General features: G+C 66.3%; 39 protein-coding genes and 1 pseudogene. 18 read left to right on the forward strand and 22 right to left on the reverse strand.

Features of this window, described 5'->3' with window-relative positions:
* A partial coding sequence (locus B2Y21_RS07040) for a sigma-54-dependent transcriptional regulator (protein WP_292058331.1) occupies positions 1–965 on the reverse strand: 965 nt, incomplete at its 3' end.
* A gap of 81 nt (positions 966–1,046) precedes the next feature.
* On the opposite strand from B2Y21_RS07040, the gene B2Y21_RS07045 reads away from it, so the two are divergent.
* Genes B2Y21_RS07045 through B2Y21_RS07055 form a run of 3 tightly spaced genes read left to right on the forward strand, consistent with a single transcriptional unit; the run spans position 1,047 to position 5,469 of the window.
* The gene (locus tag B2Y21_RS07045) at positions 1,047–2,360 is read left to right on the forward strand and encodes an efflux RND transporter periplasmic adaptor subunit (RefSeq protein WP_292058335.1); all 1,314 of its coding nucleotides are present in this window, start codon (positions 1,047–1,049) and stop codon (positions 2,358–2,360) included.
* A complete protein-coding gene (locus B2Y21_RS07050) occupies positions 2,357–3,037 on the forward strand; it encodes an ABC transporter ATP-binding protein (RefSeq protein WP_292058337.1) in 681 nt (226 codons plus the stop codon). The genes B2Y21_RS07045 and B2Y21_RS07050 overlap by 4 nt, the downstream gene beginning before the upstream one ends.
* Positions 3,038–3,054: 17 nt before the next feature.
* Positions 3,055–5,469, forward strand: coding sequence for an ABC transporter permease (locus tag B2Y21_RS07055; RefSeq protein ID WP_292058339.1), 2,415 nt, complete (start codon positions 3,055–3,057; stop codon positions 5,467–5,469).
* A gap of 378 nt (positions 5,470–5,847) precedes the next feature.
* Here B2Y21_RS07055 and B2Y21_RS07060 read toward each other — a convergent pair whose 3' ends face one another.
* Positions 5,848–6,750 (reverse strand): LysR family transcriptional regulator, encoded by a 903-nt coding sequence (locus B2Y21_RS07060; protein WP_292058342.1) that lies wholly within the window; start codon positions 6,748–6,750, stop codon positions 5,848–5,850.
* A gap of 121 nt (positions 6,751–6,871) precedes the next feature.
* Between B2Y21_RS07060 and B2Y21_RS07065 the strand changes: the two genes are divergently transcribed.
* Together B2Y21_RS07065 and B2Y21_RS07070 are read left to right on the forward strand one after the other, a co-directional pair.
* A complete protein-coding gene (locus tag B2Y21_RS07065) occupies positions 6,872–7,294 on the forward strand; it encodes an aldo/keto reductase (protein ID WP_292058345.1) in 423 nt (140 codons plus the stop codon).
* A 99-nt stretch (positions 7,295–7,393) separates the two neighbouring features.
* Positions 7,394–8,581 carry an MFS transporter gene (locus tag B2Y21_RS07070; protein ID WP_292058347.1) on the forward strand — a complete coding sequence of 396 codons (1,188 nt, stop codon included), beginning with the start codon at positions 7,394–7,396 and terminating at the stop codon, positions 8,579–8,581.
* Between the two features lie 146 nt (positions 8,582–8,727).
* On the opposite strand, the gene B2Y21_RS07075 is transcribed toward B2Y21_RS07070, so the two are convergent.
* Positions 8,728–9,468: a LytTR family DNA-binding domain-containing protein gene (locus tag B2Y21_RS07075; protein WP_292058349.1), complete on the reverse strand. Its 741-nt coding sequence runs from the start codon at positions 9,466–9,468 to the stop codon at positions 8,728–8,730.
* A 158-nt stretch (positions 9,469–9,626) separates the two neighbouring features.
* On the opposite strand from B2Y21_RS07075, the gene B2Y21_RS07080 reads away from it, so the two are divergent.
* Positions 9,627–10,592 carry an alpha/beta hydrolase family protein gene (locus B2Y21_RS07080; RefSeq protein ID WP_292058351.1) on the forward strand — a complete coding sequence of 322 codons (966 nt, stop codon included), beginning with the start codon at positions 9,627–9,629 and terminating at the stop codon, positions 10,590–10,592.
* Positions 10,593–10,759: 167 nt separating this feature from the next.
* On the opposite strand, the gene B2Y21_RS07085 is transcribed toward B2Y21_RS07080, so the two are convergent.
* The 6 genes from B2Y21_RS07085 to B2Y21_RS07110 all read right to left on the reverse strand — a co-directional run bounded on the left by B2Y21_RS07085 (position 10,760) and on the right by B2Y21_RS07110 (position 19,577).
* A complete protein-coding gene (locus B2Y21_RS07085; protein ID WP_292058353.1) occupies positions 10,760–12,259 on the reverse strand; it encodes an amidohydrolase family protein in 1,500 nt (499 codons plus the stop codon).
* A gap of 75 nt (positions 12,260–12,334) precedes the next feature.
* A complete protein-coding gene (locus B2Y21_RS07090) occupies positions 12,335–15,505 on the reverse strand; it encodes a TonB-dependent receptor (protein WP_292058355.1) in 3,171 nt (1,056 codons plus the stop codon).
* A 64-nt stretch (positions 15,506–15,569) separates the two neighbouring features.
* Positions 15,570–16,550: a FecR family protein gene (locus B2Y21_RS07095; protein WP_292058357.1), complete on the reverse strand. Its 981-nt coding sequence runs from the start codon at positions 16,548–16,550 to the stop codon at positions 15,570–15,572.
* Complete coding sequence (locus B2Y21_RS07100; protein WP_292058359.1) at positions 16,547–17,086, reverse strand: RNA polymerase sigma factor; 540 nt, start codon at positions 17,084–17,086, stop codon at positions 16,547–16,549. Before B2Y21_RS07100 ends, B2Y21_RS07095 begins: the two co-directional genes overlap by 4 nt.
* A gap of 185 nt (positions 17,087–17,271) precedes the next feature.
* Entirely contained in the window at positions 17,272–18,816 is a 1,545-nt protein-coding gene (locus tag B2Y21_RS07105) for a class I adenylate-forming enzyme family protein (protein ID WP_292058361.1), read from the reverse strand.
* Positions 18,813–19,577: a crotonase/enoyl-CoA hydratase family protein gene (locus B2Y21_RS07110; RefSeq protein WP_409410751.1), complete on the reverse strand. Its 765-nt coding sequence runs from the start codon at positions 19,575–19,577 to the stop codon at positions 18,813–18,815. The genes B2Y21_RS07105 and B2Y21_RS07110 overlap by 4 nt, the downstream gene beginning before the upstream one ends.
* Positions 19,578–19,700: 123 nt before the next feature.
* On the opposite strand from B2Y21_RS07110, the gene B2Y21_RS07115 reads away from it, so the two are divergent.
* Positions 19,701–20,504 carry a type IV toxin-antitoxin system AbiEi family antitoxin domain-containing protein gene (locus tag B2Y21_RS07115; protein WP_292058368.1) on the forward strand — a complete coding sequence of 268 codons (804 nt, stop codon included), beginning with the start codon at positions 19,701–19,703 and terminating at the stop codon, positions 20,502–20,504.
* An 18-nt stretch (positions 20,505–20,522) separates the two neighbouring features.
* Here the strand turns inward: B2Y21_RS07115 and B2Y21_RS07120 are convergent, their stop codons facing one another.
* The 5 genes and pseudogenes from B2Y21_RS07120 to B2Y21_RS07140 form a co-directional block, all read right to left on the reverse strand.
* On the reverse strand, positions 20,523–21,257 hold the full coding sequence (locus B2Y21_RS07120; protein ID WP_292058371.1) for an SDR family NAD(P)-dependent oxidoreductase: 735 nt from the start codon (positions 21,255–21,257) through the stop codon (positions 20,523–20,525).
* An 83-nt stretch (positions 21,258–21,340) separates the two neighbouring features.
* A pseudogene (locus tag B2Y21_RS07125) lies at positions 21,341–21,445 on the reverse strand (SDR family NAD(P)-dependent oxidoreductase); the annotation flags it as partial.
* A gap of 13 nt (positions 21,446–21,458) precedes the next feature.
* Entirely contained in the window at positions 21,459–22,481 is a 1,023-nt protein-coding gene (locus tag B2Y21_RS07130; RefSeq protein WP_292058373.1) for a phosphotransferase family protein, read from the reverse strand.
* Positions 22,478–23,728, reverse strand: a complete 1,251-nt coding sequence (locus B2Y21_RS07135; protein WP_292058375.1) for an acyl-CoA dehydrogenase family protein — start codon at positions 23,726–23,728, stop codon at positions 22,478–22,480. Before B2Y21_RS07135 ends, B2Y21_RS07130 begins: the two co-directional genes overlap by 4 nt.
* Positions 23,729–23,741: 13 nt before the next feature.
* Positions 23,742–24,650, reverse strand: coding sequence for a crotonase/enoyl-CoA hydratase family protein (locus B2Y21_RS07140; RefSeq protein ID WP_292058378.1), 909 nt, complete (start codon positions 24,648–24,650; stop codon positions 23,742–23,744).
* A gap of 80 nt (positions 24,651–24,730) precedes the next feature.
* Between B2Y21_RS07140 and B2Y21_RS07145 the strand changes: the two genes are divergently transcribed.
* Together B2Y21_RS07145 and B2Y21_RS07150 are read left to right on the forward strand one after the other, a co-directional pair.
* Entirely contained in the window at positions 24,731–25,381 is a 651-nt protein-coding gene (locus B2Y21_RS07145; protein WP_292058380.1) for a TetR/AcrR family transcriptional regulator, read from the forward strand.
* Complete coding sequence (locus B2Y21_RS07150) at positions 25,378–27,006, forward strand: class I adenylate-forming enzyme family protein (RefSeq protein WP_292058381.1); 1,629 nt, start codon at positions 25,378–25,380, stop codon at positions 27,004–27,006. The genes B2Y21_RS07145 and B2Y21_RS07150 overlap by 4 nt, the downstream gene beginning before the upstream one ends.
* A 28-nt stretch (positions 27,007–27,034) precedes the next feature.
* Here B2Y21_RS07150 and B2Y21_RS07155 read toward each other — a convergent pair whose 3' ends face one another.
* The gene (locus B2Y21_RS07155) at positions 27,035–27,805 is read right to left on the reverse strand and encodes a substrate binding domain-containing protein (protein WP_292058383.1); all 771 of its coding nucleotides are present in this window, start codon (positions 27,803–27,805) and stop codon (positions 27,035–27,037) included.
* Here B2Y21_RS07155 and B2Y21_RS07160 point away from each other — a divergent pair.
* Positions 27,798–27,992 carry a hypothetical protein gene (locus B2Y21_RS07160; protein WP_292058384.1) on the forward strand — a complete coding sequence of 65 codons (195 nt, stop codon included), beginning with the start codon at positions 27,798–27,800 and terminating at the stop codon, positions 27,990–27,992. The genes B2Y21_RS07155 and B2Y21_RS07160 overlap by 8 nt on opposite strands.
* A gap of 19 nt (positions 27,993–28,011) precedes the next feature.
* On the opposite strand, the gene B2Y21_RS07165 is transcribed toward B2Y21_RS07160, so the two are convergent.
* The gene (locus B2Y21_RS07165) at positions 28,012–28,974 is read right to left on the reverse strand and encodes a LysR substrate-binding domain-containing protein (protein ID WP_292058386.1); all 963 of its coding nucleotides are present in this window, start codon (positions 28,972–28,974) and stop codon (positions 28,012–28,014) included.
* 162 nt (positions 28,975–29,136) lie between these two features.
* Between B2Y21_RS07165 and B2Y21_RS07170 the strand changes: the two genes are divergently transcribed.
* The 5 genes from B2Y21_RS07170 to B2Y21_RS07190 all read left to right on the forward strand — a co-directional run bounded on the left by B2Y21_RS07170 (position 29,137) and on the right by B2Y21_RS07190 (position 32,864).
* Positions 29,137–29,760 carry a glutathione S-transferase family protein gene (locus B2Y21_RS07170; protein WP_292058388.1) on the forward strand — a complete coding sequence of 208 codons (624 nt, stop codon included), beginning with the start codon at positions 29,137–29,139 and terminating at the stop codon, positions 29,758–29,760.
* Between the two features lie 26 nt (positions 29,761–29,786).
* Entirely contained in the window at positions 29,787–30,833 is a 1,047-nt protein-coding gene (locus B2Y21_RS07175; RefSeq protein WP_292058391.1) for an LLM class oxidoreductase, read from the forward strand.
* 103 nt (positions 30,834–30,936) lie between these two features.
* Entirely contained in the window at positions 30,937–31,470 is a 534-nt protein-coding gene (locus tag B2Y21_RS07180) for a methylated-DNA--[protein]-cysteine S-methyltransferase (protein WP_409410745.1), read from the forward strand.
* Between the two features lie 51 nt (positions 31,471–31,521).
* Positions 31,522–31,851, forward strand: a complete 330-nt coding sequence (locus B2Y21_RS07185) for a glutaredoxin family protein (RefSeq protein ID WP_292058412.1) — start codon at positions 31,522–31,524, stop codon at positions 31,849–31,851.
* 5 nt (positions 31,852–31,856) lie between these two features.
* Positions 31,857–32,864 (forward strand): 2Fe-2S iron-sulfur cluster-binding protein, encoded by a 1,008-nt coding sequence (locus B2Y21_RS07190; protein WP_292058416.1) that lies wholly within the window; start codon positions 31,857–31,859, stop codon positions 32,862–32,864.
* 94 nt (positions 32,865–32,958) lie between these two features.
* Here the strand turns inward: B2Y21_RS07190 and B2Y21_RS07195 are convergent, their stop codons facing one another.
* On the reverse strand, positions 32,959–33,153 hold the full coding sequence (locus B2Y21_RS07195) for a heavy-metal-associated domain-containing protein (RefSeq protein ID WP_292058419.1): 195 nt from the start codon (positions 33,151–33,153) through the stop codon (positions 32,959–32,961).
* Between the two features lie 159 nt (positions 33,154–33,312).
* Here B2Y21_RS07195 and B2Y21_RS07200 point away from each other — a divergent pair, with 159 nt between their 5' ends.
* The 3 genes from B2Y21_RS07200 to copM all read left to right on the forward strand — a co-directional run bounded on the left by B2Y21_RS07200 (position 33,313) and on the right by copM (position 36,668).
* Positions 33,313–35,802, forward strand: a complete 2,490-nt coding sequence (locus B2Y21_RS07200) for a heavy metal translocating P-type ATPase (RefSeq protein ID WP_292058422.1) — start codon at positions 33,313–33,315, stop codon at positions 35,800–35,802.
* Positions 35,803–35,857: 55 nt separating this feature from the next.
* Complete coding sequence (gene cueR / locus B2Y21_RS07205; RefSeq protein WP_125901877.1) at positions 35,858–36,301, forward strand: Cu(I)-responsive transcriptional regulator; 444 nt, start codon at positions 35,858–35,860, stop codon at positions 36,299–36,301.
* A 67-nt stretch (positions 36,302–36,368) separates the two neighbouring features.
* Complete coding sequence (gene copM / locus B2Y21_RS07210; protein ID WP_292058426.1) at positions 36,369–36,668, forward strand: CopM family metallochaperone; 300 nt, start codon at positions 36,369–36,371, stop codon at positions 36,666–36,668.
* A gap of 63 nt (positions 36,669–36,731) precedes the next feature.
* On the opposite strand, the gene B2Y21_RS07215 is transcribed toward copM, so the two are convergent.
* From B2Y21_RS07215 to B2Y21_RS07235, 5 genes are all read right to left on the reverse strand, one after another.
* The gene (locus tag B2Y21_RS07215; protein ID WP_292058427.1) at positions 36,732–38,162 is read right to left on the reverse strand and encodes an efflux transporter outer membrane subunit; all 1,431 of its coding nucleotides are present in this window, start codon (positions 38,160–38,162) and stop codon (positions 36,732–36,734) included.
* Positions 38,163–38,303: 141 nt separating this feature from the next.
* The gene (locus B2Y21_RS07220; protein WP_292058429.1) at positions 38,304–41,477 is read right to left on the reverse strand and encodes an efflux RND transporter permease subunit; all 3,174 of its coding nucleotides are present in this window, start codon (positions 41,475–41,477) and stop codon (positions 38,304–38,306) included.
* On the reverse strand, positions 41,474–42,655 hold the full coding sequence (locus tag B2Y21_RS07225; protein ID WP_292058431.1) for an efflux RND transporter periplasmic adaptor subunit: 1,182 nt from the start codon (positions 42,653–42,655) through the stop codon (positions 41,474–41,476). The genes B2Y21_RS07220 and B2Y21_RS07225 overlap by 4 nt, the downstream gene beginning before the upstream one ends.
* Before the next feature lie 238 nt (positions 42,656–42,893).
* Positions 42,894–43,307: a DoxX family protein gene (locus tag B2Y21_RS07230; RefSeq protein WP_292058432.1), complete on the reverse strand. Its 414-nt coding sequence runs from the start codon at positions 43,305–43,307 to the stop codon at positions 42,894–42,896.
* A complete protein-coding gene (locus B2Y21_RS07235) occupies positions 43,304–44,488 on the reverse strand; it encodes an MFS transporter (protein WP_292058434.1) in 1,185 nt (394 codons plus the stop codon). The genes B2Y21_RS07230 and B2Y21_RS07235 overlap by 4 nt, the downstream gene beginning before the upstream one ends.
* Between the last annotated feature and the right edge of the window lie 541 nt (positions 44,489–45,029).

Here is a 45,029-nt window from a genome sequence, read left to right on the forward strand (position 1 = left end):
CCAGGGGTCAGTTGCGCGGCCGGGCGGCCGAACCGCTCGGACGCTTCGCGCGCGAAGTGGCGGGCCAGGATGACGGCGTCGTCCTCGCGCTCCGCCAGGGAGAGCGCGGCCGCCTCGACCGTCGCCAGCCGCCGCCGCAAGGCCGCGGACAAGCCAGTCGTTCCTGCAAGCAGGCTGAAGCAGCGCAGCGTCGAGGGCAGTTGATCCAACAGCCGCGACTGCGCCACGTCGTCCAGCGCCTCCACATGACGCAGGATGATCGCCCCCTCTTCCGGATCGAAGCGCCAGGCGGCCGGATCGCGCAGGTCGATCTTGCGCAGCGGCTGATCGGCCAGAGGCGAGGCCGCGTGGATCGCCCTGGCCGTCAAGGTGCGGCCCGCGCCCGACGGTCCGACCACCGCGACGCTGGCCGTCGTCGGGCCGATGCGGCGGATCAGATCGCGTAATCGCTGGACGGCGGCGCTGTCGCCCAGCAGCCGCGCCGGAGCGGCCTCGCCCGCGACGGGCGGCGCCGACGGCGTTTCAACGGACGCACGGCGGACGATCGCGGCCTCGACCTTGGCGATCAGGTCGCGATTGCGCCAGGGTTTCATGACGAAGTCGCGCGCCCCCGCCTGCATGGCCGCCACCGCGATGCCGACGCCGCTGTGCGCCGTGATGACCACGACACAGGCCGCCGGATCGTCCGCCATGATCCGGCGAAGACAGCCCAGGCCTTCTTCGCCGCTCGTTTCGCCGGGGCCGAAATTCATGTCCAGCAGCACGGCGTCGTATCGCGCGGAGGCCAGACGCGACAGCGCCTCCTGCGGTCCCGGCGCGAACTCCAGCCGATGGCCCGCCACCTGAAAGGCGATCTCCATCGCTCGAGCCACCACCGTATTGTCGTCCACCAGCAGAACCGAAGCGCCTCTTGACGCGCCCTGCGACTGTCCATCGCCGGACACTGTGGCCGGACGCGGACGCACGCCGCCCTCCTGATCTTCAAAAACAGCTTTGATCATAGGGACTTAGGTTTCTCCGCTGCGCCGGGCGAGACTGAAACCATAATGTCCGAACACGCAAAGCACGCAACCTCATCGACCGGCCCCGCAGGCGGCGCCGCCATGGACCGTCGTCTGGAGCGACAGCGCCCGCCGTGGTGGCGACGGCGCGCGGTCTTGGCCGTCGTCGCACTGGCCGTCGTCGGCGGCGCGGCCTGGCGCCTGCTGCCCTCGAGCGGATCGACCAATATCGCCGCCGCCGATGTCGAGACGGGCGTGGTCCAGCGCGCCGCTTTCGACGACTACATCCCCGTGCGGGCCGTCGCCGCGCCGCGCGTCAGCACCCTGGTCGGCGCCCTGACCGGCGGCCAGGTCGAACGGCTTCTGGTCGAAGACGGGGTGATGGTCGCCGAGGGCCAGCCCCTCGCCGTCCTGTCCAACCCCGAGCTGAAGCTGGAGGTTCTGACCCGCGAGGCCCAGATCGTCGGCCAGCTGGGCGACGCCTCGGCGCAGGATCTGGGCCTGCAGCGCAACCGCCTGGACCGCGAGGCCCAGATCGACCAGGCCAGCTATGACCTTCTGCGGGCGCGCCGCGAACATGACATCCGCCGCCAGCTGTACGAACGGGGCTTCCTGTCCGAGGCCGGCGTCCGCTCCTTCGCCGAAGAGGCCGGCTATCAGGAGAGCCGGCTGAAGCAGCTTCAGGCCGGACAGGCGACGGAATCCCGCATCACCGCCGCCCAGGCGAACCGCTTGGCGGAGGTGCGCCAGCGACTGGCGGGCAATCTGGAAGCGGTGCGCGCCGGCCTCGACGCCCTGGTGATCCGCGCGCCGACCGCCGGGCGGCTGACGAACTTCAGCCTTCAGCCCGGCCAGGCGCTGAAGGCCGGCGACCCGGCTGGGCAGATCGACAGCGAAGGCGCCTGGAAGCTGGAAGCCGACGTCGATGAATACTACCTCGGCCGCATCACCACAGGTCAGAAGGCCCGAACGTCAGAGGGGGCGACGCTGACGGTCTCGCGAGTTCTGCCCGCCGTGTCCGAAGGCCGTTTCAAGGTCGAGCTGACCTTTGACGGGCGCACGCCGAACGGGCTGAATCGCGGCCAGACGCTGGACCTGCGGATCACGCTCGGCGCCGCGCGCTCCGCCCTCGTCGCCCCCGTCGGCGGCTGGCTGGAAGGCGCGGGCGACGCGGCCTCCGTCTTCGTACTGGACAAGGACGGCGGCCACGCCCGCCGCCGCCCGATCGAATTGGGCCGCCGCAATCCGACGCAGGTCGAAATCCTCTCCGGCCTGTCGCCCGGCGACCGTATCGTCACCTCCAACACCGCCTCCATCAGGGGCGACAAACTGAACATCCGTGGAAAGGGCCACCTGTGATCCGTCTCGAGAACATCCAGCGCCGCTACGTCTCCGACGATGTCGAGACCACCGCGCTTCATGACATCGACCTCGAGGTCGCCCAGGGCGAATTCCTCGCCATCATGGGTCCGTCCGGATGCGGCAAGTCCACCCTGCTGAACACCCTGGGCGCCGTCGACCGGCCCAGCGGCGGCCGCTATCTGTTCGGCGAGCGCGACCTGGCGGCCTTGGGCGAAACGGCCCTGGCCCGCTTCCGCGGCGAGACGCTGGGCTTCGTCTTTCAGAGCTTCAACCTGATCGACGAGCTGACCATCGCCGAGAACATCGAACTGGGCCTGATCTACCGCAAGGATCGCCAGACCGATCGACGCGCCCGCGTCGCCGCCGCCATGGACAAGGTCGGCATCGCCCACCGCGCCCAGCACTATCCGCATCAGCTGTCCGGCGGTCAGCAGCAGCGCGCGGCCATCGCCCGCGCCATCGTCGGCGCCCCCAAGCTGATCCTGGCGGACGAGCCTACCGGCAACCTCGACACCCAGAACGGCCAACAGGTCATGGACATCCTGAGCGGGCTGAACGCCGCAGGAGCCACCATCGTCATGGTCACTCACTCGCCCAGCCATGCGGACATGGCCAAGCGCCGCATCGACATGCTGGACGGCCGGATCGTCGCCTCCGCCTCGCGCGCCGTCTGAACTCGGGGGACACGCTGATGAACCGTTTCGCGCTTGTGTCGCTTTATCGCGGCCTGATCCGTCACCCGCTGTATACGGCGGTGAACGTCGGCGGGCTGGCGATGGGCATCGCCGTCTTCATCCTGCTCGGCCTCTACGTGCGGTTCGAGACCAGCTTCGAGACCTGGCTGCCCGAGCACCAGACCGTCTATCAGATCCAGAACGAGTGGAACCTGCCCGGCAGCCCGTTCAACGGCGTCATGCCGAACACGCCCAGCGGCCTTCTGGAGATGATTCAGGAGGACTTCCCCGAAGCGAAGGGAACGCGGATCCTGACCTCGGGCAAGATCATCCACAACGGCGTGGCGACATCCGAAAACATCGCCCATGTCGACCCTGATTTCCTCGACATCTTCCATCTGGAGATGGTGCACGGCGACGCCCGCACGGCGCTGCGCGACCCGGCCAATCTGCTGCTCAGCGAGGCGGCGGCCAGGCGTTATTTCGGTTCTGCTAACCCGATCGGCCGCACCCTGGCCTTGTCCGATGGCGAAGACGCCCAGCCGCGCAAGGTCGTGGGCGTGTTCCGCGATCTGCCCGCCAACACCGAGCTCGACTTCACCGCCCTGACGCCGATGAAGGGCCCCGCGCCCGACGACATGGCGATGTGGCGTAATCTCGGCGCCCTGACCCTCACGACCTATCTGCGCTTCGACACCCCAGCCCAGGCCCGCGCCTTCTCTCAAAAGCTGCCCGCCTTCGTGGAGCGTCATGGCGGCGACCTGGGAGAAAAGCCGTCCGACACCCTGCGCTATCTGCTGACGCCGATCGCAGACCTGCGCCTCGCCCCCGGCGGCAAGGCCTCGGACAGTCGTCGCCAGACCATCGCCATGTTGGGCCTCGTCGGCCTGCTGGCCCTGGTCATCGCCGTCGTCAACTATGTGAACCTGGCCGTGGCCCGCGCCGGGCTGCGCGCCCGTGAAGTGGCCATGCGCAAGGTGGTCGGCGCCTCGCGCGGCGCGCTGATCCGACAGTTCCTGGGCGAGGCCATGGTGCTGGTCGCCTTGGCCGCCCTGGTCGGGCTGATCCTGGCCGAGCTGGGATTGCCGCTGATCAACGCCGCCGCCGATCTGTCCTTGATCCTGCCCTATGGCGTGGTTCTGCCCGTTCTGGCGCTACTGGTCGTCGTCATCGGCGCGGTGGCGGGCTTCTATCCGGCCGTCCTGCTGTCGCGCTATCCGGCGGCTCTGGTTCTGGCCTCGGCCCGGTCGCCCGGCGGCGGGCGCGCGGGAGCGCGTGTGCGCGAAGCCCTGGTCGTCCTGCAGTTCACCCTGGCCACCGGATTCATCATCGCCGCCGGGGTGCTGTTCGCCCAGATGCAGCACGTCCGCAGCGCTGACCTGGGCTTCCAGCGCGAGGGCCTGCTGATCGTACCCGCCATGACGGATTCCAGCCTGTCGGAAAGTCAGCGCCTGGCGCTTCTGGCCGCCTTCCGCGACATTCCGGGCGTCACCCATGTCACCACGGGCACCCTCGCCGCCGGCGGCTCCTACAGCCACTCCGCCGAGAACATTCAGCTTCCCGGCGTGCCGGGCGACGGCCCGACCGTGCGCAAGATCTCCGTCGGACCGGACTTCTTCGCGACCTATGACATGAAACCCGTTGCGGGGCGGGTGTTCGACCCAAGCCACCGCCGCGACGACTCCACCGACACCGAAAAAGTCGGCGATTTCAACATCGTCATCAACCGCAAGGCCGCCAAGGTTCTCGGCTTCGCCTCGCCTCAGGACGCGATCGGCAAGACGGTCGGCGGCGGCCGCCCCCGCACCATCGTCGGCGTGGTCGAGGACGCCCGCTTCTTCTCGCCTCGCGCAGCCATCGACCCGGCGGTCTATACCTACAAGGCGCGCATGCCCAACTGGCCGATGGCGACCGTACGTTATCAAGGCGATCCCCGTCAGGTGATGGAGCAGACGCGCGCCGTCTGGCGGCGGATGGCGCCCAGCACGCCCTTCGACGGCGCCCACGCCGACCGCCGCCTGACGGAGCTCTATGCCGCCGACGACCGCGCCGCGCGCCTGTTCGGCATGGGCGCCGGGCTGGCGATCCTGATCGGCTGCGTCGGCCTGTGGGGTCTCGCCTCCTTCAGCACCCAGCAGCGGGTGAAGGAGATTGGCATCCGCAAGACGCTGGGCGCCTCGTCCTCGGACATCGTCAAGTTGCTGGTCGTCCAGTTCCTGCGGCCGGTGCTGATCGCCAACCTGTTCGCCTGGCCGCTGGCCTTCTTCGCCGCGCGCACCTGGCTGGCGGGTTTCGACGATCGCATCGCCCTGTCGCCGCTCTACTTCATCGGCGCCAGCCTCGTGGCCGTGCTCATCGCCGTGCTGACCGTGCTCAGCCAGTCCGTTCGCGCCAGCCGCGCGGCCCCAGCGTGGGCGCTGCGCCATGACTAGAGCGCCCCTGGCTTCGGGCTCTTTCACTTGATGCTCTGGCGACTGTTCGGTGCTGACCATCGTCTTCCTTGTCGGCGGCGGACTGCACGCGGCCGCCGGCCTGGTTCATCCTTAGCCTCGAGCGGAAGCACGCGGCCTGAGGAGCCTGGAGCACCTCAACCAGGCGCTCGAAAACTATCGGGGTCGCTTCAGCTGCGAGATCGTCACATTAACGCAGCACCGCCTACTGCTGCCCGAGATCGCCCCTGCCCCCTCAGCGACGCCGTCGACCTGGTCCTGGCGGACGCCAGCTGTTCCGCCGAAGCGGGCGCCCGCAAGTCGAAACGCACGGCGGTCTTCCACGGCAGACGCCTGATCTCCGGCGCCCTGGCCTAACGCTCAGCCGTTCAGGAACTGCTGCAACCGCGGTGCGACGTAGTCGAGGAATACCCGCACCCGTTCCGGCATGCGCGGGCCGCCCAGGAAGACGGCGTGGATTTCCTCCTCGTCCCGCTCGATCACGTCGCCCAGCACCTCCACCAGGCGACCGGCGGCCAGGTCGGCGCGGACATGGTAATCGCCCATCCGCGCCAGTCCGACACCGGCCAAGGCCATGCGTCGGACCGTCTCGCCGTTGTTGCCCAACAGGGAACCGTAGACCACGCGCTCCACGATCCGCCCGCCCTCCTTGAGCGGCCAGACCGGCACTGCACGGCGGAAGTTGAAGCCCAGGCAATTGTGCCGCGACAGATCCTCGGCGGTCTGGGGCGCGCCATGGCGCTCCAGATAGGCGGGCGAAGCGACGATCTTACGGTGCGCCGTGCCGATCCGGCGCGCCACCATGCCTGAGTCCGGCAGACGCCCAACCCGAAAGGCGACGTCGGTGCGGTCGAGGTAGAGGTCGACAACCTCGTCCGATAGCGACAGATCGACGACGATGTTGGGATAGGCCCGCCAGAAGTCGGGCAGCAAGGGCTCCAGTCCCAGCACCCCAAGCGCGACGGAGACGTTGACCCGCACCCGGCCGCCCGTCGCCGCCGCCCCCTGGGACAACTCCTGCTCGATAAGATCCAGATCCTGCAGCAGGGTCAGGCTGCGCTCGTAATAGACCTCGCCCTCAGCGGTCAGGGACAGGCGCCGCGTCGAGCGTTCGATCAGGCGCACACCCAGCCGATCCTCCACGCGCGAGATCAGCTTGCTGACGGTCGAAGGCGTCATGCCCAGCAGCCGAGCCGCTTCAGAAAAGCTCCCGCTCTCCACCACGCGCAGGAAGACCTGCATCTCGCCAGCCCGATTGTCCATCGTCGCGCCATCCATGATTTTATTTCACAGATGATGGGAATTTCAGCGTGATTATCAAGTTTTGATCGAGGCCCTACTTCTCGCGACGTCCTTCAGGGGCCTTCAGCGAGGAGTTTTTCAGATGCAGACCGTCACCGCCCACGGCGCCGCCATTCCAGCCCTGGGCTTCGGCGTCTTCCGCATGTCCGACGCGGAGGTGGAACGGGTCGTTCCCGCCGCGCTCGAGGCCGGCTTCCGCCACTTCGACACCGCCCAGATCTATCAGAACGAGGCCGCGCTCGGCCGGGCCCTTCAGGCCGCAGGCGCGCGTCGTGAAGACCTGTTCCTGACCACCAAGGTCTGGGTCGACCACTACGGGGCCGATGCCTTCGCCGCCTCGGTCGATGAGAGCCTGGAGCGGCTGAAGATCGATCAGGTCGACCTGCTGCTGCTGCACTGGCCCGCCGATCAGGTTCCGATCGCCGAACAGATCGAACGGCTGAACGCCGTCCACCCCCGCCCGCCTGGCCGAGAACATCGCCGTCTTCAACTTCGCTCTGGATGACGGCGACATGGCCGCTGTCGCCGCCCTGGCCCGTCCCGACGGCCGCCTGGTCAGCCCGACGGGCCTGGCCCCGGCCTGGGACGCCTGAGGATTACGCCAATGGACACCACCGCCTCCATGACCGTCACGCCGACCGCGACGCCCGCTCACGCCCGCTGGGCTCTTCTGGCCCTGGCCGTGGGCGCCTTCGGCATCGGCACCACCGAGTTCTCGCCCATGGGCCTGCTGCCCGTGATCGCAGAAGGGGTCGACGTCTCGATCCCCAAGGCCGGCCTGCTGATCAGCGCCTATGCAATCGGGGTCATGATCGGAGCGCCGATCATGACCCTTGCCTTCACCCGTTTCGGCAAGCGCACGGCCCTCATCCTGCTGATGGCCATCTTCACCCTGGGCAATCTGATGTCGGCCATGGCGCCGGGCTACTTCACCCTGCTGGCCGCGCGCCTGGTGACCAGCCTCAACCACGGGGCTTTCTTCGGTCTGGGCGCCGTCGTGGCCGCCAGCGTCGTGCCCAAGGAGAAGCAGGCCAGCGCCGTCGCCGCCATGTTCATGGGCCTGACCATCGCCAATATCGGCGGAGTGCCGGCCGCTACCTGGATCGGCCAGCAGATCGGCTGGCGCATGGCCTTCGCCGGCACGGCCGTGATCGGCGTTCTGGCCATCGCGGCCCTGTGGTTCGCCTTGCCCAGGGGCGAGCGCGGCGTCATGCCCGACGTTCGGCGCGAACTGCGCGTGCTGACGCGCCCGCCGGTGCTGCTGGCCATGGCGACCACCGTCATGGGCGCCGGCGCCATGTTCACCCTCTACACCTATGTCGCCCCGGCGCTCGAGACCCTGACCGGCGCGTCGAACAGTTTCGTCACCCTGGGCCTGGCCCTGATCGGGGTCGGTTTCACCATCGGCAACTGGCTGGGCGGGCGACTGGCCGACTGGTCGCTGGACGGCGCGACCAAGATCTTCCTCGGCGCCCTGGCGGTCATCATGTTCGTCCTGCCCTTCGTGTTCAGCAGCCCCGTCGGCGTCGTGATCGGCCTGTTGCTCTGGGGCGGCGCGGCCTTCGCCATCGTCCCGCCGGTCCAGATGCGCGTGATGGAGGCGGCGTCCGAAGCCCCAGGCCTGGCCTCGTCCATCAATGTCGGGGCCTTCAATCTCGGCAACGCCCTGGGCGCGGCCGTGGGCGCGGCGGTCATCAGCCTGAACCTGGGCTATGCAGCGATCCCCGTCACCGGAGGCCTGCTGGCCGCCGCCGGTCTCGGCCTCGTGTTCCTCGCCGCGCAACGATCCTGAACTGCCCGATTTCAGACGAACCCGGCGACCGCTGAAATCGCTAAGACGCACTCCCCGACCGACGCCGAGACCTAGATAGTCGAGCTTCAAACCCGAGAGAATGACGAGTTGAAGCCCTTGCCCGGATTCTGACTCGGCATCCGACGCTAGAGCCAGCCTTCTGCACGCAAGACGCCGACACGGGCGCGAGACACCGGCGCTTCCAACCCGCCGCTCAGACGCAGCCGGATATTGCGCCCGTCCTCAACCACTGCGACCACGCCAGCGCGCGCCACCCACCACGAGCGGTGCGTCTGCGTCCCGTCCACATCCTTCAGACCCGCCACGGCTTGAGACAGGGACATCAACACCAGAGCCGAGCCCTGCGTCGTATGCACCCGAACATAGTGATCCTCCATCTGCAGACACAGGATGGTTCGCCCCAGCCGGGACGGCAGCCGATCGCGCGGATCGGCGGATTCGGCGTCGGGCTTTTTCGCCGTCGCCTCACGCGGGCGCGTCGCCCACATCATGCCCGCCGTGGCCAAAGCGCTGATCACCAGGCCCTGCCCATACCATTCCAGCCAGCCGACCTGCTCCACCACCGGCCACAACCGCACCGCCAGCGTCCGGCTGAGCATGACGGGCAGCAGGGTCAGCACCGCCACCATCGGCGGAGCCCAGACCCATGCAGAAATCCCTCGCGCCTCAGCCTGCCGCGCCAGGATCGGGAAACTGACGCCGAAGGCCAGCCACCCAGCCCACAGGCAGACCACCCAATAGGCCGTCCGCACCGGCAAGCTCCCGCTCAGATAACTGCCGAACGGCCCTATGACGCCCAGCGCCAGCCCCACAGCGGTCGAGACGGCGAAGCCTACGGTCGCCGCCTGCCATCGCCGATCCTTCAATCCCCTCGATTCCATGGCCGCAGACTAGCAAGCGCCGTCGCCGATAACAGCCGTTCGCCGGACTGCGAACCCGTTCGCCCATTCGCCCATATCCGCTGGCGAAACGGTGTTCCGAGACCTCACACAGCCTCATCACTCGTCGCCTGAGGGCCTAACAAATGAACACAGCCTCCCTGATCGTCGCCGCCTCCGTCTTGCTGGGCGCCTGCGCCGCAACCGCCGCCCCCGCGCCCCTCGTCCAGCCCAAAGCCGCCGCCCCCATAATCCGCGACGGCGTGCTCTCCATGGGCCTGACCATTCCCGATGGCGATCAGCCGGCCATTGAAGCGGGCGTCTGGGTTCCGACGGATAAAGGGACCGGGCCGCGCCCCCTGATCGTCATTTCCCACGGAAACGGAGGCGACTTCCGCAGCCATCACGACACCGCCGCAGCTCTGGCCAAGGCCGGCTTCGTCGTCGCCGCCCTGACCCACACCGGCGACAACTGGCGCGATCAAAGCCGCGCCACCGACCTCGTCGGTCGCACGCGCCAGCTGTCGGTCCTGATCGACTACATGACCCGGGACTGGAGCGCCCGCGCCGGCATAGACGCCGACCGCATCGGCGCCTTCGGCTTTTCCGCCGGGGGCTTCACGGTCCTGGCGGCGGCCGGCGGCGATCCTGACCTCAGCCGACTGACCGACCATTGCCACGCCAACCCCGGCTTCTACGACTGCCGTCTGATTGGTCAGCACGTCGGCACATTAAAGGACGGTGCAGCCGCCCCGCACCTGCCGCACGACGCCCGGCTCAAGGCCCTGGTCGTCGCCGCCCCCGCTCTGGGCTTTACCTTCACAAAAGAGGGGCTGAGCAAGCTCACCCAGCCGATCCAGTTGTGGCAGGCGGGCGCCGATCAGATCCTGCCCGCCCCCTATTACGTCGAGCCCATACGCGACGCCCTGCCCACGCCGCCCGAATACCGCCACGTCGAGGGCGCCGCCCACTTCGACTTTCTGCCGCCCTGCTCGCCTCAGTTGGCGGCGGCCGCCCCGATGATCTGCACCCCAACCCCCGGTTTCGAGCGCGCGGCCTTCCACGAGACGCTGAACCGAGAGGTGATCAGCTTTTTCAAAGCCCACCTCTAGGTGATCGATACACGCCCGGCGGAGACATGGCCGCATCTCTCACGCATCGGTCGACGCCTCTTCAAGGACAAGGCAGGGGGATCATTCATTTCCCTGCATAACGCACCTCTGCGCGACCTCGCCGCCCCGGCAGGCCAGGACGGCGATACAAATGCGTGCGCCAAAGTTCAGGTCAACCTGATGGTGTCCGCCTGGGCGTGTAACCGCTCCGTCATGGCGTTCACCTTCTGCTTCAGAGCCGCCATGTCGACGCCGACCATGCGGCCGTCGCGCTTGCGCGCTACGCCGGCCACCCAGACGCTGTCGAGATCCGAGTAGCTGCTGAAGTTGGCCACTCGCTCGGCCAGGGCGCGCATGACCGGGAAGTCCAGGCGGTCCGTGCGCAGCAGCAGGACGTCGGCCCGCTTGCCCACGCTGATCGTGCCGGCGCGCTCCTCGCGGATGGCGGCGGCGGCTCGGCCCGAGGCCATGTTCAGCACGTCTTCGGCCGACATGGACAAGGCGATCTGCTTGCCCTCGTCCGTGCGGAACAGATTGTAGTAAGAGCCCCGCACGTGCTGGAAATAGTCGTGGGTGAAGGCCACGCCGGTGTCGATGCCGATACCGACCTTGACCCCGGCCCGCGCCGCCCGGCCATGCACCGAAGGGAAGGGATAGCTGTGCTCGCCCATGGTGGTGGCGCAGATCATGGAATCGTTGTCGCGCATCATCTGCAGTTCGACATCGTGCATGCCGTGACCGTGGGCGATGTGGAAGTCCGGCCCCAGCAGGCCCGCCTCGCCCATCTGCCGGACGTTCTGCAGCGACTGGTCGCTGAACGGCTTGTCCGAGCGGTGATAGTGGACGGCCAGAACATGCGGCTGCAGGCGACGGATGCGAGCAAAGGTCTCGGCCGTGCGGCTGATCGGCGCGTCCTGATAGATGGGCGAGGCCAGACCGAAGCGCAGCAGGTCGTCATCGCCGCTGAACAGGCTGCGCACGTGCTCGGCGATGCGCCAGTGGTCCTCGTCCGGGGCCTGGCCGCTATTGGTCATGATCTGGGCCATGGTCGCCGACCCGCCCGGCCCGAAGACCGGATGGCGCGACAGTTGCCAGGCGAACGTCCCCGGCAGGCCGGAGTCCCGCAGGCCCTTCACCGCCTGCTCGACCGCCTCGGCCGAGTGGAAGGTGTGGCAGAAGTCGAGCACCGAGGTGACGCCGGAATCGATCGACAGCAACCCGCCCGCATACTGAGCCAGATAGGCGTCTTCAGGCGTGTAGCAGACGTCCACACGCATCTTCCAGTTGATGTAGTCGTTGATGACCGGCGAAATCTTGGGAATGGCGCCGGAATGGACGCTCTGCCAGATATGGCGGTGGCCATCGACCATGCCAGGCATCAGGATCATGCCCGTCGCGTCCACGACCTCGGCGCCGTCGACGGCCAGGGCCTTGCCGATAGCGACGATCTTGCCGCCTTCCATCAACACGTCAGTCCCGTACAGCTCGCCCAACTGCGGGTCCAGGGTGATGACGTCGGCGTTGCGGATCAGGGTGCGGCGGGCCGGGCCGATGCGCTCGGGCGCACGGGCCGTCGCAGCGACGGCGGGACGGGCCGTCGTCCCCACCGCCGCCGCCAGCAGCCCTCCCGACGCCAGCCCCAGAAGGCCCTTCCTGGTGATGCTCATGGTCTCAATCCTCCCATTGCCGCCCGGCCGCGCGAACGACCGGGCGATCTGTTTTTCTTGGATTAAAGCGCGGCCTTAGAACCGCATGCGGACGCCCATCTGGAAGCGGCGGCCGATCACGTCATAGAGACCCACGTCCGTATTGGCGTCGCCGACCAGGAAGGTGCCCATGATCGGCGGATCCTCGTCGAACAGGTTCTCGACGCCGCCGAACAGCTCGACCGTCTCATTGACGTCGTAGGAGCCGCTGAGGGCGGTGTAGATGCGGGACGGGGTCTTCTGGATCGCGGCGCTGAAGCCGGGATAAAGCTCCATCTCGCCGACCATGTGCGCCTGAAGACGCACGGTCAGAGGCCCGCTGACGTAGTTGGCGCCGGCCCGCAGCTTGAAGTCCGGCGTGCCCGGCACGCCCAGGCCCGAACATCCGTTGCCGAAGCGCCCGGCGCAGTCGATCGCCGGCTGATCCGCCAGCACGTTCATCGACCGTTCGAACATCCAGCTGGCCATGACGTTCAGCGCCATGGAGGCGCCCTCGCCCGGCAGGCCGAAACGATCCGGCATGTCGAAACGATAGTCGGCCTGCACGTCCACGCCGTTGACGGTCATGGAGCCGATGTTCTGCAGATTGCCGGCCAGGGTCTCGATCTGGCCGTTGCTCATCCGCCGGATCGAGCGGCAGGTGGTCGAACCCTGATCCAGGGTCGTGAAGCAGTCGTTCAGGATCTGGTTGGCGTTCAGCGAGGTGATGGCGTCATCGACCTGAATGTCGAAGTAGTCGACGGCGAGGTTCAGCCCTTCGATCCACGGCGCGCGCAGCACGAAGCCGGCGGTGAAGGTCTTGGACGTCTCCTCCCGCAGACTGGTGTTGCCGCCGGTGATGATGTCGAAATAGGGCTGATCCTGGCTGAAGTTGTCGATGTCCGAGGCCGACACGCCCTGGGCCACGCACAGGGCCTTCTGGGCCGCCGTGGGGTTGCGCGAGACGACGCAAGGGTCTTCACCCGACGACGGCACGACCAGGATCGGCGCGAACAGCTCGCTGATGTTCGGGGCGCGGATGGCCTCGTTGTAGGCGACGCGGAAACGCAGCCAGTCGGTCGGCTCATACTCGCCGCCCAGCTTCCAGGTGGTGACGCCGTCGACCGAGGAATAGTCGCTGTATCGAGCCGCCGCTTCGATCGCCAGGGAGTGGACGAACGGCAGGTCGGCCAGGATCGGCACGCGCACTTCACCGAAGAATTCGGTCACGTCGACCTGACCGGCCAGCGGCGATTCCGAACGGTTGGCGTATTCGCCGCCGCGATCCATGGCGCTGGGATTGAATTCGAAGCTTTCGTCCCGGTACTCGAAGCCCAGCGCCGCCGACAATGGCCCGGCGGGCAGTTCGAACAGGTCGCCGGCGAGCGTGCCGCCGAACACCTGACGCTCGAAGATCTCATTGGCGGCCCGGTCGGGCGCCAGGAAGTCGCGCGCCGCCGGATCGATCGAATCCAGCCCGAAGACGTTGACCGGGACGCAGTTGAACGCCTGCACCGCGCAGACCACCTGGCCGTCGGGGCGGGCCACGGCGTCCAGCGCCTGGCTCAGACGGGTCGATGAGACCGTGCCCTTGCGCAGGGAATCCATGCGATTGCGCTGATACTGATAGAAGACGTCCCACTTCAGGTCGCGCCCGGCCAGGGCCAGATCGCCCTTCAGCCCGGTGGTGACGCCGAAGGAGGCGCGCTCATAGCGGCTTTCGCGCGCGCCCAGTTCGTTGAAGCGGCGCGAGGCGCCGACGATAGCCGCCGTGCCGTCGCCGTCAGGGTCGAACAGGGCGCGGTTGTCGACAAAGAAGTCGCGCACCGACTGCGAGAACAGCGGATGGGTGGCGTAGTTCGGGACCAGCAGGGTCGAGGTCGGCGCGCCGGGGCTGGACAGGGTGATGGAGTCCGGCGCGACCATGGTGAAGTTGCGGCTGTTGACGAAGAATCCCTCCGCATAGGCCTCGATCTTGTCGGTCAGGTCGTAGCGGGCGATCGACGACAGCTGGAAGCGTTCCAGCGGGCGCAGCAGATAGCTGTAGTCGGCGTAGTTGTAGGCGCTCTGCGGATTGCAATAGGGGCCGGGAACCCCGCCCTCGCCGAAGACAATGCCCGTCGTCGCGTCACACGGTCCCGACGCCGTCAGATCGACGCCGACCAACTGGGCGCGCTGAGCCGCCGACAGGCCGATGCGGGTGCCCGGCACATTGCTGGCCCCCCCCGGAACCAACTGGCCGTTGACCGTATCCAGCGGAATGGCGGCGAAATCTCGCGATGACTGCATCACCGCCTCGCGATCCGAATAGCTGGCGGCGAAGACCACATTGCCGCGCCCGTCGTCGGCGTTGGCGCCGAAGGTGATGTCCAGCTTGTTCGAGGCGCCGTCGTCCTCAAAGGTGCGGCCGTGGCTATAGGCGATCTCCAGCCCCTGGAAATCGCGCTTGAGGATGAAGTTCACCGCCCCGGCGATGGCATCCGAGCCATAGACGGCCGAGGCGCCGCCGGACATGATGTCGACCCGCTGCACCAGGGCGTCAGGGATCGCGGCCAGATCGACCGCGCCTTCGGAATCCGCCGGGATGAAGCGGCGGCCGTTGACCATGACCAGAGTCCGCTTCGAGCCCAGGCTGCGCAGGTTGGCCGTCAGCACCCCGGCCCCGCCGTTCAGGTTGACCGACGAGGTGCGCCCGCCCGCCAGTTGCGGGAACTGATTCAGGACGTTCTCGATGGTGACGCTGCCCGAGGCGCGGATGTCTTCGGCGCCGACCACGGCGACCGGGCTGGCCGCCGTCAGATCGTTGCGGACCAGGCGCGAGCCGGTGACGACGATTTCATCGACGCTGACCGCCTCGTCCTGGGCTAAAGGGAGGGGCGCGGCCTCCTGCGTCGTCGCCGGGCGCGCCGGCGCTTCCTTGACCACCGCCAGCAAGCCGGATTCGTCGCGACGGACCTTCAAGGCCGTGCCCGCCAGCAGGCGGTTCAGCGCATCGGCGGGCGCGACCTTGCCGCGCACAGGCCCCGCGCGCAGTCCGCGCAGGTCGTCGATGCGATAGACCACCGGCTGCGGCGACTGACGTGCATAGGCCTCGAGCGCCGCCATCAGATCGCCCGCCGGAATGTTGAAATCGACCGCTGCCTGAGCCGTCGCCGAAGCTGCGAACGCCAGCGTCGCCATACACGCGCCAGCCGCCAGTGAGGCGCGCAGCACCTTGAAATTATTCATGAATGAAACCCCTCGCAAGCGGCTCCGTCATCACGGCCCGCTAATAGGGAAGACGAACGCCCGCTCACGATCCGGTACGCGGATGTGAAATAATTATGGCGCCGTCCCGCCGCTTGACCTCCAGGCCGTAGGCGGTGTGCAGGACATCGGCGAAAGCCTCCACATCCGCCGCCTCGAACGAGCCGCCGATCTGCAGCGCCGCCGTCTCGGGGTCGGCCACGATCAGCCGCGTGCGGTTGTAACGATTGAAAGCCGCCGCCACCTCGGCCAGGGAGGCCTGGCTGAACTGCAGCCGGCCGTCGCGCCAGCTCATCTCTTGCGCAATCGCCGTCAACCCCGGCGTCGAGACCTCGACCTTGCCGCGCGCCACGCGGGCCTCCTGCCCCGGTCCCAGGCGCCGGGCCGTCGTCTTGGCGCCCTCGACCCGGACGCGGCCTTCGGACACGCGCACCAGCAGGCTCTTACCGTCACGCCGCACAGAGAATTTGGTGCCCTCGACCACCACCCGCCCCTCTTCAGAGCGGACGACGAAGGGGCGGCCGTCATGGGCCACGTCGAAATAGGCCTCGCCCCGCGTCAGCCAGACGGTGCGCTCATCCCCGCCGATGTCGGCCTTCACCTGGGTGTCGCTGTTCAGCTCGATCCGCGAACCATCCGACAAGGGCGTCACTGCACGCCCGCCCAGAGAGGTCTCATAGACGTCCTGCGACAGCAGCATGACTCCCATAGGAGCAACGGCCAGCAAGGCCGCCACGGCGACGACCGCCGCGATCACGGGCCGTTTCCTGACGGCGGGCGGCCAGGACGCCTGGCGCCTTATCGCTTGCCCCGTGCGCCTGCTTCCGGCGCGGACCGGTTCCGCCGGGCGCAACGCCGCCAGACGATCCGCCCGTCCCCAGGCCGCCTTGAGCCGCAGATAGGCCACGCGACGCCGCGTATCCGCATCGAGCCAGGCGTCCAGCTCCGCCTCTTCGGCCGCGGTGAGCGCGCCCTTGTCCTGGCGCGCCAGCCAGGCGGCGGCGCAGGTTTCGATGCTGTCGCTCATCGGCGCCTCCTCGCCAGGCTGACCCGTCGACCGGGGCCGTCGTCGGCCTCGTTCTTCTCGGCGTAGAGACCGTCGGCCAGAAGCCGCACCCCCTTGCTGACCTGCCGTTCGACCGTATCCTCGGTAATACCCATGCGCGTCGCCACCTCGCGCTGCGACAGGCCCTGTATCTTGCGCAGCTCGACCACTTCGCGGCAGCGCGGCGGCAAGGTCTGAAGAACCTGCTGCAACCGGCCCAACTCGAGCCGGGCCGTCATGTGCCGCTCCGTCGCCGCCAGCTCCGGCGCTTCGCCCAGACGGCTCAGGTCGTCCACAAAGTCGATGGAGACCACCCGTTCGCGGCGCGCCCGGTCGATCAGCAGATTGCGCGCGATCCTCATGATGAAGGAGCCGACATGCGCCGGTCGGCCCGCCCGCGCCGCGTCATAGATCCGCGCATAGACCTCCTGCCGCAGATCGTCGATCTCATGCCGCGCCCGCCAATTTCGCCGCAGATAGGCCGTGACGCGGCCTTCCAGAGGCAATACCTCCGTCACGAACCACTCATCGCACTCGCGCTTGTCCATCACCGATCGCACATAACCATCCAGACGCGGACACCCTGGATGGGTAGACGAGCCAGCGAGAAAAATCCGGTATCCACCGGCTCACTCAAAATTCTTAGTGATGCGCACGCGCAGCGGACGAAATGGCGTCATTCAGTCGCGTGTTGTTGCGATCATTAGCGAAGCGCGCGCCGCCCCAGATCCAGTTCCTTCGCCTGGTTCCTCAGAGCACGCCGATCGGTCTTGCCGACGGCCGTACGGGGAATGTCCACGCACAGTTCGATCCAGTGGGGTTTCTTGTATGAGGCGATCTGGCGCCCGACATGAGCGATCAGGTCGGCCGGGTCCGCCTCGTCACGCAGCACGACGAACGCCACCACTGCCTCCACCCATTTGTCGTTGGGCGCGCCGACCACCGCCGCCGCCTGGACGGCGGGGTGGCTCATCAGGGCGTCTTCGACCTCACGCGGGTAGACGTTATAGCCGCCCGAGATGATCATGTCGGACGTTCGGTCCTTCAGGTGAAGGACGCCCTCGGCGTCGATCAGGCCGACATCGCGCGTGTGCACCCAGCCTTCGGCGTCGAAGGTTTCGCGGGTCAGCTCGTCCGCCTTGAAATACCCCCTGGCGGCGCAGTCGCCGCGCACCAGGATTTCTCCAGCCTCGCCCGGCCCGGCGTCAGCGCCGTCTTCGCGCAGGATGCGGATTTCCATCTCTAGGACCGGCCGACCACAGGCGCCCAGGCGGTCGCCTTCATGGTCCTCGGGCCGCAGCACGGCCAGGGCCAGGGGTGCTTCTGTCTGACCGTAATACTGCCAGAACTTGTCCTGACCGAAGCGGGCCATGGCGCGCTCGATCACCGGGCGCGGCATGGGCGAGGCGCCGTAGATGATCCGTTGCAGTGAAGACAGATCACGGCTGTCCAACTCTGGGCGCTCCAGCAGCATCTGCAGCATGGTCGGCACAAGATTGATCGCCGTCGCGCCGTACCGCTCGATTGCGGCGAGGAAAGCGTCTGGCGCGAAACCGGGCAGGACGACGCTGCGTCCGCCTCTCACCCACAGGGGCAAGATGAAGGTGCCGCTGGCGTGGATCAGCGAAGCCGCGTGCAGCATCACGTCGTCCGGCCCTGCGTTGAACAGGTTCAGCAGGATGTTGCGACAGATCGCAGCGCATGAGGTCTGAGTGTGCTCGACAGCCTTCAAAACGCCCGTCGTGCCCGAGGTATAGAGGGTCAGGATGACGTCCGTCGGCTGCGGTCGATAGGAAGGCGGCGTGTCCTCTTCCCCTGCGGCTGCGGCCTCCAGGTCGACCCCGCTCGCGGCCTCGCCCAAGGTCAAGACGATCAGTTCCGGCAAGGCCGCCTTGAGACCCTGCGCGCGCTCCAGCAGGGCCAGATCACAAACGACAAACCGGCACTCGGCCTCACGGACCATGCGGACATGCTCGTCGAGCGACAACCGCGCGTTCAGCGGCACCCGGTTCACCCCCGCCTTCGCACAGGCGAAGTCGAACGGCATGCTGGCGATGGAGTTGTTGATCAGCAGGGCCGCCCGCGCGCCCGGCGTGACGCCCTGAGCCTGCATGGCGCGCCCATAGCGGTTCGCGCGGGCGTTCACCTGAGCAAAGGTTTGTTCGACCTCGCCCACGACCATGGCGATGCGATCGGCGTGCTGGGCGGCGCCGCGCTCGACCAGTTCAACATAAAGAGGGGCGGTCATTGAGCCTTCTCCTCTTTCGCAGCCTTGAAGACGCCGTGGCGCCCCTCACCGGCGACGAAGCGTCCTGCACCATTCACGCCCTCCGCCTTGACGATGGGAACGCCGTGCCGTCCTTCCTGGCGCAGCGCTTCCGCCAGAGGGTAGTCCCACTGGCGATGCGCGCTCATGCGATCCGCCTTCATGCAGGCCTGGGGGAAGGCGGCGATCTCATGCGCCAAGGCCTCAGCCGCTTGCCTGGCCTGCCCGTTGGGAACCACCCGGTTCGCCAGTCCCATGGTCGCCGCCTCGGCCGCATCCACCGGCCGGCCGGTCAGGATCATGTCGAGCGCACGGGACATTCCGATCAACCTCGGCAGGCGCACCGTCCCGCCGTCGATCAGCGGCACCCCCCAGCGACGACAGAAGACGCCGAAGGTCGCCCCCTCTTCCGCCACCCGCAGATCGGCCAGCAAGGCGAGCTCCAGCCCGCCCGCAACCGCATAGCCCGACACCGCCGCGATCAGAGGCTTTTCCAGCATCAGGCGGCTGGGCCCCATCGGCCCCGCACCGCCGCCCTCGGCGTCCAGTTCCAGCGCGCGCTCGGCATCCGTCACCGCAGACAGGTCCGCACCCGAACAGAAGACGCCGTGATCGCCCCACAGAACCGCCACGCGCTGCTCGGGGTCCGCCTCAAAGGCTAAAAAGGCCTCGCGCAGAGCCTGAGCCATGGGACCGTCGACGGCGTTCCGTCGTTCGGGCCGATCCATGATGATGGTCGTCACTGGACCGTTGATCTCACTCCTGACTCCGCGCGACATGAGGCCTCCAAACATTACAAAAACTGTCTGATTTGGACTATGTCAGAAATATTTTGCGGCTGGCAAGTTCAGGGTTAGGCCTCGACCATGGAAACACCGCTCCCGCCTGCGACAGACCTGCTCATGGACCTATTGAGCGTCCCGGCCGGTCGCCCGCTCAGCGTCCGCGCGCTTTGCAGCGCCGGCGAGCATCTGGGCTTTCCCGAAAACGCCGTGCGCGTCGCCCTCACCCGTCTGGTGCGACAGGGGAAGATCGAGAAGGTCGGCCGCGGGGCCTACGCCGTGCATCCGTCGCAATTGCCGCTGATCAACGATGTCGCCCATTGGCGCTCGCGACTGGACTGGATGGGGCCGTGGGACGGCGGCTGGATCGCGGTGGCCAGCCCCTCCATGCCCGCCGCCCAGCGCACGGCGCAGCGACGCCACGACCGGGCCCTGGATCTGCGTGGTTTTCGCGCCTGGCGTCCGGGCTTTCATGTCCGCCCCGACAATCTGATCGGGGGCGCCGAGGCCCTGAGCAAACAGCTTGCGCATCTGGGCCTGGCCGAGGGTGCGGAAGTCGTCGCGCTGAAACCCCTGCGCCACGACCAGACCCAGGACGTCGCCTTCCTGTGGGACGTGGGCGCCCTGCACCACGCCTATGGCGAACTGCTGGCGCAGGTCGAGGGCAGCCTCCGCCGACAGCCCACGCTGGAACTGGGCGCCGCCGCGCGCGAATCCCTGCTGCTGGGCAGGACCGTCATCGCCCGTCTGGCGCGTGACCCTCTATTGCCCGACGCCTTGATGAAGGGCGACGCGCGTCATCGCCTCGTTCAGGCCATGGACGCCTATCAGCAGGCCAGCCGCAGCGTCTGGGAAGCCCTGATCACGCCCTCGGATCAGCAAGCCTGACGGCTCAACGATCCCCCGTCAGTTTACCGGATGGCTGGACGACAGGCCTCCGTCCACGACCAGGGCGTGACCGTTGACATAGGCGGCCTCGGGCGAGGCCAGGAAGGCGATGGCGTCGGCGATCTCTTCGACCGCTCCGCCTCGGCGCAGCGGGTTGATCCGGCCGATCTGCCCCTCCCGCCCCTTGGCGCGGGCGTGATCATAGATGACCTGGGTCATGCCCGTTTCGATCAGGCCGGGGCAGACGGCGTTGATGCGAATCCCTGTGCCCGCCAGCTGCTGCGCAGCGGTCTGAACAAGGTTGATCACGCCCGCCTTGGAGGCGGAATAGGCCGGTCCGCCCGCCCCCGCGCGCAAGCCCGCCACCGACGCAGTGCAGACGATGGCGCCCTGGCGTCCGGCGTCCTTCATAAGCCGCGCGCCATGCTTGATGGCCAGGAACGGACCGATCAGATTGACCCGCAACAGAGCGGCCCAGTCGTTCTCATCCTGCTCGAACAAGCCGACGAAGCCGCCGCTGATCCCAGCGTTGGCGCAGACGATGTCGACGCCGCCGTGGCGCGCCGTCGCCGTTTCAAGCAAGGCGATCACATCAGCCTCGCTGCCTGCATCGCCCTTGAAGGAGACAATGCCGGCGGCGTCATCGGCGATTCGTTCAATGTCTTCGCTCAGATCAGCGGCCAGAACGCGCGCGCCTTCCGCCGCGAACAGCCGGGCGGCGGCGCGGCCGATGCCCGAGGCGGCGCCGGTCACGACGACACTCTTATCTTGAAAGCGCGGCCTCACAGCATACCGGTGACGGTCGAACCGCTGTCGACCACCAGCGTATGGCCGCTGACATTGGCGCCTGCCTCAGCCAGGGCCTCGGCGATGGCCCGGCCGATGCCGCGTGATGAGCCGGTGATGATGGCGGTCTTGCCGCTCAGATCAAACATACGCATGGGGAGGATGTCCTTATTCTTCGGCGCCGGCCAGGCGGGCTTCACGCCAGGCGGCCTTGGTCAGGGGTTCGAGCATGGCCACAGCGTCGGCGGCCTTGGCGCTGGAGGCGTTGCCCGACAGCATCCGCTTCTTCACGCCCTGAATGATGCCGATCAGGCGGAACAGATTGAAGGCGAAGTGCCAGTGCAGGTCCGGCAGGGCGTCGCGGCCGGTGGCGGCGCAATACCGCCGGGCCATGTCGTCCAGCGACGGAATGCCCGCGGCCTCAAGATCCAGACCGTTCAGACCGGCGCGGCCGTCGGCGGGCAGGATCCAGTTCATGGCCATATAGGCGAAGTCCGCCAGCGGATCGCCCAGCGTCGCCAGCTCCCAGTCCAGCACGGCGCGGACGGTCATGGAGTCCGGCGCATAGATCAGATTGTCGATGCGATAGTCGCCGTGGATGATGGCGGTGCGCGTCTGTTCCGGCGCGGTGCGCGGCAGGAAGTCGACCAGGCGCTCGACCTCGGGCAGGTCGTCGGTCTGGGCGGCGCGATACTGTTTGGTCCAGCGGGCGACCTGACGCTCGAAATAGTTGCCGGGGCGGCCGAAGTCCTCCAGCCCCACGGCGACCGGATCGACGCTGTGCAACTGCGCCAGCGTATCGACCATGGCCTCATAGGCGGCGCGGCGTTCACCCGGCGTCAGGTCCGGCAGGGCGCCGTTCCAGAAGGTGCGGCCTTCGACCAGCTCCATCACATAGAAGGCCGACCCGATGACGGCGTCGTCCTGACACACGGCCAGCGGCGCAGGCACGGGAAAGCCGGTCGGATGCAGGGCGCTGATCAGCCGGTATTCTCGCTCGACCGCATGGGCCGAAGGCAGCAGCGGGCCGAAGGGCCGACGGCGCAGGACATAGTCCCGGCCGTCGATGGTCATCCGGTAGGTCGGGTTCGACTGGCCGCCGGGGAACTTCTCCAGACGGATGTCGGCGGGCGCGGCGGGCAGGACGCCCGCCAGCCACTGTCCCAGACGCGCGACGTCCAGATCGCTCATCGGGCCGCCTCCGCGTGGCGGGCGAACTCGGACCGGGCGATGGCGCGGGCGTGGACCTCGTCCGGGCCGTCGGCGAAGCGCAGGGTGCGGATGCCCGCCCAGGCGGCCGCCAGTTCGAAGTCCTGGGACACGCCGCCGCCGCCGTGGGCCTGAATGGCGTCGTCGATGATGCGCAGGGCCATCATCGGCGCCTGGACCTTGATCATGGCGATCTCGTCCTTGGCCGCCTTATTGCCCGCGCGGTCCATCATGTCGGCGGCCTTCAGGCACAGCAGGCGCGTCATCTCGATGTCGATGCGGGCGCGTGCGACGCGTTCTTCCCAGACCGAATGCTCGCCGATCCGCTTGCCGAAGGCGACGCGCGATATCAGCCGACGCGCCATCGCCTCCAGCGCCTCTTCGGCCGCGCCGATGGTGCGCATGCAGTGGTGGATGCGGCCCGGGCCGAGGCGCCCCTGCGCGATCTCGAAACCGCGCCCCTCGCCCAACAGGATGTTCTCGACCGGCACGCGCACGTCGGTCAGGCTGACCTCCATGTGGCCGTGCGGGGCGTGGTCATAGCCATAGACGCTCAGCGGCCGCTCGATCTTCACGCCCGGCGCATCCATCGGGACCAGGATCATCGACTGCTGGCGATAGGTCTTGGCGTCCGGGTCGGTCTTGCCCATGACGATGGCGATGCGACAGCGCGGATCACCCGCCCCGGACGACCACCATTTGCGGCCGTTGATGACATAGTGGTCGCCGTCGCGACGGATCTCGGTCTGGATGTTGGTGGCGTCGGACGAGGCGACGGCCGGTTCGGTCATCAGGAAGGCCGAGCGGATCTCGCCGTTCATCAGCGGCGTCAGCCATTTCGCCTTCTGCGCGGGCGTGCCGTAGCGGTGCAGCACCTCCATGTTGCCGGTGTCGGGCGCCGAGCAGTTGAACACCTCGCTGGCCCATTCGATGCGGCCCATCTCTTCGGCGCACAGGGCGTATTCGAGGTTGGTCAGGCGCTCGCCCGTGAACTCGAAATCATCGGGCTCATCTATGCCTTCGGGCGCGGGCGGCATGAACAGGTTCCACAACCCGGCGGCGCGCGCCTCGCCCTTCAGCGCCTCGATCGAGGGCAGGGGCGCGGCCCAGCGGTCGCCTTCGGCCACCTCGGCTTGGACGGCGGCGATGCGCGGGCGCACCTTCTCGGCCATGAAGGCCCGGACGCGCGCCTGGAACGACCGTTCGCGTTCCGTCAGGGTGAAATCCATCGTTTGCTCCCGATCAGGACCGACGGCCCAGCGTCTCGTCCATCTGACGAATTAACTCCCGCGCCTCATCACCCTCGGGGATCGGGCGCCCGCTGTCGCGCCAGGCGATGGCCGACTTGAAGCCTTCGGTCTGGGCATGGCGGCGGAACCAGAGACCTTCCGGATTATGGCGCGTAATGCCGTCGAACACCGTCGCCATCATCTGCGACTGCTCCAGCCCCATGGTCAGCATGACCTGGTTGACCACCATCTTGTGCATGGCCAGGTGCGAGCGCGGCACCCCGGCGATCCGCTCGGCCAGGCGCAGCGCGGCGGCGTCCAGGTCTTCCGGCGCGGCCACGATATTGGCCAGGCCCCAGTCGCCCGCCGTCTTGCCCGTGATGAGATCGCCGGTGAACATCAACTGCTTGGCGCGCGCCGGACCCAGGCGATAGGTCCACATGGCCGTCGTCGGGCACCCCCAAACGCGCGTCGGCATGTAGCCGATGCGGGCGTCCTCAGCCATGACCAGCAGATCGCAGCACAGGGCGATATCGCTGCCGCCCGCAACGGCCGCGCCGTGGACCTTGGCGATCGTCGGCTTGGCGCAGCGCCACAGCGCCATGAAGTCCTCGGTGTTCCGCTTCATCCGCGCATAGTCGTCCATGGGATCCCATGGATGACGCTCCTGCTGGCATGGATGATCGATCTGGCTCTCCGCCGAGGCCGCCAGATCATACCCCCCGCAGAAACCAGGACCGGCCCCCTCGACGATGATGACGTGCACTTCGTCGTTCCGTTCGGCCCACTCCACCGCTGCGCGGATCTCGCCGGGCATCTCGTCCGTGATGGCATTGAAGCGCTCGGGTCGGTTCAGCAGCAGCCTGGCGATGCGCGGCTGCTGGGGATCCTGTTCGATCTGCAAACTGGTGAAGACAGGCATGCGAGGCTCCTCGGTTGACGAGGCGGACAATGGGTCGCATCAAGTTGACAGTCAACACTGACGGTGAATAACATCCACTTATGAGCCAGACGCCCGCCCCTTCCGACGCCGCTCCGAAGCTGACGCGCAAGGCGCAGAGGGAGGCCACGCACGCCGCCCTGCTGCAGGTGGCGGTCATGCTTCTGATCGAACGAGGCGCGGCGGGCGTCACGACCCTGGAGGTCCAGCAGCGCGCCGATGTCAGCCGGGGCGCCCTGCTGCATCACTTCCCGACACGGGCTCACCTGCTGTCAGCGACAGTCACCGAGTTGATCCGCCGCAACGAAGAAGCCGTATGGCGCGAGCAGGCCCATACCGCGTCAGAAGGCGATCCCCTGACCGAGGCGATCCGCAGCCTGGTCGCCGCCGCCTCAACCTCCTCCTACGTTGCGGAAATGGAGCTGTGGGCCGTTTCCCGAACCGACCCGACATTGCGCGACACCCTGCGCGCGGCGGAACAGGACGCCCTGAAGGCGCGCGAGCGGGTTCTGGACGAACTGTTTGCGCCGCTGCGCCACGAGCCCGGCTATCGCCGCGTCGTCGACCTCAGCATCGAATTCGTGCGCGGCCTGGCCCTGTCCAACCTGCTGAGGAACGACAGCCGCCGCAGCGACGAGTTGGTCGCAGCCTGGGTCGACGCCGCCAGACTGATCATTGAACGGGCGCGAGACCCGCTGGGAGGAAAACCATGACGACAGGCCTTCAGACCTCATACTGGCCGGCGGATCAGAGCAGCCCGATCTGGGATATGACGGTCGGCGACGTCCTGCGCCGGGCCGCCGTCCTGGCGGGCGAGCGCGAGGCGCTGGTCGAAGTCGCCCCGGACGGCGCCCCTTCCCTCACCGCCGCCGCATCAACGGACCGCCGCTGGACCTACCGTCAGCTTCTCGATGAGGCAGAGGCCTGCGCCCACTGGCTGTTGGCGCGTTTCGCGCCCGGCGAACACGTCTGTATCTGGGCGCCGAACGTACCTGAATGGATCGTGGTCCAGTACGGCGCCGCCCTGGCCGGGCTGGTCGTCGTCACCGCCAATCCCGCGCTAAAGGAAGCCGAACTGCGTCATGTGCTGAAGCAGTCACGCGCTTCGGGTTTGATCCACGTCGATCAGTTCCGCGGCTATGACATGGCCCAGACGGCCCGCCGCATGGACGACGTGGTGCGCGAACGCATCTCCCTCACCGGCTTCATGGATCGGTTGAAGATCGTCGAACCCGTGCGCGACCTCCCTCCCGTCGCGCCGGACGCGCCGGTCCAGATCCAATTCACCTCCGGCACCACCGGCCTGCCCAAGGGGGCCTTGCTGCATCATCGCGGCATGGTGACCAACGCCGCCTTCCTGGTCGACCGATCGGGGCACCTCAACGAGATATGGGTCTCGCCGCTTCCGCTCTTTCATACCGCCGGGTCGGGCCTTTGCGTCCTGGGATGCGCCACCCGCCTGTCGACCCTGGTCCTGCCCTGCCTGTTCGAACCCAGGCTGATGCTGTCCGCAATAGAGCGCGAACGCGCCACGGTCGTCGGCGGCGTTCCGACCATGCTGGTGGCCTTGCTCGAAGCTCTGCCCGAAGGCCGCAGCGACCTCTCATCCCTGCGGGTCATGGTCTCGGGCGGCTCGCCGGTTCCTCCCAAGCTTCACGAACGGGTGGAAGCCGCCTTCGGCTGCCCCCTGACCAGCCTGTTCGGCCAAACGGAGCTGAGTCCCAGCCTGACCGCCAGCAGCCCCGATGACAGTGCGGCGGATCGCACCGAAACCTCGGGCCGTCCCCTGCCCCAGGTCGAGGTGCGGATCATCGACCCCCAGACCGGCGACGTAGCGCCCATCGGCCATGACGGAGAGGTTCAGGCGCGCGGCTATCAACTGATGCTGGGCTATGTGGGGCAGGACGACGCCACGGCGCGCACCATCCTGGCCGACGGCTGGTTGCGAACCGGCGATATTGGCCACCTGGATTCGCGCGGCTATCTCCGCATCACCGGCCGGCTCAGCGACATGATCATCCGTGGAGGCGAGAACCTCTATCCTGCCGAAATCGAGGCCGCCCTGACGCGCCATCCGGCCGTGGCCGAAGCGGCGGTCTTCGGCCTGCCGGACGATCATTGGGGCGAGATCGCCGCCGCCGCCATCCGCCTCCACCCCGATACGGCCCAAATCGATGCCGCCGATCTCAAAGCACACTGCCGCAAGCTGCTCTCGCCGCAGAAGACCCCCTCGAACTGGTTCGTCGTCGAGGCCATGCCTCTGACGCCGTCCGGCAAGGTCCAGAAGTACACACTCAAGGACGGAGCCTTGTCCGGGCGTCTACGCAGGATTGACTAGGTAGCGCATCGCCAGCCTCTATTTACATTCAAGTCCAAGGGGCCTTTGCCGACCATTCGGCACGGATGTGGTCGATGAACATCCGCACCTTGGGCGAGAGATGCCGACGAGTGGGATAGACGGCGCTGACCGGCGCTTCTTCACGACGGTAGTCTATCAGGATCGGCTTCAGACGTCCCTCGCGGATGTCTTCGCTGACCAGAAAGGCGCCCAATTGTACGAGTCCCAGCCCGGCCAGGGCGGCGTCGCGCACGGCTTCGCTGTTGTTGAGCCGCAGGGATCCGTTGACGCAGACCTCTCGATCCTCGCCATTCACCTTGAAGCGCCAGGGCGTAACGCCGCCGCAGACCGTGAAGACCACCTTATCGTGATGCTGAAGATCGTCGATGGCGGCGGGCTGCCCCCTGGCCTCCAGATAGGCCGGCGCCGCGCAGGTGATGAAGTGGTGTGGGGCGAGCACGCGCCGGATCAAGCCGCTGTCCGTCGGCCCGCCGACACGAATGGCCAGGTCAACGCCGTCCGCCGCCAAATCCCGGTAATCATCCGACCGGGTCACATCGGCCTCGAGTTCGGGCCATTTCGCCAGAAATCGATAGAGAGACGGCAGGATGTGACTGCGCCCCAGAGCGATCGGCGCATCAAGTCGCAACCTGCCCTTGGGGGCTTGATGTCGGTGGGCCAGCGCCGCCTCGGCGTCCTCGACCTCGCAAAGAATCCTGACGGCGTGATCATAGAAGAGCCGCCCCTCTTCCGTCAGGGCGACGCTTCGCGTGGTGCGGTGTATCAGGCGGGTGGCCACCATCGTCATGCCCGCCTCCAGCGATCTCTACTTCCCGGTCGCGGACGTTGCAGAAGAAGCCAGACGCATTCCCGGCGCCGAGCTTCGCGTGCTGGAAACGGACTGGGGCCACGTCGCCGGCAAAAGCCTCAACGAGGCGGATACAGCCGCCATTGAACGCTCAATCAAAGATCTGCTGGAACGATGAAAACCAAGGGGGCCAGGCCTTAGCCTTGCTCAGAACTCATTATGGCCGCTCCGCTGGACAGGCTGCAGCATCTCAAAGCATAGCCCCCCTTCAGAAGGGGGCTTCCTCGCGCTTCCTCATCCAGCCAAGCGACGAAGGCCTCCACCTCGGGACGAAGCCCTGCGCCCAGCGTCAAGCTGTAATAGGCGAACCGTGACGGCCAGATGCAATCCAAGGCTAGGGCTAGTCGTCCGGACGCAATCTCCTCGGCAGCGTAGATGTCGCGAACCAGGGCCAGCCCCTGTCCCGAAATGGCGGCCCGGATCAACGTGAAATCGTCGTCGAACGACGAGCCTCTTTCGGCTCGAGGGTCGTCTGCGACGTCATGGGCTTTCAGCCAAAGGCGCCAGTCCGCACGATCCGAATCCTGAAGCAGAGGATAGTTCAGGCAATCCTCCGGCGCCTCGATCGGTGGACCCGCCTGCAACAAATTCGGACTGGCGACCGGCAAAAAGACCGGCGTCATCAGGTGGCGGATTTCAAAGCCTGGATAGTCGCCCAGACCATGACGTATCGCCACGTCGATCCGGTCGCGTCGCAGATCGACCAGCTTGCCCGATGCTTCGACGCGCACCTCGACATCCGGGTGCGCATCAGTGAATCGCCCCAATCGGGGAGCCAACCACGAGGCGGCGAAAGAAGGCACGGTGCTGACCGTCACCGTCTTGCGATCGGCGGCGGCTTCCAGATTGTCCAGGCTGCGCTCGATCTGATCGAAGGCTCGGACAAGTTCCGGGTGGACTCGCAACCCGGCCTCGGTCAGGCGGACGCCGTACCGTGTGCGCGTAAACAGCGCCGTGCCGACGCGTTGCTCCAGCAACCGGATCTGCTGACTTATGGCGCCCGAGGTCACCCCCATCGCTTCGGCCGCAGCCTTGAGGCTTCCCTGACGACCCGTTTCGACAAAGGCCCGAAGGGCCAGGAGAGGGAGAACACGGCCCATAATTTAGACAATCTACACTCTGAATGCAGAAGGCATCGTTTCCTTCTGCTAGGTCAAATCGAGAATATGCCCGCCTGAAACGATCAATCAGGAGTTTAGTCAAGCTCCGGTCTTTTAGGTGAGGAATCGGATGTCTCAATCGCATGACGGGCGGCAAGCCCGATGATCGCCCTCTACACCACAGCTTCGCCGAACGGCTACAAAGCCACCATCGCTCTGGAGGAATTGGGCCTCCCCTACCGTCTTCACCATGTGAAGATCGATGACGGCGACCACCGGACACCGGACTTTCTTGCGCTCAACCCCCACGGGCGCATCCCCGTCATCACCGACGACGAGACCGGTGTTGTCCTGTTCGAGTCCGCCGCCATCCTCCTCTATCTCGCAGAGAAGAGCGGGCGACTGCTGCCGACGGATTTCAAGGCGCGCTGGGAAGCGATCCAATGGCTGATCTTCCACGCCTCCAGCACCAGTCCCATCATAGGCCAGCGCGTGCATTTCGAGATGTTCGCACCCGAGCCCATCCCCGCCGCGATCGCCCGTTATCGACAGCTCACAGAGGCCGCTTTCGCGACGCTTGACGGCCGGCTGGCCGATCACCAGTGGCTGGCTGGCGGCGAGTATTCGATCGCCGACATCGCCACCTTCGGCTGGACGCACATCGCCGGCGTCAGCGACATCGACTTCTCTCATCACGCGCACCTGACCCGCTGGCATCGGCAGGTCGCCGCCCGACCGGCCGTTCAGCGCGGCGTCGCCTTGCCTGAAATCGCCACCGCCCCCTAAGCCCGCCCTCTCAAGGATTTCTTCTGATGAGTTTCAACCTCGCGGGCGACATGCCTGCGCCCCTCGGCTCGTCTATCGACGCCTTCGCAGGCCATCCCGGCTATCGGCGTATGTTCGCATCGAACCAGCTGACGATCGGCGTCTTCCTGCCGTTGCGCTTCTACCAGGGCGACATGCGCGTACTCGAAGGTCAGGCTGACCTGGTCTCCCAGATCGACCGGCTCGGATTCGCCGCCGCCTGGGTGCGTGACGTGCCTCTATACGACCCTGGATTCGGTGACGCCGGACAGGTGTTCGACCCCTTCACCTATCTGGCCTATCTGGCCGCCAAGACGCAGCGGATCGCCCTGGCTACAGGCAGCGCCGTCTTCAGCTTGCGGCACCCCATCGACCTCGCCAAAGCCGCCGCAACCATCGACCAATTGTCCGGCGGCCGCCTCGTGCTGGGCATCGCCTCAGGCGACCGTCCGGTCGAATTTCCCGCCTACGGCCTGGATCGCGACGCGCGGGGCGAACGGTTCGCCGAGACCGTTTCAGTTTTTCGACGGCTGACCGCCGAAACGCGCCCGTCGATCCAATCCTCCCTAGGCGTCATGGCCGGCGGCGCCGATCTCCTGCCCAAGCCCGCCGCCGAACGCATTCCCTTGATAGTCACCGGATCCAGCCGCCAGGAGCTATCGTGGATCAGCCAGTATGCTGACGGCTGGCTGACCTATCCTCAGGCGACCCATACGCCGGAAGGTCCACGACAATTGGCCGGAAAGATCGCGGCCTGGCGCATGGGGATTCCTGACGGCAGCTTCCGGCCCCACATGACCAACGAATGGCTTGATCTGGTCGAGGATCCCGACTTTCCGCGCACGCCCCTGCAAGGCGGCTTTGTCCTGCGTACAGGGCGAAAGGGCCTGATCGACCTGCTGGGCGAGTGGCGGGACGCCGGCGTCAACCACGCTGCGCTCGGCGTGCAGTACGCCGCACGACCGCCGGCCGAAATCATCCAGGAGTTGGCCGAGGAAGTGCTGCCGCTCTTCCCGTCTCACGACGCACCGCCGCCTCGCTTTTCATCATGGTGACGAACAATCCCAGCACCGCCATGCCGGTGCGAGCCGCGAATCTATGTGTCATCACGACAAGCCCCGTTTCAAATCCTGCCGGCCTCACCGTCGGCGTCGTCAGATGAACGCACGGTGGAGCTGGATCGACACCCCGCTTGGGCGAATGTCCGCCATCGTGGATTCGACAGGCGCCCTCGTTCGTCTGGATTTCGAAGACGACAGTTACAGGGAGGACGCCAATAGACTCATTTCCGGCGACGCCTCTCCCGAAGCGGTCACGCATGTGGCGCTTCAACTGACGGAATATTTCGATGGGCGGCGGCGTCGCTTCGATCTCGAACTGGCTCCGCAGGGCAGCCCCTTCTTGCAGCGGGCCTGGCGGAGCTTACGCGAAACGTACTATGGCTCGGTTCTATCCTATGGCGAACTCGCTCGACGCATGGAGCCGCCGACCTCCGCACGGGCCATCGGGCGAGCCAATGCGCTCAACCCGCTGTCGATCATCGTCCCCTGCCATCGCGTCCTTGCCGTCAATGGACAGATGACGGGGTACAGCGGGGGCCTGCGCAGAAAACGTGCGCTTCTGGCGCTGGAACACGCCCACAGAACCGAACTGAAGGTTCAGTCAGCCCACACGAATAATGACGCTGACTGATGCGATTATTCGCGCCGCCCTCAGCCTGAAGTCCCCCACGATCTTCGCGGCTTGACCTTGTCAGCGCTGGAAGTCGCACGCTGGACCTACCGACACCTCGAAGGCTTGATGATGACCGCCAGCACCCCCGTTTTGATTTACACCACCCCCACCTGCCCGGACTGCCACGCCCTCAAACGGTGGCTTGCAGAACAGGGCGTCGAATACGAAGAGCGCGATCTGACCGACCCGCGGATCGCCGATGAGGCCAAGGCGCGAACCGGGGTGCGGGTGGCGCCGATCAGCATCGTCGGCGACGCGATCTTCTACGGAACGTTCCAAAGCCAGAAGCCGGGCCTGATGCAGGCGCTCGGACTCACGCAAGTCCGACAGGACGGATGAGCGTCATGCGCGTTCATATCCGCCAGGCCAGGACGACGGTGGAGGTCACGGAAGGTCAGACCCTTCTCGAGGCTGCGATCGCTGCGGGCGTCGCCTACCCTCACGGGTGCCGGTCGGGCCGCTGCGGCGCCTGCAAGTCGCGGCTGATCGAAGGCGATGTCGAATTGCTTCCTCACACCCGGTTCGCCCTGTCCGATGACGAAAAAGCCGACGGGTTGATCCTGGCCTGCCGGACCCTGCCCCGCACCGAAGCGGCCGTGGCCTGGCTGGGCGACGCCGCCGCCGTAGAGCCTGCGTATGACGTAAGCGGAACCGTCACCGAACTGAACGACCTGACCCACGACATCAAGCGGGTTCGAATCTCGCTCGACGCAAGAGGGCCGCTGTTCTTCGAAGCCGGACAATACGCTCACGTCCGCTTCGAGGGCGCGCCCGGCCGCAACTACTCAATGGCCAATACGCCAGGGCAGGACAGTTTGGAGTTTCATATCCGGCGCGTGCCGGGAGGCATGACCTCAGGCCATATTCACGAAGCCTTGAGGGTCGGCGACAAGGCCCGTTTGGACCTGCCGCTGGGTTCCTCCTTCCTGCGCCAACACCATCCAGGGCCCATCCTGTGCATCGCCGGCGGGTCTGGCCTGGCGCCGATCCAGTCGATCGTGGAAACGGCTCTCGCCCAGGGAATGAAGCAGCCGATTCACGTCTACTTCGGCGCCCGCGCCGAGCGCGACCTCTATCGGATCGAACATTTCCAGACTCTCGCACGGAGCCGTCCGAGCCTCGCCTTCACGCCCGTGCTGTCCGACAGTCCAGCGGCGGCCTATCGCTCTGGCCTGGTGACCCAGGCGGTGGCGCAAGACCTGTCCGACCTCAAGGGATGGACGGCCTATGTCGCGGGTCCGCCGTCCATGGTCGACGCCGCGATGGCGGCCGCCTTCGCCGCCGGCCTGCACCGCGACGACATGCACGCCGATGTCTTCTTCACCCCAAGCCAATCAGCCGTGGCCGAATGAGCCTGAGCTGAAACCCCGCGCGTTGATGCGAAAAGCCGGGCTGCAAAAGCGGCAGCCCGGCGATGTCAGTTTACGCGGAATGACTTGAGGCGACCTAGATCACGGTCGCCGGATAGCCCGCCTCCTCAAGCACGCTCTGGATGGCGTCAACCGCCGCCGTCGTCTGGATCTTGACGGTGCGAGCGACCGAATCCGCCGCGACATCGGCCTGCGGATCGACCGAATGAATGGCCCGCGTCACCGACTTGGCGCAACCGCCGCAAGTCATGCTCTCGATTTTGAGTTCCATGAGATTCCTCCTTGGTTTGGGTCTCATGTCCTCCGAAGTGGGGTCTCCAACCCTGGCAGGGTCAACAGACCCCGCCGGAGAAAAACAACATTGACCTTCCTATGGCTGGAAGCCTCAGCCTGACCGCAACTTGAACTCGAAACGAGAAAGGAAGCGGCCATGAACGCCCCTGTTCGAACAATAGACCTCGTGGGAGCGACGACCCTGCCGATCGAGGGCATGACCTGCGCCTCCTGCGTCGGACGCATCGAGCGCGCCTTGCAGGCCGTCCCCGGCGTGACGACCGTCTCGGTCAATCTGGCGACAGAACGCGCCAGCATCACGACGAACTCGCCTGTCGACCGCAGCCGGTTGGTCGCCGCCGTCGAAAGCGCAGGCTACACCGTTCCCACCAGCAGCTCCGGCGTCACGGAGCTGTCGATCGAAGGCATGACCTGCGCCTCCTGCGTGGGACGCATCGAGCGCGCCTTGGCGGGCGTTCCTGGCGTGACGAAAGCCGCCGTCAACCTGGCGACCGAGCGCGCCTCGATCCAGGGGAGCGCCGAATCTTCCGCCCTGATCGCCGCCGTCAAGGACGCCGGTTATGAGGCGAAGCTGATCGAAACGTCCTCCGGCGGCGCAGACGAGAATGACGAACGGGCTGAAAAGAAGGAAGCCGAGCGCCGTGAACTGACGCGGGACTTCTCCATTGCTGCGGCGCTCACCCTGCCGGTCTTTCTGCTGGAGATGGGATCCCACCTGATCCCCGGCGTTCATGGGCTGATCGAATCCACGATCGGGATGCAGATGAACTGGTACATCCAGTTCATCCTGACGACGCTTGTCCTCTTCATTCCGGGCATACGTTTCTACAAGAAGGGCCTTCCGGCGCTCTGGCGCTTGACGCCGGACATGAACTCCCTGGTGGCGGTCGGCTCGCTGGCGGCCTACGGCTATTCGCTGGTCGCGACCTTCGCGCCTCGCATCCTTCCCCCTGGAACGGTCAACGTCTATTTCGAGGCCGCCGCCGTCATCGTCACCCTGATCCTGTTGGGGCGCTTGCTTGAAGCGCGCGCCAAGGGCCGAACGTCGGAAGCGATCAAGCGCCTGGCCGGCCTTCAGGCCAAGACCGCGCGCGTCCGCCGCGATGGCGAGACCGTCGATCTGCCGATCGCCTCGGTCGCCGCTGGCGACGTCATCGAGGTTCGCCCCGGCGAGCGTCTGCCCGTCGACGGCGAGGTGATCGAAGGCTCCAGCTACATTGATGAATCGATGATCACCGGCGAACCGATCCCGGTCTCCAAGTCGCCGGGCAGCGAGGTCGTCGGCGGCACCGTCAACCAGAAGGGCGCCATCGCCTATCGCGCCACAGCGGTCGGCGGCGACACCGTGCTGTCGCAGATCATCCGCATGGTCGAGGAAGCGCAGGGCTCCAAGCTGCCGATCCAGGCCCTAGTTGACCGGGTCACCATGTGGTTCGTGCCGGCGGTCTTCGTCGTCGCAGCGCTGACTTTCGCCGCCTGGCTCTCGTTCGGCCCCTCGCCCGCCCTGACCTTCGCCCTGGTCAACGCCGTCGCCGTTCTGATCATCGCCTGCCCGTGCGCCATGGGCCTGGCGACGCCGACCTCCATCATGGTGGGCACCGGCCGAGGCGCCGAACTGGGCGTCCTGTTCCGTAAGGGCGAGGCGCTGCAACTCCTGAAAGACGCCAAGGTCGTGGCCCTCGACAAGACCGGCACCCTGACCGAAGGCAAGCCGTCGTTGACCGATCTGGAACTCGCCTCCGGCTTCGATCGGGCTCAGGTGCTGAGCCTCGTCGCCGCCGTCGAAACGCGTTCGGAACACCCGATCGCCAGCGCCATCGTGGAAGCAGCCAAGGCTGAAGGCCTGTCCCTGCCGATGGTGACGGACTTCGAATCCGTCACAGGTTTCGGCGTTAAGGCCATGGCCGAAGGCGTCCGCGTGGAGATTGGCGCGGACCGCTACATGATCGAACTGGGCCATGATGTGACGGCCTTTGCCGCCGTCTCCGAACGGTTGGGAGATGAAGGCAAGTCGCCCCTCTACGCCGCGATCGACGGACGGCTGGCCGCCATCATCGCCGTGGCGGATCCGATCAAGTCGGCGACGCCCGCCGCGATCAAGGCTCTGCACGCGCTTGGCCTCAAGGTGGCGATGATCACGGGCGATAACGCCCGCACGGCCGGAGCCATCGCCGCCCGCCTGGGCATTGACGAGGTGGTGGCCGAGGTTCTGCCGGACGGCAAGGTCGATGCGGTCCGCCGCTTGCGATCCAAGCACGGCAAGGTCGCCTTCGTCGGCGACGGCATCAACGACGCCCCGGCCCTGGCCGAGGCCGATGTGGGCCTCGCCATCGGTACCGGCACCGACATCGCCATCGAAGCGGCCGACGTGGTCCTCATGTCCGGCAGTCTCCAGGGCGTGCCAAACGCCATCGCCCTGTCCAAGGCGACGATCGGCAACATCCGGCAGAATCTGTTCTGGGCCTTCGCCTACAACACAGCCTTGATCCCGGTCGCGGCGGGTCTGCTCTACCCAGCCTACGGCGTGTTGCTCTCGCCCGTGTTCGCCGCAGGCGCCATGGCCCTTTCGAGCGTCTTCGTCCTGGGTAATGCGCTGCGGCTGCGCGCGTTCAAGGCCCCTCACTGACAACACCACGGCGGCCGACGCCACGTCGGCCGCCTACCTTCCTGGGAGGAAATCCATGAACATTGGCAAGACTTCGAGAGAATCCGGCGTGTCGGCCAAGATGATCCGCTACTATGAGCAAATCGGCCTCATCCCCGCCGTTGATCGAAGACCGTCTGGCTATCGCGACTATTCGGACGATGACGTGCATATGCTGCGCTTCATCCGACGCGCCCGCGACCTGGGCTTCTCGGTCGCCGAGATCGGCGACCTGCTGAGTCTCTGGCGCAACGAGAGCCGGCAGAGCGCCGAGGTCAAACAGATGGCTCAAGGTCACATCAACGGTCTTCAGAAGAAAATCAAAGACCTGAAGGAGATGGCCCATTCTCTCACCATGCTGGTCAATGCCTGTCATGGCGACCACCGGCCGCACTGCCCTATCCTGCAAAGCCTCGAGAAGGGCAAAGCGGGCGAGGATCGTTCCATACTGCCCCGCCGCGGCGCCGTGGCGCGTCCCTAGACGCTTGACCTGACAAGCGTTGGAAGCGGCTTCCTGGCCTGCTCGATCCTCAGCAGGAGATTATGTCATGGACCATTCCGACCACGCGCCAGGACAGAGCGCCGCCCAGAACGACCCGGTGATCGCCGCCTATCTGGCGGCGAACAGCCGAATGCACACCGACATGACGATCATGTTCACCGGCGACGCAGACACGGACTTCATGCGCGGCATGATCCCCCACCACCAGGGCGCCATCGACATGGCCAAGGTGGTTCTCGAGCATGGCTCCGATCCCGAGGTGAACGCGCTGGCCCGCGCTGTAATCTCCGCCCAGGAGTCTGAGATCGCGATGATGAAGGCCTGGCTGGTCAAGCGCGGAGCCTAGCTGCGCAGCCTTCGCCATCCAGTCGGCCGGGAGGCGCGCCGCACTACGGCGCGCCTCCTTCATTCATGCGGCGTGTTCGACCCAGCCTCCGCCCAGCGCCTTGTACAGGTTCGTCAGATTGCTCTGCCGCGTCAGGCGCGCACGGATCAGGGCCTGCTGCGCGCCATAGAGCGTTCTTTGGGTTTCAAGAACGAAGAGATAGCTGTCCTCGCCCTCACGATAGCGCTGCTCGGCCATGCGATAGGCCGTTTCGCTGGCCGCGACGCGCAGCCCCTCCGCGCGGATCTGGTCGTTCAGGGTCGCCTGTCCCGCGAGACCGTCCGCGACATCGCGGAACGCCGCCTGGATCGTCCGCTCATAGCGGGCGACCTCTATCTGCTCCATCAGACGCGCGCGTTCGAGATTGGCTCGGAGAGCCCCGCCGCGGAAAATAGGCGCCGTGATCTGAGGCGTGAAGCTCCAAGCCCGCGCGCCTGACGAAAAGAGATCATCGAGATCATTGCTGGCCGTGCCTATCGACCCTGTCAGGCTGACCGTAGGGAAGAAGGCCGCCCTCGCCGCTCCGATGTGGGCGTTCGCCGCCATCAGCGCCTGCTCCGCCGCGCGCACGTCCGGACGTCGCAGCAGCAACTCCGACGGCAACCCCGGCGGCAAGTCGGCGATGGCCCAGTCATCCGAGACCCCTGCGTCCAGATCGAGCGCCGCATTCTGCTCCGGCGTAAGCGGACCGCCGGCCAACAGCGCAAGGGCGTTCCGATCGCGCGCGACCTGCCGCGCATAAGCTTCACGCTCCGCTTCCGCCCCGCGCAACTCGGCCTCGGCCTGGCGCACCTCGATCAGGCTGGCCTCGCCGGCGGCGACACGTTCGCTCATGAGGGCGTGGGACTTTCGCCGGGTCTCGACTGTTTCGTCCGCCAATCTCAACAAGGCCTGATCGGCGCGGAAGGTCAGATAGGCGTTGGCCGTCTCGGCGATGAGGGCAAGCTCAGCCGAGGTGCGCGTTTCTTCCTGCGCCAGATAAGACGCGAGGGCCTGATCATTCAGGCTGCGGATCCGGCCCCATAGATCAAGCTCCCAAGCGGAAACCGTCGCCGACATCTGGTGAGCGCGCGCAATTTCTGACGTTCCGGACGCAGTCAAAGGCCCCGGCGTGCGTTGAGAGGCGGACGACGCGACGCCGTCCAGTTGCGGCGCCAACTCGGCGCGTTGAATGCGATAGGTCGCGCGCGCCGCCTCTACGTTCAGCGCGGCGATACGTATGTCTCGATTGTTCTGGAGCGCATCCTCGATCAGGTCATGCAGGATCGGATCCCGAAAGAACTCTCGCCAACCGATGTCCGCCACGGTTGCGCCAGAAGACGCCGGCTGGGCCTGGGCGTAGACGCCTTCGGTTGGAAAGGCGCTTTCAACAGGCGGGGCGGGACGCTGATAGGCGGGCGAAAAGGCGCATCCCCCGAGGAGGGCGATACCCGCCAGGGCGGCGCCATGAAACAACCTCGGGGTACGAAAGCGTGCTCGGCTTCGCAGCGGAGCGGACGGAAGAACAGCAAACATGGCGATCCTCTGAAAATAAGGCTGGGATCGCCCCATCCGCCGTGAACTCGGCGACGGATGGGGCGTAGGAAGGGACGAATCTCAGTCCGAGATCGTCGGCGCCGTCGCCTTCGGCCTTGGCTTGCCTCTCAGGGCGAAACGGCGAACGGCGACGTAGAAAACAGGTGTCAGGATCAGGCCGAACAACGTCACCCCGATCATGCCTGCAAAGACAGCGACGCCCATGGCCTGGCGCATCTCGGCCCCGGCGCCGGACGCCAACACCAGGGGAACGACCCCCGCGATGAAGGCGAGCGACGTCATCAGGATGGGCCGTAGACGAAGGCGCGCCGCTTCCAGCACGGCGTTGAGCGGATCGACGCCGTCTTCTTCCCTGGCGCGTGCGAACTCCACGATCAGGATCGCATTCTTGGCCGCCAGACCGACCAGGACGACAAAGCCGATCTGAGTGAAGATGTTGTTGTCGCCGCCGGAAACCCAGACCCCTACGATCGCGGAGAGCAGGGCCAGCGGCGCGATCAGCAAGACCGCAAAAGGCAAGGACCAGCTATTGTATTGAGCGGCCAGAATGAGGAAGGCCAGCAGGACCGCCAAGGGGAAGACGAGCAGCGCTGTATTCCCGCCCTGCTTCTCCTGGAACGTCAGGTCTGTCCACTCATAGATCATGCCCGGCGGCAGGGTCTCCTCCAGGATCCGTTCGATAGCCGCAGTAGCCTGGCCGGACGAGTATCCCGACGCCGGACCGCCGCTGATGTCCGCCGAGGGATAGCCGTTGTAGTGCATCACCCGATCAGGGCCTGAAGTGCGCGTCACATTGACCAGGGCGGAAAGCGGAATCATCTCTCCAGCGGCGTTGCGCACTTTCAACTGACCGATGTCTTCGACCTGTTGGCGGAACGGCGCATCCGCCTGGACCATGACCCGATAGGTCCGCCCAAATCGATTGAAATCATTCACATACATCGAGCCCAGATTGATCTGCATCGCTTCAAAGACAGCGGACAGCGCCACGCCGTGGGCCTTCGCCTTTACGCGATCGACATCAACCTGAACTTGCGGGGCGTTATTCTGGAAGCTGGCCAGCATGCCGACCAACTCCGGCGCCTGCATCGCCTTGGCCATGACCTGCGCCTGTACCTGGGCGAGGGCCTCATAACCCAAGCCCGCGCGATCCTCGATCTGCAGCTTGAAGCCGCCAAAGGCGCCCAGACCCGGCACCGGCGGCGGTGGAAACACGCCGACGAAACCGTCTGGAATCTGGCTGAACCGCCCCATCAGCCGATCAGCGATGGCGTTCGCCGAGAGGTCGGCCGACGTCCGCTCGCCAAAGTCATCCAGCATGATGAACATCAATGCGGCATTGGGCAGATTGACCCCGCCGTTGGGCGACAGGCCGGGGAAGGCCACCACGCTTTCGACGCCGGGCTCCGCCATGGCGATATCCGACATCTGCTTGACCACGCTCTCCGTGCGATCGAGCGAGGCGCCGGTCGGCAATTGGGCGACGCCCACCAGGTAGTATTTGTCCTGCATCGGCATGAAACCCGCAGGGGTCTGATGGAAGCCCAGCCAGGTCAGGCCGAGGAAGCCAAGGTAGAGCAGGCCCACCACGCTGCTGAAGCGGATCGCCCGACGCACGGAGCCCACATAACGCTCCGATGAGCGGTCGAAAAACCGATTGAAGTGCAAGAAGAAACGACCAAAGACGCGGTCGATCAACCGCGTCAGCCAGTCGCGCCGCGTCTCGCCATGATGAGGACGCAGCAAAACAGCCGCCAGCGCCGGCGACAGCGTCAGAGAGTTAATCGCCGACAGGATCGTGGAAATGGCGATCGTCAGAGCGAACTGGCGATAGAACTCGCCCTGAAGGCCTGACAAGAAGGCCGAGGGCACGAAAACCGCCGACAACACGGCGGTGATCGCCAGGATCGGCCCCGTCACCTCGTCCATCGCCGCGCGCGCAGCCGTCTTGGGCGACTTGCCCAGACCAAGGTGACGCTCGACGTTCTCCACCACCACGATGGCGTCGTCGACGACAATGCCGATCGACAGCACGAGGCCGAATAGGGAGAGGGTGTTCAGCGAGAAGCCGAAAAGATGCATAACGGCCAGCGTTCCCACCAAGGAGATCGGCACAGCCACCAGAGGAATGATGGACGCGCGCCAGCTCTGCAGGAAAAGCACCACCACCAAGACGACCAGCAGAGTGGCCTCAAGCAAGGTCACGGCCACGGACTTCAATGAAGCGCGTACGAAGATCGTAGGATCGTAGGCGATCTCGTACGTCAGGCCTTCAGGGAAGTCGGCCTTGAGCCGCTCCATGGTCGCACGGACGGCCTTGGAGCCGTCGAGGGCGTTGGCGCCGGGGCTCTGCAGAATCTGCATGGCCACCGCCGGTCGCCCGTTCAGGAAGCTGCGCATGGTGTAGGCGTCAGCCCCCAGTTCGATGCGCGCCACATCCTTCAACTTGACGACCTGCCCCTCGAGGCCGGCCTTGACGACGATGTCGCCGAACTGTTCGACCGTCGTCAGTCGCCCCAGCGCATTGACTGAAATCTGATAGGCCGACCGAGCGTCCGGCTGTTGCCCCACCGAGCCGGAAGCGACCTGGACGTTCTGCTCGCGGATCGCGGCGACGACGTCGCTGGCGGTAAGGTCCAATGCGGCGAGTTTGGCCGGCTCCAGCCACACTCGCATGGCGTATTCGCCTTCCCCGCTGATAAGAACATTGGCCACGCCCGGCAGCCGCGCCAGTTCATCGCGAACATTGAGCGCCGCATAGTTCGACACATGAAGCGGGGAATAGCGCGCATCAGTCGCGCGCATATGGACCACCATCAGCACGTCAGGCGACGTCTTGTCGGTGATCACGCCCATCTGCTGCACTTCGGGCGGCAGTCTGGGCAACGCTCGCGCTACGCGGTTCTGCACCTGAATCTGCGCCAGGTCCGGATCCGTCCCCTGCTTAAAGGAGATGCTGATCGACATCCGGCCGTCGCTCGACGCTTGCGAGCTCATGTAGAGCATGTTCTCGACGCCGTTGATGGCCTGCTCCAAAGGCGCCGCCACCGTCTCGGCGACGACATCGGGGCTGGCCCCTGGATAGGCGGCCGTCACCTGGATCATGGGCGGCGTCACGGCCGGATACTCGCTTAGGGGCAGGCGCAGGAACGCCAGTCCGCCCGCAATCAGCATCAGGACCGACAACACGACCGCAAAGATCGGGCGATCAATGAAGAAGCGGGGGAAGGTCATCGCCCGGCCTCCGCGGCCGCGGGCGCCTGCTGCGGTTGGGGCTGCATCGTCGTGTGCTGGGGCGTGACCTGCATGCCCGGCCGCACAAGGCCTTTCAGGATGATGACCTCACCCGCCTTCAGGCCGCTTTCGACCACACGGAGGCCATCAGCCATTCCGCCGAGCTTGACCGGACGGTACTCGACCTTGTTGCCCGCCCCCAGCGTCAGGACATAGGTCTGTCCCTGGTCCGTGCCGACCGCCTGATCATCAATGAGAACAGCCTGGCGTGGAGCCGCGGTGTCCAGCCGAACGCGCGCGAACAGACCCGGCGCCAACAGGCCGCCGGGGTTGGCGATCACGGCGCGAGCGCGCACCGTGCCGGTGCCGCGATTCACCTGAGCCCCGATGAAATCCAGCTCGCCTTCGTGGGGATGGCCTTCTTCATTCATCAGACCGATGCGTACGGGCAGTCTGTTCGCCGGGCGGCCATTTCCGTCCGGGCGGGCCCTGGCGATGAAGTCCAGATAGGCCGCCTCATCGATGTCGAAATAGACCTGAAGCGGATCGATGGAGACGATAGTCGTCAACACCGTCACGCCCGCAGCGATCACATTGCCCCTGGTGACGGCGATGCGATCCACACGCCCGCTGATGGGCGCCGTCACGCGCGCATAGGACAGGTTCAATCGCGCCGCCGCAGACGCCGCATGGGCGGCCTGAACCTGCGCCTGTCGCTCACGGTGAGCGGACTGAGCGGTCTCAAGCGCACGCGCGGAAATGGCCCCGTTGGGCGCCAAACGCTCGGCGCGCGCCAGATCCGCCTCCGCCTGCGTCAGTTGGACCTCAGCCTGACGCGCCTGAGCCTCTGCGGCATCCAGCAGAACCTGAAGCGGTCGTGGGTCAAGTTGGAACAACAGCTGCCCCTGCCGCACGAGCCCCCCTTCGGGGACGCTCACGCTTTGGATGGTGCCGCCCGCCTTGGGACGCAGTTCGACCGTTTCAGGGGCCGCCAGATAGCCGGTGAACTCCACCGTCGGCGCGATCTCTCGGCCCAAGGCCTGGGCCACAGGCGCCGCCGGCGCAGCAGAAGCGGCGACCGCGCTTTCCGCTGGAACCTGCTGCACCGCGTAGATCAGGCCGCCGCCAGCCAACAGGCCGCCTGTGACGACCACCGCCGCCTTCTTGGATATTCGCATGAATTCCTATCCCGAGGAGGGCCGCTAACCGGCCCCATGCCGGAGGCGGTCGCCTGCCGATCAACGGGTGGTGCTTGCTACAAGCCTTGTAAGGTCAAGCCGTTCGGACGCCTGTTTCAAGCGGCGTCGAGAGAGGTCTGCAGGCGGTGTCAGACGCATGGCGAAACCGACGAGGCACGCCGTCGCGCGCCTCGTCGGCTTTGAAGAAACGTCCCCCGCTCACCTCGTCTGCCCGGGCTTAGATCGGCTTCCCTCCGGCGGACCTTTCACGCGAGCGCTGAGCAAAGACGATGGCGGTCATGAGCCCCAGCGCCAGATTGACCAACGCATGGCTCCACTCGAAACTCATGGCGTGAATGATGAACATCATCGCCTCGAGCGTCAGCATCGCCATCGTCGCCAAAACCAGCAACGGACGCCCGAACGCCCAGGAGATCAGGGGCGACAGGACCGCCGCCGCCAAGACCACCTCCACCACGCCGAGCAGGCGCACCGCCTGGGGCGCGAAGTGGACCGGCCAGGACAAGAGAATGATCAGCATATCCATAGGCTGGCTGAGCTTGGCGTAGCCCGCCGCGATGAAGAACATCGCCAGCCAACCCTGGAGCGTCCAAAGCGCCATATGTCGATAGCTTGCGTGCAGGCCCTTCATGACCGTGTCGGCGCCCGAACGCCGTCAAGGGCTGCGCTTGTCTTTCGTCGGCGCCATGCGAACCAGGCCGTCCCCAGCCCCGCAACCGCCAAGATCGGCGCGGCGGCGACATTGACCACCGCCCAACCGTGCCCGACCTGCACCGCCCCTGCGGCCAGGGTCGCCAGCGCCGTCGCGCCGAAGACCATGAATTCATTAGCCGCCTGAGTCTTGGCGCGCTCGGCCGGCGCATAGGCTTCCGTCAACAGGGTGGTGCCGCCGATGTAGAGGAAATTCCACCCGGCTCCCAGAAGCAGCAAGGTGGCCTTGAACAGCAGCAGTCCCGGTCCGCTCAGGGCGATGCCAAGACTGATCGCCGACAATACGAGTCCCGCCATCAGAATCCGTCTCACGCCGTAACGCGTCGCCAGCCCTCCCGTGATGAAGGACGGCGCGAACATGCCTATGAGATGCCAGCGTGTGACCTCGGCCGCCGCGTCCACCCCATGTCCCGCCGCCACCACCGCAAGCGGGGAGGCGGTCATGACAAAGCTCATCACGACATAGGCCGCTGCGGCGTTCAGAACCGCGATCAGGAACACCGGCTGACGCATGATCGCCGCCAAGGTTCGAGCAGGCCCCTTTTTCTCGTTCTCCGTTGCGGACGGCGGAGCTCGCAAAAGCCCCAGCAATGCGATTGAAATCAACGCGATCAAGGCTGACGCGGCATAGGCCCCCGCATACTCCGCCCCCGACACGAGGTGACGCGTGCGTGCAGCGATCTCGGGCCCGGCCAGCGCGGCCGCAACGCCGCCTGCCAGCACCCATGCCACCGCCTTCGCACGAAAAGCCGCCCCCACCATATCGGCGGCGGCGAAGCGATAGTACATGGCCGAGGCTTGAAAAACGCCCATCAGCGCATTGCCGAGACAAAACAGAGCGAAATCGCCCGCGGCCATGCCCCAGGCCGCCACGCCTGATCCTGTCGCTCCGATCAGCGCCCCGACCTGAAAGCCAAGCCGGCGCCCGACCCTGGCCATCAGCAGCGATGTCGGAATGGCGGCGGCGGCCGTCACGACCGTGATCAAGGCCAACGGCAAGGTGGCGAGCCCCGGCGTCGGCGCCAGTTCGGCTCCCGCCAGACCGGAGAAGGTGAAGACAACAGAGACTGACGATAGATAGAGCGCCTGGGCCGCAGCCAACAGCAACGTCTGGCGACGCCCCCCGCTAGCTAACCGCTCGCCCCCGTCGGCCTTCACAGCTCGGCCTCAGCGGCGTCGGGCGACCAAGTCTGCGCGATCGTGGTTTGAAAGAAAGTAGCGGACGCCATCGGACCAGCTCCGTGAATAACCTCCGCAAGGTCATGGAGCTTTCAACGCTGGGACGGTCAACCTCCCAGAGCCCTTGCGGCCGCTGGCGGCGGGGCTGGGGCACCTGCTGCGTGCGATGACCGGTTCGTGGAGCTCGACGGACTGTGGAGGCACTCGGCGCCGTTCTACAGCGCCATCGGCCGACCTTCGATTGATCCGGAACTGCTGATCCGGATGCTATTCGAAGATTACTGCTTCGGCATCCGATTTCGGCATTACGGCTCCAGGGGCGCCGCAGACGTTTCATTTGAGGCGGAGCATTGGAGCGGGCCCGCTTCGGGAGCCTGGTGTGCACGGTGTAGGCCCAGACAGCAGAAAGCCCCGGGGCGTTGGCCGTCGGGGCTTTGTAAGCTTGGGTGCGGGAGTAGGATTT

Source organism: Brevundimonas sp. UBA5936 (assembly GCA_002430835.1).
GTDB lineage: Bacteria > Pseudomonadota > Alphaproteobacteria > Caulobacterales > Caulobacteraceae > Brevundimonas.

Coding starts and splice junctions, on each gene's coding strand:
- B2Y21_RS07045 (WP_292058335.1), top strand. CDS start 1,047: ATGTCCGAACACGCAAAGCACGCAACCTCATCGACCGGCCCCGCAGGC.
- B2Y21_RS07055 (WP_292058339.1), top strand. CDS start 3,055: ATGAACCGTTTCGCGCTTGTGTCGCTTTATCGCGGCCTGATCCGTCAC.
- B2Y21_RS07060 (WP_292058342.1), bottom strand. CDS start 6,750: ATGGACAATCGGGCTGGCGAGATGCAGGTCTTCCTGCGCGTGGTGGAG.
- B2Y21_RS07065 (WP_292058345.1), top strand. CDS start 6,872: ATGCAGACCGTCACCGCCCACGGCGCCGCCATTCCAGCCCTGGGCTTC.
- B2Y21_RS07070 (WP_292058347.1), top strand. CDS start 7,394: ATGGACACCACCGCCTCCATGACCGTCACGCCGACCGCGACGCCCGCT.
- B2Y21_RS07080 (WP_292058351.1), top strand. CDS start 9,627: ATGAACACAGCCTCCCTGATCGTCGCCGCCTCCGTCTTGCTGGGCGCC.
- B2Y21_RS07085 (WP_292058353.1), bottom strand. CDS start 12,259: ATGAGCATCACCAGGAAGGGCCTTCTGGGGCTGGCGTCGGGAGGGCTG.
- B2Y21_RS07090 (WP_292058355.1), bottom strand. CDS start 15,505: ATGAATAATTTCAAGGTGCTGCGCGCCTCACTGGCGGCTGGCGCGTGT.
- B2Y21_RS07095 (WP_292058357.1), bottom strand. CDS start 16,550: ATGAGCGACAGCATCGAAACCTGCGCCGCCGCCTGGCTGGCGCGCCAG.
- B2Y21_RS07105 (WP_292058361.1), bottom strand. CDS start 18,816: ATGACCGCCCCTCTTTATGTTGAACTGGTCGAGCGCGGCGCCGCCCAG.
- B2Y21_RS07115 (WP_292058368.1), top strand. CDS start 19,701: ATGGAAACACCGCTCCCGCCTGCGACAGACCTGCTCATGGACCTATTG.
- B2Y21_RS07130 (WP_292058373.1), bottom strand. CDS start 22,481: ATGAGCGATCTGGACGTCGCGCGTCTGGGACAGTGGCTGGCGGGCGTC.
- B2Y21_RS07135 (WP_292058375.1), bottom strand. CDS start 23,728: ATGGATTTCACCCTGACGGAACGCGAACGGTCGTTCCAGGCGCGCGTC.
- B2Y21_RS07140 (WP_292058378.1), bottom strand. CDS start 24,650: ATGCCTGTCTTCACCAGTTTGCAGATCGAACAGGATCCCCAGCAGCCG.
- B2Y21_RS07145 (WP_292058380.1), top strand. CDS start 24,731: ATGAGCCAGACGCCCGCCCCTTCCGACGCCGCTCCGAAGCTGACGCGC.
- B2Y21_RS07150 (WP_292058381.1), top strand. CDS start 25,378: ATGACGACAGGCCTTCAGACCTCATACTGGCCGGCGGATCAGAGCAGC.
- B2Y21_RS07165 (WP_292058386.1), bottom strand. CDS start 28,974: ATGGGCCGTGTTCTCCCTCTCCTGGCCCTTCGGGCCTTTGTCGAAACG.
- B2Y21_RS07170 (WP_292058388.1), top strand. CDS start 29,137: ATGATCGCCCTCTACACCACAGCTTCGCCGAACGGCTACAAAGCCACC.
- B2Y21_RS07175 (WP_292058391.1), top strand. CDS start 29,787: ATGAGTTTCAACCTCGCGGGCGACATGCCTGCGCCCCTCGGCTCGTCT.
- B2Y21_RS07180 (WP_409410745.1), top strand. CDS start 30,937: ATGAACGCACGGTGGAGCTGGATCGACACCCCGCTTGGGCGAATGTCC.
- B2Y21_RS07190 (WP_292058416.1), top strand. CDS start 31,857: ATGCGCGTTCATATCCGCCAGGCCAGGACGACGGTGGAGGTCACGGAA.
- B2Y21_RS07195 (WP_292058419.1), bottom strand. CDS start 33,153: ATGGAACTCAAAATCGAGAGCATGACTTGCGGCGGTTGCGCCAAGTCG.
- B2Y21_RS07200 (WP_292058422.1), top strand. CDS start 33,313: ATGAACGCCCCTGTTCGAACAATAGACCTCGTGGGAGCGACGACCCTG.
- cueR (WP_125901877.1), top strand. CDS start 35,858: ATGAACATTGGCAAGACTTCGAGAGAATCCGGCGTGTCGGCCAAGATG.
- copM (WP_292058426.1), top strand. CDS start 36,369: ATGGACCATTCCGACCACGCGCCAGGACAGAGCGCCGCCCAGAACGAC.
- B2Y21_RS07220 (WP_292058429.1), bottom strand. CDS start 41,477: ATGACCTTCCCCCGCTTCTTCATTGATCGCCCGATCTTTGCGGTCGTG.
- B2Y21_RS07225 (WP_292058431.1), bottom strand. CDS start 42,655: ATGCGAATATCCAAGAAGGCGGCGGTGGTCGTCACAGGCGGCCTGTTG.
- B2Y21_RS07230 (WP_292058432.1), bottom strand. CDS start 43,307: ATGAAGGGCCTGCACGCAAGCTATCGACATATGGCGCTTTGGACGCTC.